The sequence below is a fragment of the Acinetobacter sp. 12966 genome (assembly GCF_031196995.1).
Taxonomy (GTDB): Bacteria; Pseudomonadota; Gammaproteobacteria; order Pseudomonadales; family Moraxellaceae; genus Acinetobacter; species Acinetobacter geminorum.
The window spans coordinates 1-57671 of record NZ_JAVIMC010000090.1 but is presented as its reverse complement, the minus strand read 5'-3'; the positions used below and the strand labels follow the sequence as shown (position 1 = coordinate 57671).

56 protein-coding genes, 4 tRNA genes and 1 riboswitch (1 of these 61 running past the window's edge) are annotated in these 57671 nt (G+C 40.3%); of the genes, 39 read left to right on the top strand and 21 right to left on the bottom strand.

Annotated elements, in window-relative coordinates:
- Positions 1 to 109 carry the 3' end of a PLP-dependent aminotransferase family protein gene (locus RFW85_RS13735; protein ID WP_170249517.1) on the top strand. It extends 1325 nt beyond the left edge of the window, so the window shows 109 of its 1434 coding nt (coding positions 1326-1434); the start codon falls outside the window, past its left edge; it ends in the stop codon at positions 107 to 109.
- A gap of 14 nt (positions 110 to 123) precedes the next feature.
- Here the strand turns inward: RFW85_RS13735 and RFW85_RS13730 are convergent, their stop codons facing one another.
- Together RFW85_RS13730 and RFW85_RS13725 are read right to left on the bottom strand one after the other, a co-directional pair.
- Positions 124 to 1611: a YifB family Mg chelatase-like AAA ATPase gene (locus tag RFW85_RS13730; RefSeq protein WP_170249516.1), complete on the bottom strand. Its 1488-nt coding sequence runs from the start codon at positions 1609 to 1611 to the stop codon at positions 124 to 126.
- Positions 1612 to 1676: 65 nt separating this feature from the next.
- Entirely contained in the window at positions 1677 to 1904 is a 228-nt protein-coding gene (locus RFW85_RS13725; protein WP_170249515.1) for an accessory factor UbiK family protein, read from the bottom strand.
- Positions 1905 to 2182: 278 nt separating this feature from the next.
- On the opposite strand from RFW85_RS13725, the gene glnK reads away from it, so the two are divergent.
- The 6 genes from glnK to RFW85_RS13695 all read left to right on the top strand — a co-directional run bounded on the left by glnK (position 2183) and on the right by RFW85_RS13695 (position 7683).
- A complete protein-coding gene (gene glnK, locus RFW85_RS13720) occupies positions 2183 to 2521 on the top strand; it encodes a P-II family nitrogen regulator (RefSeq protein ID WP_000780326.1) in 339 nt (112 codons plus the stop codon).
- Positions 2522 to 2578: 57 nt separating this feature from the next.
- Complete coding sequence (locus RFW85_RS13715; protein WP_170249514.1) at positions 2579 to 3973, top strand: ammonium transporter; 1395 nt, start codon at positions 2579 to 2581, stop codon at positions 3971 to 3973.
- 158 nt (positions 3974 to 4131) lie between these two features.
- Positions 4132 to 4590 carry a transcriptional regulator NrdR gene (gene nrdR, locus RFW85_RS13710; protein ID WP_086265360.1) on the top strand — a complete coding sequence of 153 codons (459 nt, stop codon included), beginning with the start codon at positions 4132 to 4134 and terminating at the stop codon, positions 4588 to 4590.
- Positions 4591 to 4605: 15 nt separating this feature from the next.
- The gene (gene ribD / locus RFW85_RS13705; RefSeq protein ID WP_170249513.1) at positions 4606 to 5691 is read left to right on the top strand and encodes a bifunctional diaminohydroxyphosphoribosylaminopyrimidine deaminase/5-amino-6-(5-phosphoribosylamino)uracil reductase RibD; all 1086 of its coding nucleotides are present in this window, start codon (positions 4606 to 4608) and stop codon (positions 5689 to 5691) included.
- Positions 5688 to 6980, top strand: a complete 1293-nt coding sequence (locus tag RFW85_RS13700; protein WP_017481906.1) for a DNA adenine methylase — start codon at positions 5688 to 5690, stop codon at positions 6978 to 6980. The genes ribD and RFW85_RS13700 overlap by 4 nt, the downstream gene beginning before the upstream one ends.
- A gap of 43 nt (positions 6981 to 7023) precedes the next feature.
- Positions 7024 to 7683, top strand: coding sequence for a riboflavin synthase (locus tag RFW85_RS13695; protein WP_005301612.1), 660 nt, complete (start codon positions 7024 to 7026; stop codon positions 7681 to 7683).
- 59 nt (positions 7684 to 7742) lie between these two features.
- Here the strand turns inward: RFW85_RS13695 and RFW85_RS13690 are convergent, their stop codons facing one another.
- The 4 genes from RFW85_RS13690 to RFW85_RS13675 all read right to left on the bottom strand — a co-directional run bounded on the left by RFW85_RS13690 (position 7743) and on the right by RFW85_RS13675 (position 10618).
- The gene (locus tag RFW85_RS13690) at positions 7743 to 7961 is read right to left on the bottom strand and encodes a hypothetical protein (RefSeq protein WP_170249512.1); all 219 of its coding nucleotides are present in this window, start codon (positions 7959 to 7961) and stop codon (positions 7743 to 7745) included.
- A gap of 131 nt (positions 7962 to 8092) precedes the next feature.
- A complete protein-coding gene (locus tag RFW85_RS13685; RefSeq protein ID WP_170249511.1) occupies positions 8093 to 8731 on the bottom strand; it encodes a hypothetical protein in 639 nt (212 codons plus the stop codon).
- A gap of 38 nt (positions 8732 to 8769) precedes the next feature.
- Positions 8770 to 9177, bottom strand: a complete 408-nt coding sequence (locus RFW85_RS13680) for a DNA polymerase III subunit chi (RefSeq protein ID WP_170249510.1) — start codon at positions 9175 to 9177, stop codon at positions 8770 to 8772.
- Positions 9170 to 10618: a leucyl aminopeptidase gene (locus RFW85_RS13675; RefSeq protein WP_170249509.1), complete on the bottom strand. Its 1449-nt coding sequence runs from the start codon at positions 10616 to 10618 to the stop codon at positions 9170 to 9172. Before RFW85_RS13675 ends, RFW85_RS13680 begins: the two co-directional genes overlap by 8 nt.
- 143 nt (positions 10619 to 10761) lie before the next feature.
- Between RFW85_RS13675 and lptF the strand changes: the two genes are divergently transcribed.
- The 4 genes from lptF (at position 10762) to RFW85_RS13655 (ending at position 15806) form a co-directional block, all read left to right on the top strand.
- A complete protein-coding gene (lptF, locus tag RFW85_RS13670; protein WP_170249508.1) occupies positions 10762 to 11862 on the top strand; it encodes an LPS export ABC transporter permease LptF in 1101 nt (366 codons plus the stop codon).
- Positions 11862 to 12932: an LPS export ABC transporter permease LptG gene (lptG, locus tag RFW85_RS13665; RefSeq protein WP_002121203.1), complete on the top strand. Its 1071-nt coding sequence runs from the start codon at positions 11862 to 11864 to the stop codon at positions 12930 to 12932. The genes lptF and lptG overlap by 1 nt, the downstream gene beginning before the upstream one ends.
- A 126-nt stretch (positions 12933 to 13058) precedes the next feature.
- Positions 13059 to 14606 carry a 2,3-bisphosphoglycerate-independent phosphoglycerate mutase gene (gene gpmI / locus RFW85_RS13660; RefSeq protein WP_017400161.1) on the top strand — a complete coding sequence of 516 codons (1548 nt, stop codon included), beginning with the start codon at positions 13059 to 13061 and terminating at the stop codon, positions 14604 to 14606.
- Between the two features lie 15 nt (positions 14607 to 14621).
- A complete protein-coding gene (locus tag RFW85_RS13655) occupies positions 14622 to 15806 on the top strand; it encodes a S41 family peptidase (RefSeq protein WP_068564746.1) in 1185 nt (394 codons plus the stop codon).
- Between the two features lie 3 nt (positions 15807 to 15809).
- Here RFW85_RS13655 and RFW85_RS13650 read toward each other — a convergent pair whose 3' ends face one another.
- From RFW85_RS13650 to RFW85_RS13640, 3 genes are read right to left on the bottom strand one after another with little or no spacing between them, the layout of a single operon-like run.
- Positions 15810 to 17222, bottom strand: coding sequence for a sigma-54 dependent transcriptional regulator (locus RFW85_RS13650; protein WP_170249507.1), 1413 nt, complete (start codon positions 17220 to 17222; stop codon positions 15810 to 15812).
- A gap of 23 nt (positions 17223 to 17245) precedes the next feature.
- Positions 17246 to 18814, bottom strand: coding sequence for a PAS domain-containing sensor histidine kinase (locus tag RFW85_RS13645; protein WP_216076589.1), 1569 nt, complete (start codon positions 18812 to 18814; stop codon positions 17246 to 17248).
- 10 nt (positions 18815 to 18824) lie between these two features.
- Positions 18825 to 19460 carry a response regulator gene (locus tag RFW85_RS13640; protein WP_002121174.1) on the bottom strand — a complete coding sequence of 212 codons (636 nt, stop codon included), beginning with the start codon at positions 19458 to 19460 and terminating at the stop codon, positions 18825 to 18827.
- 212 nt (positions 19461 to 19672) lie between these two features.
- Here RFW85_RS13640 and pbpG point away from each other — a divergent pair, with 212 nt between their 5' ends.
- Positions 19673 to 20719 (top strand): D-alanyl-D-alanine endopeptidase PBP7/8, encoded by a 1047-nt coding sequence (pbpG, locus tag RFW85_RS13635; RefSeq protein ID WP_309171610.1) that lies wholly within the window; start codon positions 19673 to 19675, stop codon positions 20717 to 20719.
- Between the two features lie 107 nt (positions 20720 to 20826).
- Here pbpG and thrC read toward each other — a convergent pair whose 3' ends face one another.
- The 4 genes from thrC to xerD all read right to left on the bottom strand — a co-directional run bounded on the left by thrC (position 20827) and on the right by xerD (position 25448).
- Positions 20827 to 21966, bottom strand: coding sequence for a threonine synthase (gene thrC, locus RFW85_RS13630; RefSeq protein ID WP_002048893.1), 1140 nt, complete (start codon positions 21964 to 21966; stop codon positions 20827 to 20829).
- 54 nt (positions 21967 to 22020) lie between these two features.
- Entirely contained in the window at positions 22021 to 23322 is a 1302-nt protein-coding gene (locus RFW85_RS13625; protein WP_002121263.1) for a homoserine dehydrogenase, read from the bottom strand.
- Positions 23323 to 23565: 243 nt separating this feature from the next.
- A complete protein-coding gene (locus RFW85_RS13620) occupies positions 23566 to 24381 on the bottom strand; it encodes a DsbC family protein (RefSeq protein WP_032006847.1) in 816 nt (271 codons plus the stop codon).
- A 146-nt stretch (positions 24382 to 24527) separates the two neighbouring features.
- Complete coding sequence (gene xerD / locus RFW85_RS13615) at positions 24528 to 25448, bottom strand: site-specific tyrosine recombinase XerD (RefSeq protein WP_032006845.1); 921 nt, start codon at positions 25446 to 25448, stop codon at positions 24528 to 24530.
- Positions 25449 to 25591: 143 nt separating this feature from the next.
- Here xerD and RFW85_RS13610 point away from each other — a divergent pair, with 143 nt between their 5' ends.
- The 5 genes from RFW85_RS13610 to ftsW all read left to right on the top strand — a co-directional run bounded on the left by RFW85_RS13610 (position 25592) and on the right by ftsW (position 30705).
- A complete protein-coding gene (locus RFW85_RS13610; RefSeq protein ID WP_081032098.1) occupies positions 25592 to 25855 on the top strand; it encodes a FeoA family protein in 264 nt (87 codons plus the stop codon).
- Positions 25852 to 27705, top strand: coding sequence for a ferrous iron transporter B (locus tag RFW85_RS13605; protein ID WP_033851232.1), 1854 nt, complete (start codon positions 25852 to 25854; stop codon positions 27703 to 27705). The genes RFW85_RS13610 and RFW85_RS13605 overlap by 4 nt, the downstream gene beginning before the upstream one ends.
- A gap of 20 nt (positions 27706 to 27725) precedes the next feature.
- Positions 27726 to 27977, top strand: a complete 252-nt coding sequence (locus tag RFW85_RS13600) for a DUF6587 family protein (protein WP_005804073.1) — start codon at positions 27726 to 27728, stop codon at positions 27975 to 27977.
- 160 nt (positions 27978 to 28137) lie between these two features.
- The gene (gene murD, locus RFW85_RS13595; protein ID WP_309171609.1) at positions 28138 to 29484 is read left to right on the top strand and encodes a UDP-N-acetylmuramoyl-L-alanine--D-glutamate ligase; all 1347 of its coding nucleotides are present in this window, start codon (positions 28138 to 28140) and stop codon (positions 29482 to 29484) included.
- 24 nt (positions 29485 to 29508) lie between these two features.
- Positions 29509 to 30705, top strand: coding sequence for a putative lipid II flippase FtsW (gene ftsW, locus RFW85_RS13590; protein WP_005079447.1), 1197 nt, complete (start codon positions 29509 to 29511; stop codon positions 30703 to 30705).
- A gap of 50 nt (positions 30706 to 30755) precedes the next feature.
- Here the strand turns inward: ftsW and gluQRS are convergent, their stop codons facing one another.
- The 6 genes from gluQRS to RFW85_RS13560 all read right to left on the bottom strand — a co-directional run bounded on the left by gluQRS (position 30756) and on the right by RFW85_RS13560 (position 37139).
- Positions 30756 to 31652: a tRNA glutamyl-Q(34) synthetase GluQRS gene (gene gluQRS / locus RFW85_RS13585; RefSeq protein WP_309171608.1), complete on the bottom strand. Its 897-nt coding sequence runs from the start codon at positions 31650 to 31652 to the stop codon at positions 30756 to 30758.
- A gap of 1 nt (position 31653) precedes the next feature.
- Complete coding sequence (dksA, locus tag RFW85_RS13580) at positions 31654 to 32190, bottom strand: RNA polymerase-binding protein DksA (protein WP_002121205.1); 537 nt, start codon at positions 32188 to 32190, stop codon at positions 31654 to 31656.
- Between the two features lie 211 nt (positions 32191 to 32401).
- Positions 32402 to 33214 carry a 3',5'-cyclic-AMP phosphodiesterase gene (cpdA, locus tag RFW85_RS13575; RefSeq protein WP_170249500.1) on the bottom strand — a complete coding sequence of 271 codons (813 nt, stop codon included), beginning with the start codon at positions 33212 to 33214 and terminating at the stop codon, positions 32402 to 32404.
- Between the two features lie 4 nt (positions 33215 to 33218).
- Positions 33219 to 33845: an NUDIX domain-containing protein gene (locus RFW85_RS13570; protein ID WP_170249499.1), complete on the bottom strand. Its 627-nt coding sequence runs from the start codon at positions 33843 to 33845 to the stop codon at positions 33219 to 33221.
- Positions 33846 to 33920: 75 nt separating this feature from the next.
- A complete protein-coding gene (gene thiC, locus RFW85_RS13565; RefSeq protein WP_002121180.1) occupies positions 33921 to 35798 on the bottom strand; it encodes a phosphomethylpyrimidine synthase ThiC in 1878 nt (625 codons plus the stop codon).
- 89 nt (positions 35799 to 35887) lie between these two features.
- A riboswitch (TPP riboswitch) is annotated at positions 35888 to 36022 on the bottom strand.
- Positions 36023 to 36056: 34 nt separating this feature from the next.
- The gene (locus RFW85_RS13560; protein WP_216076588.1) at positions 36057 to 37139 is read right to left on the bottom strand and encodes a hypothetical protein; all 1083 of its coding nucleotides are present in this window, start codon (positions 37137 to 37139) and stop codon (positions 36057 to 36059) included.
- Positions 37140 to 37246: 107 nt separating this feature from the next.
- Between RFW85_RS13560 and RFW85_RS13555 the strand changes: the two genes are divergently transcribed.
- The 4 genes from RFW85_RS13555 to phoU all read left to right on the top strand — a co-directional run bounded on the left by RFW85_RS13555 (position 37247) and on the right by phoU (position 40981).
- Positions 37247 to 37828, top strand: a complete 582-nt coding sequence (locus tag RFW85_RS13555; RefSeq protein WP_309171607.1) for a TetR/AcrR family transcriptional regulator — start codon at positions 37247 to 37249, stop codon at positions 37826 to 37828.
- Positions 37821 to 38726: a DMT family transporter gene (locus tag RFW85_RS13550; protein WP_126645281.1), complete on the top strand. Its 906-nt coding sequence runs from the start codon at positions 37821 to 37823 to the stop codon at positions 38724 to 38726. Before RFW85_RS13555 ends, RFW85_RS13550 begins: the two co-directional genes overlap by 8 nt.
- A 95-nt stretch (positions 38727 to 38821) precedes the next feature.
- On the top strand, positions 38822 to 40153 hold the full coding sequence (locus RFW85_RS13540) for a TolC family outer membrane protein (RefSeq protein WP_025464141.1): 1332 nt from the start codon (positions 38822 to 38824) through the stop codon (positions 40151 to 40153).
- A gap of 105 nt (positions 40154 to 40258) precedes the next feature.
- A complete protein-coding gene (gene phoU, locus RFW85_RS13535; protein ID WP_171545309.1) occupies positions 40259 to 40981 on the top strand; it encodes a phosphate signaling complex protein PhoU in 723 nt (240 codons plus the stop codon).
- A gap of 305 nt (positions 40982 to 41286) precedes the next feature.
- Here phoU and RFW85_RS13530 read toward each other — a convergent pair whose 3' ends face one another.
- Together RFW85_RS13530 and argH are read right to left on the bottom strand one after the other, a co-directional pair.
- Positions 41287 to 41556: an oxidative damage protection protein gene (locus tag RFW85_RS13530; RefSeq protein ID WP_000089995.1), complete on the bottom strand. Its 270-nt coding sequence runs from the start codon at positions 41554 to 41556 to the stop codon at positions 41287 to 41289.
- A 9-nt stretch (positions 41557 to 41565) separates the two neighbouring features.
- Positions 41566 to 42999 (bottom strand): argininosuccinate lyase, encoded by a 1434-nt coding sequence (argH, locus tag RFW85_RS13525; protein ID WP_002121138.1) that lies wholly within the window; start codon positions 42997 to 42999, stop codon positions 41566 to 41568.
- Here argH and RFW85_RS13520 point away from each other — a divergent pair.
- The 18 genes from RFW85_RS13520 (at position 42990) to RFW85_RS13435 (ending at position 57491) form a co-directional block, all read left to right on the top strand.
- Positions 42990 to 44129: a sensor histidine kinase gene (locus RFW85_RS13520; protein ID WP_170249498.1), complete on the top strand. Its 1140-nt coding sequence runs from the start codon at positions 42990 to 42992 to the stop codon at positions 44127 to 44129. The two genes, argH and RFW85_RS13520, sit on opposite strands and share 10 nt — an antisense overlap.
- A 60-nt stretch (positions 44130 to 44189) precedes the next feature.
- Entirely contained in the window at positions 44190 to 44930 is a 741-nt protein-coding gene (locus RFW85_RS13515; RefSeq protein ID WP_171545308.1) for a LytTR family DNA-binding domain-containing protein, read from the top strand.
- Positions 44931 to 45030: 100 nt separating this feature from the next.
- Positions 45031 to 45948, top strand: a complete 918-nt coding sequence (gene hemC / locus RFW85_RS13510) for a hydroxymethylbilane synthase (protein ID WP_216076587.1) — start codon at positions 45031 to 45033, stop codon at positions 45946 to 45948.
- A 3-nt stretch (positions 45949 to 45951) separates the two neighbouring features.
- Positions 45952 to 46719, top strand: coding sequence for a uroporphyrinogen-III synthase (locus tag RFW85_RS13505; RefSeq protein ID WP_170249496.1), 768 nt, complete (start codon positions 45952 to 45954; stop codon positions 46717 to 46719).
- A gap of 8 nt (positions 46720 to 46727) precedes the next feature.
- Complete coding sequence (locus RFW85_RS13500; RefSeq protein ID WP_309171606.1) at positions 46728 to 47570, top strand: hypothetical protein; 843 nt, start codon at positions 46728 to 46730, stop codon at positions 47568 to 47570.
- Between the two features lie 9 nt (positions 47571 to 47579).
- Complete coding sequence (locus tag RFW85_RS13495; protein ID WP_216076586.1) at positions 47580 to 48773, top strand: heme biosynthesis protein HemY; 1194 nt, start codon at positions 47580 to 47582, stop codon at positions 48771 to 48773.
- A gap of 7 nt (positions 48774 to 48780) precedes the next feature.
- A complete protein-coding gene (locus RFW85_RS13490) occupies positions 48781 to 49221 on the top strand; it encodes a thioesterase family protein (RefSeq protein WP_216076585.1) in 441 nt (146 codons plus the stop codon).
- Positions 49222 to 49415: 194 nt separating this feature from the next.
- Entirely contained in the window at positions 49416 to 49742 is a 327-nt protein-coding gene (locus tag RFW85_RS13485) for an H-NS family nucleoid-associated regulatory protein (protein WP_000801427.1), read from the top strand.
- 334 nt (positions 49743 to 50076) lie between these two features.
- Entirely contained in the window at positions 50077 to 50820 is a 744-nt protein-coding gene (gene gspN / locus RFW85_RS13480) for a type II secretion system protein N (RefSeq protein WP_032005861.1), read from the top strand.
- Positions 50820 to 51656, top strand: a complete 837-nt coding sequence (locus RFW85_RS13475) for a type II secretion system protein N (protein WP_170249494.1) — start codon at positions 50820 to 50822, stop codon at positions 51654 to 51656. The genes gspN and RFW85_RS13475 overlap by 1 nt, the downstream gene beginning before the upstream one ends.
- 41 nt (positions 51657 to 51697) lie before the next feature.
- On the top strand, positions 51698 to 53974 hold the full coding sequence (gene gspD, locus RFW85_RS13470; RefSeq protein WP_170249493.1) for a type II secretion system secretin GspD: 2277 nt from the start codon (positions 51698 to 51700) through the stop codon (positions 53972 to 53974).
- A 40-nt stretch (positions 53975 to 54014) separates the two neighbouring features.
- The gene (locus tag RFW85_RS13465; protein WP_170249492.1) at positions 54015 to 54641 is read left to right on the top strand and encodes an FHA domain-containing protein; all 627 of its coding nucleotides are present in this window, start codon (positions 54015 to 54017) and stop codon (positions 54639 to 54641) included.
- Between the two features lie 66 nt (positions 54642 to 54707).
- The gene (locus tag RFW85_RS13460; RefSeq protein WP_086265338.1) at positions 54708 to 55376 is read left to right on the top strand and encodes a phosphoglycolate phosphatase; all 669 of its coding nucleotides are present in this window, start codon (positions 54708 to 54710) and stop codon (positions 55374 to 55376) included.
- Positions 55377 to 55484: 108 nt separating this feature from the next.
- Positions 55485 to 56978: an anthranilate synthase component I gene (trpE, locus tag RFW85_RS13455; RefSeq protein WP_170249491.1), complete on the top strand. Its 1494-nt coding sequence runs from the start codon at positions 55485 to 55487 to the stop codon at positions 56976 to 56978.
- Between the two features lie 98 nt (positions 56979 to 57076).
- A tRNA-Thr gene (locus tag RFW85_RS13450) sits at positions 57077 to 57152 on the top strand.
- Positions 57153 to 57206: 54 nt separating this feature from the next.
- Positions 57207 to 57290, top strand: a tRNA-Tyr gene (locus RFW85_RS13445).
- Between the two features lie 37 nt (positions 57291 to 57327).
- Positions 57328 to 57403 (top strand) — tRNA-Gly (locus RFW85_RS13440).
- 13 nt (positions 57404 to 57416) lie between these two features.
- Positions 57417 to 57491, top strand: a tRNA-Thr gene (locus RFW85_RS13435).
- Positions 57492 to 57671: the final 180 nt, after the last annotated feature.

Here is a 57671-nt window from a genome sequence, read left to right as displayed (position 1 = left end):
TTCTAATTGTTGTATTCGCTTTGGTTTCGCTGCTCTATCAGAGAAAGAAATTACTTCCTTAATTGAGACCTTAAATGAAGCTCTTAATAAAAGAACAGCGGACTCATAATCCGCTGTTTAATTTTAAGAGTGATTACCTCGATAAGAGAGTGCTTCTGTAAGATGAGGACTTTGAATGACCTCACTTTGGGCCAAATCGGCAATAGTACGAGCAACCCGTAAAACACGATGATAAGCACGAGCAGATAAATTTAAACGTTGCTGAGCCATTTCCATCATTCGCTGTGAAGTACTATCGAGAACGGCATATTGCTCGAGTTGTTTTGGTGAGAGTGCTTGATTTAAACAATCTTGTCTTTGCATTTGTTGTTCATAAGCATAAATCACACGATGCCGTACAGTTGTAGAGTCTTCAGCAGGTGTTGGATCTTGCAGTTCCTGAGCTTTTAAAGGAGGTACATCAATATGTAAATCGATACGGTCAAGTAATGGCCCTGATATACGGTTTTGATAGCGCTTAATACTTTCTGGTGAACATTGGCAACGGCTGTCTTGATTAAACGCATAACCACATGGACAAGGATTCATTGCTGCAATGAGCTGAAAGTTTGCAGGATAGGTAATTTGCCGAGCTGCACGTGAAATAATGATTTCTTTTGATTCAAGTGGCTGACGTAAGACTTCTAGCACTTTTCTGTCAAACTCGGGGAGTTCATCTAAAAACAAAACCCCTAAATGAGATAAAGTAATTTCACCCGGTTTAGGATGTGAGCCGCCCCCAACTAGTGCAATGGCTGATGCTGTATGGTGGGGCGCACGAAATGGACGCTGACCAAAGGTATGCGGTGTATTTGAAATAGAATAAATACTCGCGACTTCAAGCGTTTCCTGATTAGAAAGCGGTGGCAAAATTGAAGGAAGACGTGAAGCGAGTAAAGTCTTACCTGTTCCTGGTGGTCCTTTAAAGAGCAGCGAGTGCCCGCCTGCGGCTGCTATTTCTAGTGCGCGACGTGGACGTAGCTGACCTTTTACATCTGCCAGATCAAATTTATAAGGCATTTGGTTTGAGGTCGTTGCAGGTTCAATCGAAGATAGCGATTTCATGCCCAGAAAATGATCACAGACTTCTTTTAAATGGCTCACTGGATAACATTCAAGATTCGGTAAATGGCTAATATCCTGACTATTATCGAGAGGTAAAAGCATTTTATGCTTGGCCTGTTGACACGCCATTGCCAAAGTTAAAGTACCTGACACTGGTCTTACATGGCCATCTAAAGCTAATTCACCAATTAATTCAAAATCTTCGGCACAGTTTTCTGGGAGCTGGCCAGATGCAATTAAAATACCTACAGCAATAGGTAAATCTAGACGTGAACCATCTTTGGGCAAATCTGCTGGTGCAAGATTAATGGTCAGCCGTTTTGTTGGAAATTGAAATCCACTATTAATAATGGCTGAGCGAACCCGGTCTTTACTTTCTCTTACCGCCGCCTCTGCTAGGCCGACAATAGTAAGAGAAGGTAAGCCTTGACTCACATGTACCTCAACTTCAATCAGAGGCGCATGTAAACCTAAAAGTCCCCGTGTATAAATTTTAGAAAAAGACATCTTATTGTTCCATTATGGTGCTTCATTTTTAATCGTTGTAAAGTATAAATGCGCTACGTTGGTGCTTATTTTTTATTCTTTAAAGTTTCTTCTAACAAACTTACTTGTCTTTGTAGCTCTTCTAAACGTTGATTGGCTGATTGAAGTGCAGTCTTTTGACGGTCGATCTCTTGTTTGGAAACAAGCTCTAACTTTTCGACCGCTTCATTTAATAATGCACGTAAATTTTTTTCCAAATCTTTTTTAGGCTCATCAATTTGTTCCAGAATGGCCTGTAGCAAAGTTTCTAGCATGAAATATCCAAAGTGTTGTATTACTTTATGGTTTACAGTTTAACACTGCTTAAGCGCTGGATATAGGTTTCAATTCTTTTAGTGCAAATAGATCATTAAATCAGCATATAACACTACTGAAAATTCATTTTATTTTTGATAGCTCATCTACATCTTGCTCACTAAATAGGTTATAAAGAAAGTTCATGCAAAAGATTCATTTCCCTCAACCTTTGAAATATTGGCATGAAAATTGAACATAAAACCTTACTGGTGAAAAGAAGCCGAAGGAAACAAACATGAAGCTTGTAACTGCAATTGTAAAACCGTTTAAATTGGATGACGTGCGTGAAGCACTCTCTGACATTGGTGTACAAGGGATTACCGTAACTGAAGTTAAAGGTTTTGGTCGTCAAAAAGGGCATACAGAACTCTACCGTGGTGCAGAGTATGTGGTTGATTTCTTACCTAAAGTAAAAATCGAGATTGCGATTAGTGATGAAATGGTCGACGCAGTAATTGAATCAATTACGCGTGTAGCAAGCACTGGAAAAATCGGCGATGGTAAGATTTTTGTGACTAACCTGGAACAAGTAATCCGTATTCGTACGGGTGAAACTGGACCGGATGCTGTCTAAATTGGCACAAAGCTTGCTGAGTAGAAAATAACTCGCAAATGAGGTTGGGGGACACGAATGAAAAAAATGCTTATGGCGCTCAGTCTATCAGGCGCTCTTTTGGGTGGTACTGCCGTTTGGGCAGAAGAAGCTGTAACAACGCCAACATCGGAAGTTGCGGCTGTATCAACATCTTCAGCTACTGCAACTACTGCAGAAGCACCAGTTGCTGAAACTCCAGCAGCTCCAGCACCGACACCTACTCTTGATACGGGTGATACCTCTTGGATTTTAGTTTCAACCGCATTGGTTCTATTAATGACCATTCCGGGATTGGCATTATTCTATGGCGGTATGGTACGTAAAAAAAATGTACTCAGTACGATGATGTTCAGCCTTTCAGCTGCAATCTTGGTAAGTTTGCTGTGGGTGATTGCTGGTTACTCAATCGCGTTCTCTGGCACAGGTGCATTTTTTGGTGATTTGTCTAAAGCAATGCTAAACGGGGTGGCGTTTGATGCATTAAGTGGGACAATTCCTGAAAGTCTCTTTGTTATTTTCCAAATGACTTTTGCCATTATTACAGTTGCGATCCTTAGCGGTTCTATTGCAGACCGTATGAAGTATTCAGCTTTCATGGTGTTTATTGCAGTTTGGGTGCTCGTTGTTTACGCACCAATTACCCACTGGGTGTGGGCTGCAGATGGCTGGTTATTTAAAGCAGGCGCATTAGATTTTGCTGGTGGTACAGTTGTACATATCAACTCAGGTGTTGCAGGTCTAGTTGCTGCTTACATGCTTGGAAAACGTATTGGCCTTGGCCGCGAATCTATGGCTCCGCATAACCTGACTTTAACTGTAGTGGGTGCAAGCTTACTTTGGGTGGGTTGGTTCGGCTTTAACGGTGGTAGTGCTCTAGGCGCTGGCGCTCGCGCAAGTATGGCAATTTTAGTGACTCAAGTTGCTGCTGCCGCTGCTGCATTCTCTTGGTTGGTTGTTGAACGTATGATCCGTGGTAAAGCATCTGTATTAGGTGGTGCTTCTGGTGCGGTAGCTGGTTTGGTTGTGATTACACCAGCCGCTGGTTTTGTCGGTGTAGGCGGTGCTTTAGTGATGGGCCTTATTGGTGGCGTAGTGTGCTTCTGGGGTATTACAGCACTTAAACGCTTACTTAAAGCCGATGATGCTTTGGATGCGTTTGGTTTGCATGCGGTAGGTGGTATTGTCGGTGCGATTTTAACTGGCGTATTCTACAGTGACGAAATTATTAAAGCAGCCAACGTTGCATTAGCGCCAACATTCGCTGGTCAATTATGGGTCCAAGTTGAAGGCGTATTGGCAACCATGGTTTACAGTGGTATCGCGACTTTCATTATTCTTAAAGTGATTGATCTTGTGATTGGTATCCGTGTTAACTCTGATGATGAGCGCATGGGTCTGGATTTAAGCCAACATGGCGAACGTATTGAATAATCATTAATATATCTGTCTTAAAAGAACAGTCTTGCGCTGTGATCAAAGCGATGCTTTGATCTTGCTCAGGACTGTTTTTTTGTCTCATAGAATGCTGGTTCTGTAAGTGTGGAAATTTTGCTACACTAGGTCAAAGTAATCGACCCTATAAATCCGCTATGCATTGTCCATTTTGCAACGCCGCAGATAGTAAAGTCATCGATTCACGTTTAGCCGCCGAAGGCTGTCAGATTCGTCGACGTCGTGAGTGTGTAATTTGCGGTGAACGTTTTACCACTTTTGAAAGCTATGAAGTGGTAATGCCCCGTGTGATCAAATCGAATGGAAAAAATGAACCTTTCGATGAGGCCAAATTACGTCGTTCGTTAATGCATGCTTTGCAAAAACGTCCGGTCACACAAGAGCAGATCGAAACAGTTTTAAGTGATATTCAGTTGCAGATTCGCCGTTTAGGTGAGCGTGACGTGAAATCTAGAACAATTGGCGAAATCGTCATGCAATCTTTATTTGCCCTTGACCATGTTGCTTACGTCCGATTTGCTTCTGTCTATCAAGATTTTCAGGATGTTGAAGCGTTTCGCCGTCAAATTGAGCAAATGCAACAACGTGAACACTAATCATTTGAGATATTTATGTCTGAGTTGAAACAAGATCAGTATTGGATGCAGCAAGCTATTGAACTTGCCAAACGAGGACTATATTCGACCAAGCCTAATCCAAATGTTGGTTGTGTGATTGTCAAAGATGATCAGTTAATTGGCCAAGGTTTTCATCCTAAAGCAGGTCAGCCACACGCAGAGGTCTTTGCCTTACGCGAGGCGGGTGAACATGCACAAGGTGCAACGGCTTATGTCACGCTTGAACCATGTGCGCATTATGGCCGGACTCCTCCTTGTGCCGAAGCATTGGTGAAAGCCCAAGTTAAAAAAGTAGTGGTCGCTTGCCCTGACCCCAATCCATTGGTTGCGGGCAAAGGTGTTCAGATTTTAGAAAATGCCGGAATTGAAGTAGAAGTTGGCATTTGTAAAGATTTAGCATCAAAACTTAATCAAGGTTTTTTAAAGGCAATGTCTACAGGCATGCCTTATGTACGTTTAAAGGTAGCCTCAAGTTTAGATGGGCGTACTGCAATGGCATCAGGTGAGTCGAAGTGGATTACAGGTTCTTCGGCCCGTCAAGATGTACAACATTGGCGTGCCATTTCTGGAGCAGTGATTACAGGTATTGAAACTGTGATTGCAGATGATTGTCAGCTTAACGTGCGTTCACTCAATAATTTTGATATCAAGACAGTTGCTCAGCCAAAACGTGTTGTTTTAGATCGCCAAGGACGTTTACCACTTAACGCTAAGATCTTAGAGAATCCTGAAACTGTGATGGTGATGGGGCCGTATCGTCAAGAACTTGCTGATTTAGGCGTGATACAATTAGAAACTCAGCCTTTAAAAATGCTGTTACAGACCCTATCTAAGCAACATCAAATTTATGATGTGTTGGTTGAAGCTGGCGCAACATTGTCTACTGCCTTTTTGCAAGAAGGTTTGGTGGATGAATTGATCAGTTATATTGCCCCGACCTTATTGGGGAAAAGTGCAAGGGCCATGTTCAATGCAGAATTTGAATATATGGCAGAGCAACTTCGTTTTACACTTCTTGATGTGACACAAATTGATCAAGATATACGCTTAAGGTTAATCCCTACGCAAGAGAAAGTATGAATTCAGAGCCTTCGGTTTATCACAAACGTCGTCATGCAGCCCGTACAACAGACGAATATCTTTTCCATCAGCTTGTGCCGTACTTGGGTAACAAGCGCCGATTGCTCCATCTAATTTTAGAAGCCCTTGAAATTACAGGGACACTGAATAGTAAGAAAAAGAATCCACCGATTTTTGCCGATTTCTTTGCTGGCAGTGGCGTCGTGTCTCGTTTAGCACGTCAAAATGGTTACCGCGTGATTGCGAATGACTGGGAACCTTATAGCCATGCTTTAAATCATGCAATTTTAGCCTGTGTTGATGCGCCTGCTTTTAAAGAACTGGGCGGTTATCAAAAGGCTATCGACTATTTAAATCGCTTACCTGAAGTTAAAGGTTGGGTAACGCATAACCTTTGCCCGCGTAATGATGATATATACGATCCAACTCGTGATCGTTTATTCTTTAAACGCCGTAATGGTATGCGTATCGATGCGATTCGCCAGCAGATTGCAACATGGCAGGCACAAGGTGCAATTAATGATGTAGAGATGAGTGCTTTGCTTGCACCATTGCTCTATTCAGCTAGTTTTGTCAGTAACACGAGTGGCGTATTTAAAAGTTTTCACCAAGGGTGGGGCGGACGTACTCAAACTGCGCTAGAACGAATTGAGTCATTACTTTGGTTAACACCGAGCCGTTTTTGTGAGATTGGTGATCGTAAACGACCTGCTGCTGAAATGTGGTGTGTAGACTCCCAGCATCTAGCAAATCAAATGAGTGGTTTTGAAGTCGATGTTGCCTATCTCGATCCACCATATAACCAACACGCATATAGTAGTAATTACCATGTTTTAAATGCATTAACTTTATGGGATCAGGTGGATTTACCTTCACCGGATACCAAAGGTTATAAGAGTGGAATTGATAGAGCGTGGCGTAAAGAGCGTCCAAGTCCATATAACTCTTCTAAACATGCAAAAGATGCGTATGAGAAATTACTTTCAACGATCAATGCACGCTATATTCTGACCAGCTATTCAACTGATGGTAATATCGAGCCAAAAGATTTGCTTATGGCTAATCTTGAGCGGGGCAAAGTAACCTTGTTAACACAAGATGTGCCGCGTTATCGCGTAAGTAAACAACGACAGTCTGAACGTGCACGCGTGCTTGAGTTTATTGTGATTACTGATACTCATGCCAAGTCAGGGCCACCATTGCGTCAGTTATTAGGCCAGCTTTACCACTTCGCCGAGCTAGGTGGTGTAGATACCTCAGGTAATAGTACACAGCTCGCACTTTGGTAAGCGCTGCAATTTAAGCAGTGTAAAAAGATTTGGAGATTGAGCCATGTTTACAGGCATTATTGAAAGTTTAGGTAAAGTAGAAAGCCTGCAAAGTGTAGGTGGTGATGTGCGTCTACGTATTCAGACTGATCTGGATATGTCAGACGTACATTTGGGTGACTCAATTGCAACCAATGGTATTTGCCTCACAGTCATTGAATGGGGTGATAACTGGTACGCAGCAGATGTTTCTCGTGAAAGTTTAAATCGAACGACTTTGGGTAACTGGAAAGTTGGGCAACGTGTCAATGTTGAAAAGGCAATGTTACCGACAACGCGCTTTGGTGGGCATATTGTAAGTGGTCACGTTGATGGCGTAGGTGAAATTACCGTAGTGCGTGAAGATGCTCGTTCAATCTATTATGAAGTTACAGCACCGGCAGAACTTGCTAAATATTTGGCGGAAAAAGGTTCGGTAACCGTTGACGGAATTAGCTTAACGATTAACCACTTACGTGGAAATATTTTAAGCTTGAATTTGATTCCGCACACCGCAGAACGTACCAATATTGGAACGTGGCAAGTAGGCAGTAAGGTCAACCTTGAAGTCGATGTGTTGGCGCGTTATATCGAGCGTTTATTGCTCGGTGATAAAGCAGCTGAACAAAAAACTGAGTCAAATATTAGTATGGCTTTTTTAGCTGAGAATGGTTTTTTAAAATAAAATCCTGATCATCAAAAATAAAAAACCGGACATATGTTCCGGTTTTTTATTTTTAAAAATTAATGCTTGGTGAGAGTAACCGAATGCGTGCCAACCCATGGTTTATTATGCTGAGTGCGTGTAATTGAAAATTCACCTTTTTCCGATGCTCGTGTCAGCAAGATTGAAAGTGAATTAAAGTCGTTATGACTCATATAAAGTTCTTGTGCTGAAAATGTCCATTGTTCACCCTGATTAAGCTGCTCAAGTTGCTTTGAAATCTGATGCGGAATGTCCATTTCTTACCCTCATTAATTATCTTAAATCACTACTTTCTATTCTCATAATCAATTGATCTACAAGAATAATATTTGTGTCTATTTTGTGACATATAGGTGTCAGTTTTATGACAGAAGAAGTTTTTAAAACTTTACTTTTCTATTTTTTCATCAGAAAACTTAGAATTCTTTAAAATGTATTCAATTTCTTCTTGAGCTGCCACATGTAGTTTGGCTCGGAAAGCCGTTACAGACTCTTCAATTAAGTTCTCAGCTTCAAGTTCTAAACGAATGCGTAAACTTTCAAGCTCAGATAAGATTTGATCATCGGTAATACTAAGTTTTACGCCAGCAGAGTAATTGACTGCTGGTGTTTCTGGATTTTTCTGATAACGTGCAGTTTGTTCTGCAACTTCTTGTTCTAAATGGCTACGTAATGCCTGTAATGTTTCAGTCTGTTCATTAAACTTGCGAATTTCGTCCGCTTGCAATGCCGCAGCATAAGCAGCTTCTGATGCACGTTTGTCAGCAAGCGCTTTTTCTAAAGCGAGCTGACGACGGATACGTGCTTGCTCAATAAGCTCTGCCTTAAGGTCCGCATAAGCTTGTTCAATTTTTTGCTGTGATTCTAACTGCGCTTTTTCGTCATTTAAAACCCAAAGCTGAATAGGAGTTTGGGGTTCTAATAAGTCACAAATACGTGCCAGATCCTGTTGATAAGCATGACGGACAGCTTCAGGCGCATTTAACCATCTTTTTTTAAAATCTTGCCCGACATTTAATGCCACCACAGTTCTCCTTTACTCAACAGTTTCAACATTTTATCGCGTTATAATTTAAAGGTCCGCGGTTCTATACCCAAACGGCGATACATTTTAAATTTTTCTCGACCAATTTGCTTGGCTGTTTCATTATTTTCAACAATTTCTATAATGTGGCTAAAATGATCAACTTGTTCAAGTGCATGATTGTTAAAATTAAATACTAACAGGCCTTGTTCAAGCGGTTGTTTAGCCGAAATACATACAGCAGCCTCAGCTTGATCAACTCCATGTGCAATGAAGCTGACAGGGTCGAAATCCCATAATCTTTCATCAAGAGTTTGTTGTAGCTGCACATCTGGGCAATACCACCAGATTTTAGGATGCTTCTGTAAAATCTTTCGGCATAAACGGCAAGCACTATCGACTTGCCGTTCTTCACTGGTTTCAAACAGATAAAAACTAATTTTAGCCATTCGTATTTACACGATTCGCTAAAAATTGCATGAGTAATGGCACTGGACGGCCTGTTGCACCTTTAGCTGGACCAGATAACCATGCTGTTCCTGCTACATCTAAATGAGCCCAACGATACTCACGTGTAAAGCGCTCAAGGAAACAAGCTGCCGTAATTGCACCGCCGTATGGACCGCCGATGTTTGCAATATCCGCAAATGGTGAATCAAGTAATTCTTGATAATCTTCAATGACTGGCATACGCCATACACGGTCAAATGATTGCTCACCCGCTTGTTGGAGTTCAGCTGCTAAAGCATCATCTGGTGAGAACAAACCACTCAGTACTTTACCTAAAGCGACTACACATGCACCTGTTAATGTTGCGATATCAACCACGACAGCTGGATTGAAGCGTTTGATATAGGTCAATGTGTCACACAGTACAAGACGACCTTCAGCATCCGTGTTTAAAATTTCAACAGTTTGTCCGCTCATGGTTGTCACAATATCACCTGGGCGAGTTGCTTTACCTGAAGGCATGTTTTCTGCAGCTGCAATTGCTCCAACGACATGAATAGGGAGTTTCGCTTCACATAGCGCACGAATAGTACCTAATACAGAGGCTGCACCGCACATATCGAACTTCATTTCATCCATGCCTAGGCCTGGTTTTAAAGAAATACCGCCTGTATCAAAAGTAACGCCTTTACCGACAAGTACAACAGGTGCTTCATCGATTCCAGCTTGGTATTCAAGTGTTACGATACGACCCGGACGTTCAGATCCTTTGCTGACTGCAAGAAAAGCATACATGCCTAAATCAGCCATTTGCTGTTCATTTAAGACAGTCACTTTGAGTAAATCAGGGAATTCTGCGGCTAAAGCTAATGCTTGTTCTGCCAAATATTCAGGGAAGCAAATGTTACCCGGACGATTTCCAAGGTCACGTGCATACGATTGACCAGACTGTACGGCATGCACTAAAGCCAGTTGTTTTTCATCAAGGCTCGTCGTTGAACTAATTAAATCAACCTGTTGTAACATAAATTCATTTTTTTTCGATTTAAACTCATCATAACCATAAGCTGCTTGAGTTAAGCTTAAAGCGAATAAATAATGGTATTCGACAGGTAACGCAGCAATATCAATTGCGATATGCTTAAATTTATTTTGTGTCGATTTGATAATGGTTTGGGCAAGTTTAGCGAGCTTAACCGCCTGAAGTTCGGCTGTTTTTCCTAAGCCAAGTAATTGGCTATGAGGTTGATTTGAAACCTGACCGAATAAAGGCAGAGTTTCATTGAAGTTGCCTTTGAATTGGGTGGCAGTAAGAACGCTTTCTAGGTTATTGATTTGATATGTGTTGATGTTGCTTTGTAGCTGTTCTGAATCAACTAAAACCCACAAAGATTCATTAGATGTCTGTTCGGGAAAAGTTGTATAAGTTGTAAATTTCATGGCTGCCGTGATTGCCTATAGAAAGTTATGATGGATTAAAACATTGAAACACTTTCAAGCATAGCGTTGCAATGTGCGGTTTTATATTTTTAACATTCGGGTAAACTAGCACACGTCCCGATTAGCCTTTTGGAAGTATTACTTTGATTATTCGGCGTTATCTCGTCAAGCAAGTTGTCTCTACCTCATTGGTGGTCATTTCTTTACTGACCCTAATCATGATGGGTGGTCGTCTGATCAAATACTTTGGTGTGGCGGCGCAGGGGCGTTTAGATGCCAGTATCTTGTTTAGCATCATTGGATATCGTTTACCTGAATTTCTAACACTCATTTTACCATTGGGTTTTTTCATTGGTTTAATGTTGGTGTTTGGTCGTTTATATGTTGACCATGAAATGGCTGTATTGAATGGTAGTGGTGTAAGCCGTCATCAATTAGCACGATTACTCATTCCAATGACACTGGTTTATATGGTATTTCAGTCGGTACTTATGCTGTGGATGACGCCGTGGGGACTACGTGAGTTTGAAAAACTGACAACCACACAAGCTGTTCGGACAGGTTTCGATTTGGTTCGACCAAGAGAGTTTATTTCTTCTGGGCCATATACGATCTATGCGGGGTCATTGTCGGAAGACCGAAAGAATTTGAAGGATATTTTCTTTTATCAGCGCGCTGCTAAAGAAGATAAGCCAGATGTTATGATTTTGGCAAAAGAAGCGACTCGTGTAGAAGTTGCAAATGACACTGCCAATGTTGTTGATCTGGTACAAGGTCGTCGTTATGAAATATTCCCGGGACAACCAAAATATACACAAGCCGAGTTCCAGTCTTATCGTCTACGTTTAGAAAATGACAAAGATCTTAAATTTGAGAGTGGCGATGTAGAAGCACTATCAACAACAAAACTCTTTTCAAAAACGAATGATCCAGTTATTAGAAGTGAGTTGGGATGGCGTTTATTTGGGCCATTCACCATTGTTATTGCGTTAATGCTATCAGTGGCATTGTCTGAAGTGAGCCCACGACAAGGCCGTTATTACCGTCTTATTCCGGCGATTTTTATTTTTTCCAGTCTGATCGTATTAATGATTGCAATCAAGACTCGTATTAGTAAAGAAGAACTCGATATTTGGGCTTATCCTGCTGTGTTAGTTGTGTATGGCGTTGCTGCCGCCTTATTCTCACGTAAGCAGAAGTTAGGACCAAAAATCAAGAAACAGATCAAGCGAGTGAAATTATAATGTTAGCACGTCGAATAGTCGCCAAATATGTGACGAAAACCACTGCGCTTGCGATGTTTGGCACCACAGTTGTTTTGTCCATTCTTCAGGTCTTATTTACATATCTTGGTGAGTTGGGTGAGCTCAAACCAGACTATAACGCATGGCAAGCTCTCGTCTATGTCTTGTGGGGAGCTCCTCGCTATCTCTATGAAATTTTACCTATCTCTGCCTTGATTGGTGCTGTGATTGGACTGGGCTCATTGGCAACGAGTAGTGAACTCATTGTTATGCGTTCAGTCGGTGTTAGCTTATGGCGTATTGTTGGTTGGGTTATGCGCTCAGCTTTACTGCTTATTATTTTGTCGTTTGCTTTAAGTGAATGGGTTATTCCTTACACGAATGAAAAAGCCCAAAGTGTTAAAAGCCATCGTTCTGTAGCTGCTTTAGGTGAAGTTAAAGGCTATTGGTCACGTGAAGGGCAGCGATTTATCTATATCGACTACGCTAACTCTCAAGGCAATTTAAGAGACATTCAAGTGGTCGATTTTGACCAAAACTATTACTTGCAATCATTAATTAATGCTCAGCAAGGACAGTTTATTAAAAATGGTCAATGGGCTTTGAAAAAGGCTGAACAAATGGACATTTTGGCGGCAGGAAATGCCATCAAAACTGATCATGAAGAACAATCGCTTGCTTTAGCATTACAGCCTAAATATGTGCATATGGTGACTTTAGATCCTGAAGATTTATCACCAAGCCAACTGATTAGCTTTATGCGTTATATGGATGAATATAGTCAGGTACCAAAGACGTATCAATTGGCTTTCTGGCAAAAAGTTGCTTCGCCATTTTCACTCATTGCATTAGTTCTAGTGGCGTGTTCTTTTATTTTTGGACCGTTACGCCAACAATCGATGGGCTTCCGTTTGGTGATCGCATTGTTCATTGGTTTGAGTTTCTATTATTTGCAGGATTTCTTGGGCTATGCGAGCTTGGTTTATTCTCCATCTCCAGCATGGTTTGTACTCGTACCTATCTTGCTAATGTTTGGCGCTGGTAGTTATTTGCTTTACCGCGCTCGCTAGTAATAATTGATATTTATGGTTTTCATCAATCGCAGATATTGGTGAAAGCCATAGGAATAAATAGAGTCTTGACCGAAAATTCGGTAAGATATTGTGACGAAATTGTAGACAAAAGAGAAATTGATTATGACGGATGCAACTGCTGGCAAGATCCCTCACGTTCTGGTCATTATGGATGGTGTTGGACACCGTGAAGCGATTGAAGATAATGCTTTTCTTGCAGCAAAAACACCAAATTTGGCGGCAATGAAAGCCAAGCATCCAAATAGTCTAATTTCTGGTTCAGGTGAAGATGTTGGATTACCTGATGGACAAATGGGGAACTCTGAAGTCGGCCATATGAATCTTGGCGCTGGCCGTGTGCTATATCAAGACTTTACCCGTATTACTAAAGATATCCGTACTGGTGACTTTTTCAAACATGAAGTGTTGATCGACGCTGTTGAAAAAGCCAAAGCTGCTGGTGGTGCTGTCCATATTATGGGGCTACTTTCAGAAGGTGGCGTCCATTCACATGAAGATCATATTGTGGCGATGTGTGAGCTTGCATTAAAACGCGGTGCAAAAGTTTATTTACACGCTTTCCTTGATGGTCGTGATACACCTCCACGCAGTGCTCAACCATCTTTAGAAAAATTAGATGCATTATTTGCTCAATATCCGGGTCAAGGCCGTATCGCAACCATGATTGGTCGCTACTTTGCAATGGACCGTGACAACCGTTGGGATCGCGTTGAGCAAGCTTATCGCTTGTTAACTGAAGGCGAGGCACTGCGTACTGCGCAAACAGCAGTTGAAGGGTTGGAGTTAGCTTATGCAGCCAATGAAAATGATGAGTTTGTAAAAGCGACTCGTATTGGTGATATCGCTAAAGTTCAAGATGGTGATAGCGTTGTATTTATGAATTTCCGTGCTGACCGAGCTCGTGAAATTACTCGCGCATTTGTAGAGAAAGACTTTGCTGGTTTTGAACGTAAAGTTGTACCGAATCTTTCTAAGTTTGTGATGTTAACGCGTTATCAGGCAAGCATTGACGCACCAGTTGCATATATGCCAGAAGCCCTCAAAAACTCATTGGGTGAGTATTTATCTTCTTTAGGTAAAACCCAGTTACGTATTGCTGAAACTGAAAAGTATGCGCATGTAACATTCTTCTTTAGTGGTGGTCGTGAAGATGAATATCCGGGTGAAAAGCGTATTTTAATTCCATCTCCAAACGTTGCGACATATGACCTTAAGCCAGAAATGAGTGCTTATGAAGTCACTGATGAGTTGGTTAAAGCAATTAATTCAGGTGAATACGACTTATTGGTTGTGAACTACGCAAATGGTGATATGGTCGGTCATACGGGTGTGTTTGATGCTGCGGTTAAAGCAGTTGAAGCGGTTGATACTTGTTTAGGTCGTGTCTATGAAGCAGTTATGGCAAAAAAAGGCCATATGCTCATTACTGCTGACCATGGTAACGTTGAACAAATGCAAGACTACGAAAGTGGGCAAGTGCATACTCAACATACAACCGAGCTTGTGCCGTTTATCTATGTTGGCCCAACACAAGCAACAATTGCAGAAGGTGGTGTGCTTGCAGATGTAGCACCGACAATTCTCAATTTAATGCAGATTCCTGTTCCTGCCGAAATGCAAGGGCGTAATCTGATTACACTATCTGCATAAGTTAAAGGTGATTGGATGCTGCAACACATTAAATATAAAAAACTTATTGTAAGTATGTTGCTGTGTTGCAGCCAATTTGCTTTTGCAGCGCCAGTTGTAAAAGAAAAATTGTCACCTTTGCACTCTGATTCGGAAGAACCGGAACATAGCTATGCAGAAGTGCCGATTGAGTCTATTCAACAGTTTGTGCAAATCTATGGAATTGTTCGAGATAACTATGTAGACGTGAAGTCGGACGATGCGTTGTTTCAACAAGCTATAAAAGGGTTGGTGAGTGGGCTAGATCGTTATTCACGTTATTTATCGGCAGAAGAATATCGCCAACTGATTCAATATACTGAAGGTGATCTTGCGTCAGTTGATTTCGCATTAAGCACTGAAGCACATGCCCATAAGTGGATGATTCGTGATCTTAAAACGGGTTCAGACTCCTATAAATTAGGTTTGAGAAATGGTCAGACGATTCTAAAGATTGATAATCAAGATTTAAAAAATTTAAACCAAGATCAGGTACTCGGGCTACTTTACGGTTCTATAGGAAGTACACTTCAAGTACAAGCGGAAGAGCTAAACGGAAACATTAACTTAGTCCGTAATAAAAAAATAGAAACCGATATAGAACCTGTAATGTTGCATAATCAGGTGCTTGTACTCAAAATTAGAGTGTTCCAACAAGACACTGCTAATGAAATTAAAAGATTAATTGAAGAAAATAGTTCCCCACGTTTAAAGGCTGTTTTAATCGATTTGCGAAATAATCCGGGTGGATTGTTATCGGCAGCGGTAGAGTCAGCAGATTTGTTTTTAAATAACGGAATTATTGTTTCAACCAAAAGCCGTTCGGAAGGTAACCAGCAGTTTCAGGCACTGCCTGGTAATGAATTTCAGAATACAAAATTAGGTATATTAATTAATCACCGTTCTGCTTCTGCGGCAGAAGTTTTTACTGCGGCCATGAAAGAACACCAGCGTGCTTGGGTGATGGGTGAAAAAAGTTATGGAAAAGGTGTAGTGCAAAAGCTATTTCCTTTGCCAAGTGGAGCAGCTCTACAGATGACGGTCTCACATTACTACACGCCAAATGGCAATATGATTGAAGGGCAGGGTATTCAACCTAATCAGGCTTATCCATTGCCAGCAGAAATGAAAGAGGACGTATATTTAGACCGCGTTGCAGATTTACTCCTAAAGAGGAAGTAACTTTTATACTTCCTCTCCCATTTCGGTATCTAAACCAAATTTTTTAAGTCGATAGCGCAAAGAACGAAATGTCATTCCTAGCTTTTTAGCTGCCAAAGTTCGATTCCAATGCGTCATGTTTAGTGCATTTAGTAAAATGTCTTTTTCGATATTTTCTAAGTAGCGTTCTAAACCTTCTATTGGAAATTTTGGATGAGTTTGAGCAGTTAGCGTTTGATTTACCTGTTTAGTTGCGATTTGCGGACTAACACTATTGCATCTAACAGGAGGTGCCAAGTGTTTCAAATCAATATATTCATCATCACTTAAAGTAATAGCTCGTTCAATCATATTTCTTAATTCACGAACATTACCCGGAAAATCTTGCTGCAATAAGTAAGTTTCAGCGCTCGCTGTTAATTGTTTGCTTGAAATTCCCCATTCCGTACAAACCTTTTGAATAAAATGATTGGCTAAGAGCAAAATATCTCCACCACGTTCACGCAGTGGTGGCAACATGATATCCATAACATGGATACGGAAGAATAAGTCCTGACGGAATTTACCTTGTTGGACTAACAAATCTAAATCTTGGTGACTCGCACTAATTACTCGAAAATCTACATCAATTTCCTGATCTGAACCGACAGGGCGAATTTTCTTCTCTTGTACCGCCCGAAGCAATTTAACCTGCATACTTAAAGGCAATTCGGCAATTTCATCTAAAAATAAACTGCCGCCATGAGCTGATAAAATCAGGCCTTGTTTGTCTTGGGTTGCTCCAGTAAAGCTCCCTTTTTTATGTCCAAAAAGTTCACTTTCCATGAGCTCAGTTGGGATTGCTCCGCAGTTAATTGCAATAAATGGCCCTTCACTGCGGTTACTTAAGCGGTGCATAAGATTAGCAACAACTTCTTTACCAGTACCAGACTCACCGGTAACAAACACAGGTGCTTGGGAGCGGGCTATTTTTTTAATAGCTGTCCGTAAGTTTTGTATAGGTGGTGAGCGCCCAATTAATAAGTCATTCTCTAGAGTTGTTTCACCGAACTCATGTTCTGGTTTTGGCTGGTTAAGCGCTTTTTTTAATAGCTGATCTAAATGAATTTGATTAATAGGTTTGCTGACAAAATCAAAAGCTCCAGCTTTTAATGCTGCAATTGCAATATCCATATTGCCGTATGCGGTTAAAACAGCAATGGGTGTGTGAGGGTAAGTTTGAGAAACATGTTTAACCAATTCCAAACCACTACCATCGGGTAAGTTTAAATCGGTCAAGCACGCATCGTAATGAAATTGAGTAAAGAGTTGTTTGGCCTGTTCAACCCGATAAGCAAGATGTGTCTTAATCCCCATTCGTGCAAGAGTCATTTGCATTAAAAGGCACAAATCTTCTTCATCGTCTACAAGCAAAACGAGTGGTTGCTGTTCTGCCATTTCCCCAAAAACCTAATAAAAAATCAATATATTATTGAGCATTCTATTCTGAAGCATGCCCCTTGTTTTTGCTCTACATAAGTGAGCTTTGCATGGTTTGCCTCACAAAAACTATGAGACAAATATAATCCTAAACCAGTTCCATTAATTTCGGTACTAAAAAATGGTTTAAATAATTGAGATATATCACGTTTTGAAACACCTTCACCGTAATCGATCACATCAATATAAATTTTATTTGTTTGTGAATGGATATTGATCAGAACATAGGGAGAGTCGGGTGCATTGTGGCGTAGAGCATTTCTAACAAGATTAATGAGTACTTGTCTGAGTTGCTTTTCATCAAACAATAGTTTTAAGGATAAATCAGAACTTTTAAACTGGATCGCATGTTTAACATCAGATAAATCTTCATCTAATAACGTTTTTATGAAGTCGTTTAGTTCAATCTGGATTGGATACGTTCTTTCACTGCGGGCAAGTCCTAACGTGTCTTGAACAATACTATCAATGCGTTTCGTTTGCTTGCTAATCATATTGCGCAAAGTGTTTTGCTGTTCCGCGTCACTATCTTTGAGTAATTCATTCGCTTGAACAATGGCTGCAAGAGGATTACGGATCTCATGTGCAATACTTGCTGAGAGTTGCCCTAAAGCGGCAAGTTTGAGTTGTTGAGCTTGCTGATTAATCTGCTGTGCATCTTGTAAAATGAGGAGTGTTAATGCTTGCTGTGGTACCAAAAGGTGTTGCACTTTAATATTAATAGAATAAGCCGACAGTTGAGATTCAAAAATAAATCGATCACCTTCTTTTAAATGATCAAACTTAAGAATTTCAAATAAGTCAGCATGCCATTTTGCTAAGGGATATTTTTCACTGGCAAATTGAGGTGGAATTCCTAAAAGAGAGCAGGCGGCTGGATTACTTAAAACAATGTCGTAGTTTTCATCTAGAACTAAATAGCCCTCTTCAATTTGTTCCAAGATATAGCGGTTAATATTTTGTAGTTGATAGAGTTCTATTGATTGATGGAAAGTTAGTGCTTCAAGTAGTTTAAAGCGCTGGACTGCAATTTGTCCGATTCCGTGTACTACAAAAAATAAGAAGGCCAATAAGGCGCTATTACCAATCGTATTTAAATTATTGTAGTCAAATAAACTGCCAACGAAGCGTTGGTAAATAACCGCAATGACTGCAAGTAATGTAATGAGTAAAGACATTCTTGCGCTAAGTAAAATCGCCGAAGTAAATATGGCAATAACATAGAGCAAGCTGAGTTGAAGATTTGGTTCACCTACAGAAAATGTAAGTAAACTCAGACAGATAATATCAACTACAAAAAATAAAATGAGCTGCCTTGTTGCCTGAGTGGCAATAAACTTAAAGCATAAAAGTTGAAGTAGGCTTAAGAGCGAATAGCCGAGTAGTGTATAAGAATATAAAGCGGGTTGTTGTAGGCTATTGTCGATTTGAGCATCGGTTAAAACCAAAATAATATTCAGACTAACCGCAATAATAAGGCGATATAAACCATACCACGTGCCCAAACGAAATATCGTATGGGACAAGGATGAGTTTAAGGGAAATTGCATGTAAGTCTGATTAAGGTTTGATCAGACCGTAACGAATCGCGAGATGAGTTAGTTTAACATCACTATCAATGGCTAGCTTTTCAAAAATACGGTAGCGGTAAGTATTCACTGTTTTGACACTTACAAAAAGTTTGTCTGCAATTTCTTGAGCGCTAATACAATTTACAACCATCATTGCAACTTGCATTTCTCGTTCAGATAGTGAGTCAAAAGGCGATTGTTGTGTATCGGATAAATATGAGCTCGCTAATTGCTCGGCAATATCGGCGCTGAAGTATTTGCCACCTTGCATCACTTTATTAATTGCGCGAACCATTTCTGTAATTGGAGCACCTTTGGTAATGTAACCTTTAGCTCCTGCTTTAAGCAACAGAGATGGGTAAGGTTCTTCTGCTAAGCCACTGACTGCAATCACTTTTGTATCTGGTGCGGTTTGTAGTAAACGGCGGGTTGTTTCTACGCCACCGATGCCAGGCATGTTGACATCAAGTAGCACAACTTGAGGATGTTTCTGACGAACAATAGCAATTGCTTCTTCACCCGATTCGGCTTGTCCAATGACCTCTACATCGGCATGATCTTCTAACATACGGCAGATACCTGTACGTACAAGTTCATGGTCATCCACAACTAAAACTGTAATCAAGAAGACCTCCTTTCTTTCAAAAAACAAGTTTTTTGTTACATAAAGCAAAATTAGCTTGCAATGGAATGACAAAATTAGCAATCCTATTCTCATATAGTGAGCGAATAGTTGTGCACAATTGTGTCGGTAAAAGCGTTATACCTTATCCCTCAAATGTAAGGCATAATGATAGTAAGCGCAAATGTGTATCACCCTGAGTCGAGTATTGTGCCGTGAAAAATTCTAAAAAGTCTTTAATGCATGTGCTAAGCATGTCTATTTTGCTTAGTTTGAGTTCAACAAGCTTTGCAGAACTCGTCAATAACCCGTCCTCAGGGAATAGTGGTACTGCAAGCTTAAATTGGTCAGCAGCGGATGCTAGTCAATTTTTAAATGATGAAGATGATGCACCAACTCCGCAAGGTTCAACATCTGTAACTACAACTTTGCGTGGCAGTAATGCGCCAAAAGTTATTAGCTCTACTCCTAGAGTTGCTCCAATCCGTGATACCGTGGGTTATAACGCCCAGCCGAGTGTCAGTGCACGTGCGGCACTTGTGATGGATGCGCAAACTGGTGAAGTGCTTTACAGTAAAAATACAAACGCTTCTGTGCCAATTGCTTCTATTACCAAATTGATGACAGCAGTTGTAACCGCAGATGCACGTTTGAACATGTCAGAAGAAATTACACTTGAGCAAATTGATTTTGCTGGTGCTGGTGGGAAAAACTCAAGTTCAACCTTACGTGTTGGCGACAAGATGAACCGTGCAGAAGTTCTTTTGTTTGCTTTAATGAAATCTGAAAACCCAGCAGCGGCTGCTTTAGCGCGTACTTATCCAGGTGGTCGTCCTGCATTCGTAGCTGCAATGAATGCTAAAGCACGTGCACTAGGTATGACGGCTACCCATTATATTGAATCTACGGGCTTACATCCGCAAAATGTATCTTCAGCACGTGATTTAGGTATTTTGGTAAGTACAGCATCTCAATATGGCTTGATTCGTCAATTCTCAACTACACCGACTTATGACTTTAACTTGGGGTATCGCGTGTTGAAATCTAACAACACAAATGCTCTAGTTCGTAATGGTGGTTGGAATATTAACTTGTCTAAAACTGGATATATTAATGAAGCAGGTCGCTGTGTTGTGATGCACACGACTGTAAATTCACGTCCGGCAGTCATTGTATTACTTGGTGAACCAAGTACACAGGCACGTAATAATGATGCAACTAACTTATTGGGTTGGTTAAGCAATTTACCAAAACGTATTTAATTTCAATATTCTAAAAAACGCTTCTATCAAGAAGCGTTTTTTTTTATGGCTATAAAAAGACATAAAAAACGGCTGTATTAAACAGCCGTTTTTTGAAAAATCAGATCTTACATATTAGATAAAATAGAATCTTTTACTTGGTCCATTGTTGCATCAATTGATAACATAACTGCATCAGCACATTGTTTGATTGCAGTGTCAGGATCTTTCAAGCCATTACCAGTTACTGTACATACAATTACAGAACCTTCAGCAATTTTACCCGCTTTAATATCACGGATCGCACCGCCGATAGAAGCAGCAGACGCTGGCTCAACAAATACACCTTCATACATAGAAAGTAAGCGTTGAGCTTCTAAAATTTCGCTGTCTTGAAGTTCATCAAACCAGCCTTTAGAGTCACGTACTACAGCTTTTGCATGGTTCCAGCTTTGTGGATTACCAATACGGATTGCAGTTGCAACAGTTTCAGGGCTTTCAACTGGAGCACCACGTAAGAATGGAGCTGCGCCAGAAGCTTGGTAACCCACCATTGTTGGTAAGCCTTCTGGTTTTGGACCAGTGAATTGATCAGTAGCAGCATCATAAATCACTTGTTCAAACTGATCAGCAGGTTGGTTTGCTACAGCTTCGGTATAACCCATCCAGTGAGCAGTGATGTTACCTGCGTTACCTACAGGTAAGCAGTGGTAATCAGGTGCGCGGCCTAAAGCTTCAACGATTTCATAAGCAATAGTCTTTTGACCTTGCAAACGGTAAGGGTTGATTGAGTTTACAATCGTTACAGGCGCTTGATCAGCGACTTCTTTTACAAGACGCATACCATCATCAAAGTTACCACGAATTTGCATAGTGATCGCACCATACATCATCGCTTGTGCCATTTTACCCATCGCAATTTTGCCTTCTGGAATCAAAACAAATGCTTTGATACCAGCACGTGCAGCATAGGCAGCAGCAGCAGCAGAAGTGTTACCAGTAGATGCGCAGATAATCGCTTTAGAGCCTTCTTCAACTGCTTTGGTTACAGCCATGGTCATACCACGGTCTTTAAATGAACCAGTTGGGTTTAAACCCTCGTATTTCACATAAATTTCAACATCTTTGCCAATAATACGTGGAATATTCTCAAGTTTAATGAGTGGGGTGTTGCCTTCACCCAAAGAGATAGCACGAGTAGTTGCCGAAACTGGCAAACGGTCACGATAACGATCTACAAGACCAGTATAACGATTGGCATTAGACATGATGGTGTTCCAATTAGAGATGAAGCGGGAGAGGGAATCTTTCCCTCAACCTGATTAACTATCGAGCGATTCTAAACGAATTCTTACGATTTCGCCACGAATTGCAGGTAATGCTTGAATTTGTGCAAGAGCATCATCCATTTTTGATTCAACGATTGGATCGGTCAGAATCACGATTGGAATAAGGTCTTTTAAACGAGATTGTTGCATGATCGCATCAATACTAATTCCAGCGCGACTTAAGATGGTAGTTACATCTGCAAGTACGCCAGTTTGGTCTTCTGCATTTAAGCGGATGTAATAACCTGTGGTCATTTCTTCACGGCTTAAAATTGGCACATTGGTTAATGCTTCAAAAGCCAACTGAGGAATTGTGCCTGCACCGTCTTCGGTATAAGAGATGTCACGGACAATATCAATAACATCAGCAACAACCGCAGAAGCTGTAGGACCTGCGCCTGCACCCGCGCCGTAATAGAGTGTTGGACCTACGGCATTTGCCTGAACTAAAACAGCATTTTTAACACCGTTTACATTCGCAATAAGCTGTTCATCTGGAATAAGTGTTGGGTGAACACGTAACTCAATACCTTTTTCAGCACGACGTGCAATACCGAGATGTTTAATGCGGAAACCAAGATCTTCTGCATATTTCACATCTTGTGCAGTGATTTTGCTGATACCTTCGGTATAAACCTTATCAAATTGAAGAGGAATACCAAACGCACAAGACGCTAAAATGGTAAGTTTATGCGCAGCATCAATACCTTCAACGTCAAAAGTTGGGTCTGCTTCTGCATAACCGAGTTCTTGAGCTTCTTTTAATACATCATCAAATGCACGACCTTTCTCACGCATTTCAGTCAGAATAAAGTTACCTGTACCATTAATAATACCTGCCAACCATTCGATATGGTTGGCAGCAAGACCTTCACGGATCACTTTAATAATTGGAATACCGCCAGCAACTGCTGCTTCATAAGCAATTTGCACAGCATTGTCTTCTGCTGCTTTAAATAATTCATTGCCATGTTCAGCGAGTAACGCTTTGTTTGCAGTCACGACTTGTTTGCCGTGTTTGATCGCTTCCATGATAACTTCGTAAGCAGGGTGGATCCCACCCATAACTTCAACAACGACATCAACGTCTGGTTGACGAACGATGTCAAGTAAATCGGCGCTTTGTTTAATCCCTTCCAATTCAAGATCTGGACGAGGGCGGCGTGTTCCAACGTGGGTAATTTGAATTTCTCGACCGGTGCGACGTTTAATTTCAGCGGCATTTTCTTGTAGTAGTTTAAGGGCTCCTCCACCTACGGTTCCTAGACCGAGTATTGCCAGGCGAACTGGTTTCACGTCACACTCCATTCATCATTTAATCATTTAGTTGAAGCTAGATCATAGCTAAAAAAAACGCCAGACTCTAGCGCTTTTAGTGCTTGTTCAATGAATTAGAGTGCGATGTTTGGAAAAGAAGAGTAGATCAGTCTTTAAACAGAGGTTGTTTGAATATTAATTATTGAAAAAACAAAGCGCTGCAATCAGAGCAGCGCTTTTTAAAAGAGATAGATGATTAATCATTCACCAGCTTAAAGGATGTTATTTATCCAGACGTTTAATTAATTCATCTGGTGTTAGGTATCCACCTAAGTACTCGCCATCAACATTGTAAATAGCTGGTGTTCCATTTACACCCATGTTTAAGCCAAGTTGATATTGTTCACGCACAGGGTTTTTACATTGAGCAGGTGGGATATTAATACCTTGTACTGCTTGGTTAAAGGCAGCTTTACGGTCTGCACTACACCATACAGCTTCCATGGTCGGCATAAATTGTTCACCGCGTGGCCAAGCGATATAACGTACCTCAATACCTTTTTCATTAATTTCAGGTAAATGCTCATGTAATTTATGGCAATAAGGACAGCTTGCATCGGTAAACACATAAATCACATGTTTAGCCTTACCACCTTTAGCTGGGTAGACAATCAAATCTTCATTTTTTAAAGCAGCCAGATGCTTTTTATTTTCTGAAGCTTGAAGATTATCGCCAATATTATGCAGTTCTTTACCGCCTAAACGAATGACATCACCTTGAATCAGGTATTTACCATCGCTGGTTGTATAAATCGACGTCATCCCTTCGAGATTTACCCAATATAAGTTAGGCACTTCAGTAGGCTTGATATCTAGAATTTTGGCGTTGATGTTTGCATTCTTAAATTGTTTTTGCAAAGTTTCAATTAAACGCTGTTTCTCATTGCGTTCAATGATGGTTGAAGCTTCCCCAGTAGCAGGTGCGGTCGCAGTGAGCGCATCTTCTTTTTGTGGTTTGTTTTCTTTAGAACAAGCACTGAATAACAGGCTAGAGGCCAACGCACAGGCAAGAAAAAGTTGAGATCGGGTAAAAGACATAGATAACCCTTATTTCATCAGTATTTATAGTCAGAAGCTGCTAAGCATAACAAAAAATCTAGTGTGTATTGTTAAAACTTTCTTAACCTTTGTGAACGAAATCAATTGATTGTTGGGTGTATTTAAAATAATAAGTTTTAAATTTTTTAACCTCTAGGATGATGTTTTTCATGCAATTGTTGCATTCTTACTTGTGCTACATGTGTATAAATTTGAGTAGTTGATAGGTCACTATGGCCCAGTAACATTTGTACTACGCGTAAATCGGCGCCGTGATTGAGCAGGTGTGTTGCAAAGGCGTGACGTAAGGTGTGAGGTGATAGTTCAGCTTGAATATTGGCTTGAAGCGCGTAACGCTTAATGGCATACCAGAAGTTCTGACGGCTCATAATCCCGCCATGCTGAGTTAAAAATAGGTAGTCGGTTGAACTTTTATAAAGTTGAGGCCGAGCATCCTGTAAGTAGCGTTCTACCCATTCACAAGCAAATTGGCCTAGCGGGACCAAACGCTCTTTATTACCTTTACCAGTAATTCTTAAATAGCCTTGTTTTAGGTTAATAAGTTCTAGGCGTAAGTTCAGCAGTTCTGAAACACGTAAACCACATGCGTAAAGAACTTCAAACATTGCCCGATCACGCAAACCCAGTGCCGTATCAATATCAGGAGCCTGAATCAGTGCTTCGACATCTTCTTCTGATAAATCTTTGGGTAAGGCTCTGCCAATTTTGGGAGAATGATGGGTTGCTACAGGATTATCGCTTCGTAATTTCTGTTCACGTAAAAATTTGTAAAACTGGCGTAGAGCAGATAAGCAGCGGGCAATCGAGCGCGGGCTTTTTCCAACTTTAGTCAACTCAATCAAAACATCAGCGATATCATCACTAGTCCACTCTGGGAGAGCTGATTTTTTATGAAGTTCACTGCATTGAATGAGGTCGGATAAATAAGCATTACGTGTATGTGGACTTACCGTCTGAGCAACGAGGTAGTCGCGAAAACCTTGTAAAAAGCTTAAATGTTCAGGTATTTGAACAGGGCTTGGAATACGCGGTTTTTTATTCAACATACACTACATCCTCTAAACCTCTGTACTTTAAAAGAAACTTTAAGGTTTGTCGATTAAACTGAATAAGAAGTGAAATTTAACCTTATTTGGTAATTATTCTCATTTATATGTATACTATTAAAAAAGGTTTAGGATCGGATGCGGTGCGTTTATCAGCTTTAAAAGTGAAGCAAGCGGCGACCATCACCAAAGTGAATCGGATAGAACTAGAGTCCGAGCAACAAGATTTGGTCGCAATTCGTTTGGAAAGTCTGGGCTTTGTACCGGGCACACGAGTGGAAGTGATTACCAAAGGTGTTTTTGGTGGTGATCCGATCTTGATCCAAATAGGCTTTACTCGTTTCGCTTTACGTAAAGCAGAAGCGGAAAAAATTGAAATTCAAGTAGAAGAAGGAGTACCCGCATGAGTGATGCGTTACGTATTGCCCTTGTGGGAAACCCTAACTGTGGTAAAACCTCTCTTTTTAACCATTTAACTGGAACTCGACAAAAAGTTGCAAACTATGCGGGCGTAACGGTCGAGCGTAAGGTTGGTCATTTTCAGTTGCCTTCAGGTCGAGCTGTGCGTGTACTCGATTTACCGGGTACATATAGTCTTAATGCAACCAGTCCTGATGAAGTGATTACCCGTGATGTTTGCTTGGGTAAAATTGCAGAAGAGGGGCAGCAAGATGCCTTTTTATGTGTGGTTGATGCAACTAACTTAAAATTGCATTTAGGGCTAGTGCTCGAAATGATCGAGCTAGGTCGTCCGATTTTACTTGTACTGAATATGATGGATGAAGCGCGTCGTCGTGGTATCCAAATTAATACTCAAAAGCTGTCCCAGCGTTTGGGCGTACCTGTTGTTGAAACAGTTGCTGTCCGTAATGCGGGTATTGAAAATTTATTACACGCCCTTGATCAAGAAAAATACAGTGTGCCACAAACCGAACTGAGTGGTTTAACTGGGACTCATCATCAGAAAATCGATATGATTTTTAAAGATGTTGTTCATTATGTTGATCAGGGTGATAAGCGGACTGATTTTCTAGATCGGATTTTCTTACATCCAGTTTTAGGTTTACTTAGCCTTGCCATCATGATGTTTATTGTGTTCCAAGCAGTTTTTGCATGGGCAGCTCCTTTTATGGACGGTATTGAGGGCTTCTTCGGCTGGCTGGGTGAAGTAATAGGAAGTGTGATTACGCAGCCACTACTGCATAGTCTGGTTGTCGACGGAATTATTGCGGGTGCAGGTGGCGTAGTTGTGTTCTTGCCACAAATTTTGATCTTGTTCTTCTTCATTTTGGTATTAGAAGAATCGGGCTATTTACCGCGTGCAGCATTCTTGCTTGATAAATTAATGTTCCAAGCTGGCTTAAGTGGTCGTGCTTTCATTCCTTTACTTTCAAGCTTTGCTTGTGCAGTACCGGGGATTATGGCAACGCGTAGTATTAGTGACCCTCGTGATCGTTTTACGACCATTATGGTTGCGCCTTTAATGACCTGTTCGGCACGTTTACCGGTCTATGCCTTGCTGATTGCTGCCTTCATTCCAGAGAAAATGGTCTGGGGTATTTTTAACCTGCAAGGTTTAGTGCTTTTCGGTCTGTATATGGCTGGTATTGTGAGTGCTCTTTGCGTTTCATTTTTAATGAAGTTTTTGCAAAAAGATAAATCACAGCATGCTTTACTGCTAGAGCTGCCAAGTTATCGTTTCCCTGATTTAAAAAGTGTGGGAATCGGTTTATTGGATCGTGCAAAGATCTTCTTGAAACGCGTCGGTGGAATCATTTTTGCGCTCTCTATTTTGCTTTGGTTCTTGTGTACTTTTCCGCAGCCACCAGAAGGGGCGACATTACCTGCCATAGATTATAGTTTTGCAGGTATGCTCGGGCATCTTATACAACCTTTATTTGCTCCAATTGGTTTTAACTGGCAAATCTGTATTGCTTTAATTCCAGCTATGGCAGCTCGTGAAGTGGTAGTTGCGGCATTAGGTACAGTTTATGCCTTGTCTGCAACAGATGATGATGCTGTGGCACAAGGTTTGTCCCATCTGATTAGTGCAGATGGAACAGGTTGGTCTTTGGCAACAGGTTTATCGCTTTTAGTGTGGTTCATTTATGCTCCACATTGTTTGGCAACATTGGCAACGGTACGCCGTGAAACAGGTTCATGGAAACATGTTGCAGCTATGACTGCATATCTGTTTGGTTTAGCTTATTTTGCATCGTTTGTTACCTATCAAATTGCTTCCCACTATTGGGGCTAAGGCAATAAAGGAGGTTGTATATGGTTCAATATCTGATTATTGCGGTTTTAGTGATTTGGAGTGCTGTAGTTGTTTTTAAGAAAGTATTTCCGAAAACAGCAAATTTAGTCTTTTCTTCACTCTCTGCATTTTGCGAAAAGCAGGGTTGGGCAACTTTGGCAAAGTGGCTTAAACCGAAAATGACCTTTGGTTGTGCTGGCGGTTGTGGTTGTTCAAGCGAAGATAAACCTACGAATACAGTTCAAGAAATTAAGCCGATTAAATGGCAGTAGATTCAGTATTTCTTGTTTCGTTTAAAAAGCCATCATATTGATGGCTTTTTTACGCACTGACACAAAAAAAGATGAATAAAGTTCAAACTGAAAAAGCATTCAAAACAGCAAAGTGCTAACATTTTTGCCATTCTGTCGATTGATAAATTGTGGGGCAAAAATGTTAATACAACGTGGTGGGTTAAAAGTTGTAGCAGGCTTGGGAATATCAGGCGTTTCTGCTGTAAATTTCTTGCATGAACAAGGCTACCAAGTTGCAGTAACAGACTCTCGTCCCACGCCACCAGGGCATGATCAGATTCCGGCAGGAGTAAAGACAAGTTTCGGTCAACTTGACCAAGAATTATTATTACAAGCAGAAGAAATTATTTTAAGTCCAGGCCTTGCACCTCAATTACCGGAAATTCAGGCAGCTATTGCTAAGGGTATTTCTGTGGTAGGGGATATTCAATTATTACGCCGTGCAACCGATGTGCCTATTGTGGCTATTACTGGCTCTAATGCGAAAAGTACAGTAACGACTTTAATTGGCTTAATGGCTAAAGATGCGGGTAAGAAAGTTGCTGTAGGTGGCAATCTTGGACGCCCAGCTCTAGATTTATTAAAAGATCAACCTGAATTAATTGTACTTGAGCTATCAAGTTTTCAGCTAGAAACCACGTCTCATTTGAATGCTGAAGTTGCTGTGGTTCTCAATATGAGTGAAGATCACTTAGATCGTCACGGCAATATGTTGGGTTACCATCAAGCAAAACACCGTATTTTCCAAGGTGTTAAAAAAGTAGTATTTAACCGTGATGATGCTTTAAGTCGTCCTCTTGTTCCAGATACCACGCCAATGCAAAGCTTTGGTTTAAATGCACCAGATTTAAATCAATATGGTGTTTTAAGAGATGGTGATGGCACGCTTTGGCTTGCGCGTGGTTTACAGCGTTTAATTAAAAGCTCAGATTTATATATTCAAGGCATGCATAACGCAGCAAATGCTTTAGCTTGTCTCGCATTAGGAGAGGCAATAGGCCTGCCTATGGAATCTATGCTTGAAACCTTAAAACAATTTAAAGGCTTAGAGCATCGCTGTGAATATGTAAAGACTGTGCATGATGTACGTTATTACAATGACTCTAAAGGCACCAACGTTGGTGCTACGCTTGCAGCGATTGATGGTTTAGGCGCTGCCATTGAGGTTAAAAAAGGTAAAGTTGCCTTGATTTTAGGCGGGCAAGGTAAAGGTCAGGATTTTGGACCATTACGTTCTTCTATCGAAAAATATGCCAAAGTTGTGGTATTGATTGGTGAGGATGCTCCGGTTATTGAACAAGCAATTCAAGGTGCAACCAAAATTTTACATGCAGCAACGCTTAAAGAAGCTGTAGAGCTGTCTCAACGTGAAACTCAGGCCGAAGATGTGGTGTTGTTATCACCAGCATGTGCAAGTTTTGATATGTTTAAAAGTTATAATGACCGTGGTCAGCAGTTTGTTGCCTGCGTCAATTCGTTGGTTTAAAGAAAACATGATTAGGAATGTAGTATGGCAGGCTTAGCTCAGACCACAATCCAGAAAATCAATCATTGGTATGAACGGATATTGCCTAAATGGCCAGCGGAAGTGACGCCACGTAATGTCCTGATTTTCTGTGTCGTTGCATTATTGTGTATCGGTTCCGTGATGGTTGCATCTGCTTCGATGCCCTATGCTGAATATATGCATGAAAACCCGTTTCACTATGTGATTCGTCATGGTATTTCGATTGTCGCTGCGGGTGTGGTGGCTTATTTGACCTATCGAATATCACTAAATACGTGGTTTAAAAATACCTTCCCGCTGTGGTTATTAACCATGGTTCTGTTGCTTGCTGCTTTGGTAGTGGGTTCGGAAGTCAACGGTTCTACACGTTGGATTAAGATCGGTGGCTTTACCTTGCAGCCAACCGAGGTTGCCAAAGTCATGATGGCGATCTTTACCGCAGACTACGTTGTACGCCGTGCCAAAGAGGTTCGTACTCATTGGAAAGGCTTATTGCGTTTAAGTGGGGTTATGGCAATCACGGTTGGTTTAATTATTGCTGAGCCTGACTTGGGAGCAACTGTCGTTATTGTCATGATGATGGTTGGGGTGTTCTTTTTAGCGGGTGCGCCGCCAACTCAGTTCTTAATCATGCTTGGCGCGATTGTCACGGGTATCGTGTTTTTGATCTTATTTGAACCATACCGTTTCCAGCGTTTGATCTCGTTTACTGACCCATGGGCAGATCCATTAGGTGTAGGTTATCAGTTATCAAATGCACTAATGGCTTTTGGTCGTGGTGAATGGTTTGGTACAGGCTTAGGTCACAGTGTACAAAAACTATCTTATTTACCTGAAGCGCATACTGACTTTATGTTGGCAGTGCTAGGTGAAGAATTTGGTTTCGTGGGTATTTCTATTGTTATTGGCTTGTCTTTCTTGATGCTAGCATGTTGTATCAAAATTGGTCACCGTGCTTTGAAACATCATTACCTTCGTGCAGGCTATTTAGCTTACGGCATTAGTATTATTTTCTTGCTTCAGATTTTGGTAAATGCGGGCATGAATATGGGTTTAATGCCGACGAAAGGTTTGACTTTGCCATTCATTAGTTATGGTGGTACGTCTTTAATGATGTGTGCAGCGATGATTAGCTTAATCTTAAAGATTGATGCATCAACACAAGAAGTCAACCCAGAACGAGAAGAGTCAAACTTCTAATTACTATAAATAATAAAAAAGCCCGATATCAAATCGGGCTTTTTTATTATTTATAAATATGTGCCGCTGAGCTCTTGGACATGAGGAATCAAATCAACATTCCACTGCGCTACAGCCTGTTTGAGCATCGCTCTAGGCTGATCTAAATCAACGTTGGGTTGTCCCAAGGCCAGTATTGCTTTTTGAAGTAATTCAGGCGCTTTTGATAAATCGAGTGCTTGGGCTAGATTTTGTTTAGAGAGCTTTTGCCCTTGGTCATTCATTGCAAGGGGAAGGTGCATATAGCTTAGTTGAGGATAACCTAGAAGCTGGCCTAACCAAATCTGACGTTCGGTGTTATCTAATAAGTCCGCGCCTCGAACGACATGGGTAATACCTTGTAGATAATCATCCACAACGACCGCAAGTTGATAGTTAATAATTCCATCACGGCGCTTAAGAACAAAATCTCCAAGATCGTGTTGTAGATTAGAGCAATGACGTCCTTGCAATCGATCATCAAAACAGATCTGCTGATCTTGAACTTTTACCCGAATCGCTTGACCTTGAAAATCAAGATTGAGATCGCGGCAAGTACCTGCATAGATTGCATTTGAACCAAGCATTTTGCGGGTACATTGACATGCATAGATAAGACCTTCTCTTTTGAGTTGGTCTAATACGCTTTCATAAATGTCTAAACGATTTTTTTGAAAGATGATCTCTGTATCGGGTTCGAACTGGAAGGCTTCAAGTGATGTGAGAATATGCTCTTCGCTGCCAGGATAAATACGAGGAATATCTGTATCTTCGACACGAACGAGCCATTTGCCTTGATGGGCTTTTGCATCGCAATAGCTGGCAACAGCAGTAATGAGTGATCCAAAATGCAAAGGGCCGGTTGGCGATGGCGCAAACCGACCTGAGTATGAAAAGCTAGGCTTTTCTTGAGTAGCTACAGCGGTCATATTAACCGTTATTTTGCTTCTCTTTAATTTCTGCCAAAGTTTTGCAGTCAATACATAACGTTGCAGTTGGACGCGCTTCTAAACGACGTAAGCCGATTTCAATACCACAAGTTTCACAGAAACCGTAGTCTTCATTCTTAATAGCTTCCATAGATTGTTCGATTTTACGAATTAACTTACGTTCACGGTCACGTGTACGTAATTCAATTGCAAATTCTTCTTCTTGGGTCGCACGGTCGTTTACATCTGGCAGTGCAGTTGATTCGTCTTGCATCGTATTTAAAGTACGATCAACTTCAGACATTAATTCAGCTTTCCATGCTTGCAGAATTTGTCGGAAATGCTCGAGCTGTCCTTCAGACATGTACTCTTCATTTTTCTTAGGTTGATAAGGTGCAATACCAAATAAACTTGCAGTTGTGCCTATGTCAGAAGTTTTAGGTTTCACTTTACGTGCACGTTTTGCAGAAGCTTTGTCACCTTCCACTACAACTTCTGTATGTTCATCCAAAACTTGGTTGTGGTTGTCATTCGCCATAATAGGGCATTCCTCATCATACACGTATTATCTATACGCAAAAAATATGGTGATATGCAAGTGTTTTTATAGAAAACCATCGATGGGATTTTCCCATCGGGTCGTCATCATATAGATTTTTCCTGCAAGATGATAGTCATTCCGCCCCGTAAATATTTTCAAAACGTGTTTGCCCCAGTCATAATTATATATAAGCATATAAGAAATAGGGCTAATAGCCTGAAATATCAGTGTTTATATGGCCATGAAAATTTTCAAGACGGAAGACTTCTGTTTCAAAACTACCATCGTTTTTTAGACGAATGTAACGGTAGCCGGGAGCATTTTGATCGAGTGCAAAATCATTACTAAAGGGTTTAAACTGAACACTTGTCGAAGGTGTAGAGAAAAATTCGACCCCTTGCCAAATGTTGATTGAGTCTTGATGAACATGCCCGCAGACCAAAGCTTTTACATTTTTAAACGGCGTTAATGCTGTAAGTAAAGCATTAGAATTTTGTAACTTGTGATGATCAATCCATTTTGACTTCATGGCAAAAGGGTGGTGATGACAAGCCAGCAAAATCGGGTTATCTGCATACTCTTCAAGTAAAGCCGTTAAGTTCTCTAGCTGTTCTGCTGATAGATGTCCATCAATATGACCTTTTACCGCACTATTTAATAGAATAATCCGCCAGTTCCCTAAGCAAATGACCACAGGTTCCTGATGATTCTCTTTATGCAATGGAAAATGGTCAACATTGTCATGATTACCTAAGGTCTGAAAAAAGGGCAGACCAAGCGTTTGCATATATTGAATATAACGTTTGTAGGTAATAGGCGTTGGTGCCTGAGCTAGGTCCCCGGTATGGATAATTGCATCAGTTTCAGGATGTTTATTAAGTATCTGTTGAATAATGGCGTGAAAGCTTTCTTCAGGATTCATACCCACAAATTCTAAATGCGGATACTCCAATAGGTGGGTATCGGTAATTTGTATAATGACATGGTCTTTTTGTGAAAGTGTTGAGACTTGAAAAGTCACCGTCCTACCTCTTCGGGTTTATTATCGTTTTGCTGTGTTGGGCCAGCCATTGTAATGCCATAATGACAGGAGCATTTCTTAAACGTCCGCTGTCGAGTAGAGTCTGGATTTCACTATAATTAAATAAGTGCAATTGAATATTTTCCCCCTCATCATCTACGCCAAAAACACCCCCTTCAGCGGGTAATTCAGTTTCGGCAACATAGAGATGAAATAACTCTGAGCAAGCACCAGCTGACGGGTAAAAGCTAAATAGATGCTCTAAATTTTGAACTTCGCAACCTGATTCTTCAAGGCTCTCTCGTCGAATACAACTTTCTGGTGATTCATCACCATCTAGCACGCCTGCAATTATTTCTAACTGCCACGGTGATTGAGCATCATCTAAAGCCCCAACACGGAACTGTTCAATCAGAGCAAACTGTTGTTTTTGATCGTTGTAGAGTAGTACGCCAGCTGCTTCAGGCCGATGAACGAGTTCACGCTGCAATACATGAGTATATTCAGATTGATTAAATAGACGATGTCGAAGGCTGACTTTTTCAACTTGAATAAAACCACGGAATAGAGATTCACGTGATGTTACTTCGACATCTTTAGATGTATAACTTGGACGTTCAACAATACTCATGATTCGATCAGGACGAAATCTATTTATTTCATCCTAACCGAGAATCAGGGCTAGGCAAGTGTTTTTTTTGAATATTTACACTTTATGATACAGTTTTTGACCTTGCTCCTGATAAACCTCTTTCATCGCTTTGAGGCCTTCTTCAACCTCTGAATCGTTATTGGTGAGGTTGTTGGCATAGTCGCGTACATTCTGAGTGATTTTCATTGAACAGAATTTTGGACCACACATTGAGCAGAAGTGTGCAGATTTATGAGCCTCTTTTGGTAAGGTTTCATCGTGCATACTACGTGCTGTATCAGGGTCTAGACTTAGGTTGAACTGATCATCCCAACGGAATTCAAAACGAGCTTTTGATAAGGCATTATCGCGAACTTGAGCACCCGGATGCCCTTTCGCAAGATCGGCAGCATGTGCTGCAAGCTTGTAGGTAATAATTCCGTCTTTAACATCTTTTTTGTTTGGTAAACCTAAGTGTTCTTTTGGTGTCACATAACAAAGCATCGCTGTGCCGTACCAACCAATCATGGCTGCACCAATTGCAGAAGTAATGTGGTCATAACCCGGAGCGATATCTGTTGTTAATGGTCCAAGCGTATAGAATGGTGCTTCTTTACACACTTCTAACTGAAGGTCCATGTTTTCTTTAATCATGTGCATTGGTACATGACCAGGGCCTTCAATCATGACTTGAACATCGTGTTCCCATGCACGGTGAGTCAGTTCACCTAATGTTTTGAGTTCGCTGAACTGTGCTTCGTCATTTGCATCTTGGATACAGCCAGGACGTAAGCCATCACCTAAGCTAAATGAAACGTCATAAGCCTTCATGATTTCACAGATTTCATCGAAATGTGTGTATAGGAAGTTTTCTTCATGATGTGCTAGACACCACTGCGCCATGATTGAACCACCACGAGATACAATACCTGTTAAACGGTTTGCTGTAAGTGGTACATAGCGAAGTAATACACCAGCGTGAATTGTGAAGTAGTCAACACCTTGCTCGGCTTGTTCAATTAGTGTGTCTTTGAAGATTTCCCAAGTTAAGTCCTCTGCGACGCCATCAACTTTTTCAAGTGCTTGATAGATTGGCACGGTACCGATTGGAACAGGTGAGTTACGAATAATCCATTCACGTGTTTCATGAATGTTTTTACCTGTCGACAAATCCATAATGGTGTCGGCACCCCAACGCGTTGCCCAAGTCATTTTCGCAACTTCTTCATCAATTGAAGAGCCAAGCGCTGAGTTACCAATGTTGGCATTAATTTTAACCAAGAAGTTACGACCAATAATCATTGGTTCAAGTTCTGGGTGATTAATGTTTGCAGGAATGATCGCACGACCTTCAGCAACTTCTTGGCGAACAAATTCAGGTGTAATTTCTTTTAAGTTTTTTGCACCGAAATTTTGTCCAGCATGTTGACGCATATCAACACCTTCACGCTGGCGTTGATTTTCACGAATTGCAATATATTCCATTTCAGGTGTGATAATACCTTGCTTGGCATAGTGCATTTGAGTGACATTTTTGCCTGCTTTGGCACGGCGCGGATTTTGAATGTGCGCAAAACGAATATCAGCGGTACGAATGTCTTTTAAACGTTCTTGACCAAACTTTGAAGTTAAACCAGAAAGTACGTCAGTATCGTTACGCTCTTCAATCCAGTTTTGGCGAACTGAAGGTAAACCTTTGTCTAAATCAATTTGAACATTTGGGTCGGTATAAACACCTGAAGTGTCATATACCATAACAGGAGGGTTATGTTCACCACCAAGGCCAGTTGGGGTGTCGGTTAAAGAAATTTCCCGCATTGGAACCTGAATGTCAGGGCGAGAGCCTTCAATATAAACTTTTTTAGAAGCGGGTAAGATGCGAGTTAAATCTTTTGCATCTTGTTCATGTTGTGCTGAAATTTCAGCAGAAGAAAGATTCGTTAACTGGTTCATCACATGATCCTTATGAATAACATCAACGAATCAAGCACGACCAAAAACGATGGCGGATTTATCTTTATTAGATAAATTTAAGGCTTTAAGTTTTCAGATGGCTTGATTCCTACGCAGGTCTTAACCTGATCAGGTTCAACGGTACTTGTGATCAAACTTGTGTCGCGATAACACAGAATTTACACAATCTCAGCGAGCTATTACTCGCGCTCCGTCAAGCGATTTACAGACTAACATGTTTTAGGTTGGCTGGCATTGTCAATTTGTATCTATACAAACTGCATCCATATGGCAGTCACGATAGACTTCCGTGTTCCATGGCGAATCAAATTTTAATAGCTGCTCAAGCTGTTCATGAGTAATCTGATAATTTGATTTTTTATCACCATTTTTATCAGTTAAATCTATTTTAAATTGCTTATTACGCTCCTCTACAGGAGTGGCAATAAACTTAAGAAACAGTTGAGCGGATTTCGCTAAACTCGACTGATTTTGTGTAGACAAAAACCGAATTTGTTGAAGAGCATCTTTATCAAACCACGTATTCGGTGCATATTCATCTGACACTGGCGTGTTATCTAAACCAAAGAAAATAAAATAGCGATATTCATTAAATAGTCGTTTTGCATCACTAATAAAGTGGCTTTTTGGATATTTCTGAATAAATTTTTCCCAAAAAAGTGCTCGTTCAGTAAGTTCTTTCCATGAAACAGCCAACGCACCATCGTTATAGAAAATATCCTGATTATCTTTGGCCATACGAGTTAAGAACTCTTTTTGGTCTGCTGGTAAGGACGTAGAAAAAACCTCAACTAAATAGTTTGGCTGACGTCGATAGGTAAACATACCCTCACCTTGATAGAGAAGTTCAATGTAGGCTTGGCCTTCATGTTGAAGTAAATATTGATCACGCGGGCTAAGTTGGTCGAAGAGTTTTTTCTGGGTTTGGATGACCTTTTTAAGGTCTTGTTTCTGTTCTAAAACGGCATAGCCAAATGCTTCAAAAGCTCTCCCTGTTTTTTCAGTGTAGTCTTGTTTAAGAAAACGTTGATACATCGCAGTTGAAGCATCAATAAGCTTAAGCTGCTCATCATTTTTTAAAGAGGGAACACAGCTTTTAAGCTTTTCATTAATTTGATTTAAATCTTCTATTTTGCTGTTTTGGTTGATTTTCTGCGTAGCAGCCATAATTTGTAAGCAACTGCTGTCTTGTTTTTGAGTAGCCTTTTGTTCAGTTGGTTTTTGCTCTTTAGATACAGCCTGATCTTGCTCTGATGTTTTATTACATCCAGCTAAAAGTAGTGCGCTGCATACACTCATCATTAGAACTTTTTTCATCATTGTTTTTTTATCAAAGTGAATATTGCTCAAATTATAACTCGGAAAAAGATTGCATCATTGTTAGAAATCTTTATTATTAGGTAGGTCGGTCTACTTAAATTAAAGCTATGAATGATAAAACAGCAAGACAGAAAATTCTCGATGCAGCAGCAACCTTGTTTTATAACGATGGCATTACTGCAACAGGAATCAATTCAGTTACGGCTAAAGCCGATGTCGCTAAGATGTCGCTTTATAATAATTTTTCTTCAAAAGGCGATCTTGTTGATGCCTATATTGCTGCACGCCATCAAGAGTGGCTCGATCTCTATCAAAAGCGTTTAGCAAAAACAAACACAGCTAAAGAAGCCATTTTGGCTGTGTTTGATGCCTATCAGGACCATGCAGAATTTGCCTACGAAAAAGGGTTTCGAGGCTGTGGGTTATTGAATGCTGCCGCAGAGTTTCCAGCGAATAGTGCAGGGCGTAGTTCTGTAAGGCAGCATAAAGAAGAAGTGGAAGGTATTGTTGCTGAGCATTTAAAAAAATTAATACCAGACTCACAGCGCGTTAACTATGTAGCTACGCAGCTTTCTTTTCTTTTAGAGGGTTCTATGGCACGAGCAGGCTTAGAAGAAAACAGTCGTCAACTTCTATTAGCAAAACAAATGGCAGAAGATATTTTAAATAGAGAATGCCTACATGATTAGCCTCATTAAAAATAGTAGCTATGGGGGCACAATTGCGATTTTGGTTGCTTCTGTTTTGTGGGGAACAACAGGTACGGCGGCAGCATTTGCACCGACACTTGGCCCACTCGCTATTGGTGCCGTAGCGATGGGCGGTGGAGGACTTTTACAAGCTTTGGTTGCATCACGAGCAATACGCGAAAACCGTCAGTTTATAAGGGAAAATCTTTCAATACTGCTTTTAGGGGTAGCGGCGGTTGGTGTTTATCCTTTGGCTTTTTATTCCTCAATGCATTATGCGGGCATTACGATTGGCACCGTTGTTTCAATTGGTACCGCTCCATTAATAGCAGCAATTTTAGAGCGATTTTTTGACCGCAAAGCTTTATCGGCTATATGGTTTCTAAGTTTTGTGTGCGGTGTGCTTGGTGTAAGTATGTTATCGATGGGGGAAAGTCATGCGATCCAAGAGAGTACAAATCAATGGAATAAATTCTTCGGTATTTTTCTTGGGCTTGTCGCAGCTACAACTTATTCACTTTATTCATGGGCCGCAAAAAGATTAATAGATCGGGGTGTTGCCTCTAAAGCTGCAATGGGCATGATTATGGGTGGTGGGGCAGTTATTTTGCTTCCTACTTTGTTGGTTACAGGTGGAGGGTTATTGCATAGCTCAACCAATTTACTTGTGGCTGGTTATATGATGCTGATTCCTATGTTTTTGGGTTATTTACTTTTCGGTTTTGGATTAAAAACAGTAAATGCCAGCAAAGCGACGACCTTAACTTTATTTGAACCTTTAGTGGCTGCGATTTTTGCCATCGTTTTGGTGGGTGAGCATGTTTCATGGCTGGGTTGGATAGGCATGTTGCTGATTTTTATTTGTATTTTAATCTTGTCAAAAACTAAGAACGCTTAAAAAACTAAAACTTTTAATGGCTTGAGTTTGATTTGAATTTTTCTTAGTCTTAAAGGCAAGTTTTATCGTTGATTTGAACAATGAAAATAAAATTAATGGTCGCTGTTGGCCTTTGGAGTTTTGCATCTTCGAGTTTTGCTCTAGATTTGGTTGAAGCTTATGAGCGCGCAAAACAAAATGACCCAACGTGGCAAGCCAATCAACAACAATATGAGGCAGATCAACTGAACTTAGGCTTAGCAACGGGGGCGTTATTACCTACTGTCACATTGTCTGGAAACATTACCCGTAATCGACAAACTGTAAAACGTTCAAACTTTCCGGGTGTTGATCAAGAGGGCCTGTCAGATGCTTTGGTAAGTAGTACGTCAACGACTCGACAAGCGACTCTCACTGCACGTCAGCCATTATTTCGAATGGATGCTTGGGAAGGTTATAAACAAGTTAAAACTTCGGTTGCACTTAGTGAAATCACTTTAAGGCTGCAAAAACAAGATCATGTTTTAAATGTGGCAGAAGCCTATTTTAATGTGTTGCGTCAGCAGGCTCTGAGTGTTGCATACTTACAAGAAGAAAAGGCTTTGCTTGAACAACTCAATATGATGAATGCCAAACTCAAAGAAGGTTTAGTGGCACGTAGTGATGTGAGTGAAGCAAATGCTCAATATCAAAATGCTAGAGCCAATCGTATTTCAACCAATGTTCAATTACTTTTAGCCCAAGAGCAGCTTTCTGAATATATCGGTTCTTATCAAGATAAACTCGCTGTACTGCGAAGTGATTTTAATTTTCAAAAGCCTTATCCAGCAGAGCTTAATGACTGGCTTTCTTTGGCACAGCAAAAAAACTTAAAGATCCAGCAAGCCCGTTTACAGCAAAAATATAGTGAAGACCAGCGCCGTGTCGAAAAGGCAGCACTTTATCCTCAAATAGATGCTGTGGCGAGCTATGGCTATACTAAACAAACACCAGAGACACTCATTTCGACTGACGGAAAATTTGATCAGGTCGGTGTAGAAATGAACTGGAATTTATTTAATGGTGGACGGACCCGAACATCAATTAAAAAAGCCACTGTAGAAGCCAGTAAAGCGCAGGCACAACTTGATGCAGCCATTCGCCGTGCCAATGTCGATGTGAAAAGTGCGTTTATGCAGGTCGACACAGATCAAGCCAAACTTGAAGCAAGAAAGGCTGCAATGGATTCCTCTTCTTTGGTTTCTCAAGCTTCAAAAGCGAGTTATAACGAAGGCTTGAAAAGTATGGTTGATGTTTTATTGGCGCAGCGTAATGCTTTTTCTGCAAAACAGGATTATCTTAATGCTCAGTATGACTATTTATTGAATGTGCTTCGTTTAAAAGCTGCGGTAGGCCAGTTAGGCGAAAAAGATCTAGTCGAGCTTAATAGCTGGTTAACTTATCAGTGATTAAATGCTTTTATCTGAAATTTAATTTTGTCATAAAAACTTAATGATTGCTGTGTTTTAATGCTCAATCATTTTATTCCCGCGCCATCATGTTGGAGGCTTCCCTTGAGTCCGAGTAATCCGGTGTTAAGCCATCATATTTCTTCTCAATTTAATGAAGATTTGCAAGATGTAAACACAAAGTTTATGACCATGGGTGGCTTGGTCGAACAGCAGGTAGCAAATGCAATTCATTCTTTACTTGATACCGACGCAAATTTAGCGATTGATGTTCAATTTAAAGATAATGCAGTCAATCAATATGAACGTGATATTGATGAAGGCTTGACGTTGATTTTGGCGCGTCGTCATCCGGCAGCGATTGACTTACGTATGGTGATTGCCATGAGCAAAGCCAATACTGACCTTGAACGCATTGGTGATGAAGCAGCGAAAATTGCCCGTATTGCACAAAATCTGTGTGAAGAAGGTGGATCACCACGTGGCTACATGGAAACACGTCATATTGGTAATCAAGTTCGTGTCATGATTCATGATGCACTTGATGCTTTTGCACGTTTAGATGCAGATCAAGCTTTGCGTGTACTTTTAGCTGATGCTGACATTGACCGTGAATATCAATCAGCAACACGTACATTAATGACTTATATGATTGAAGACCCGCGTCATATTGCTCGTGTAATTAATGTCATGTGGGTTTTACGTTCATTAGAGCGTATTGGCGATCATGCTCGTAACATTGCTGAGCAAGTGATTTATATGGCCAAAGGCTTTGATGCTCGTCATACCAAAATTGAAGAAATTGAAGCCAAAGTCCACCAAAAGTAATCTTGAGCTGAAATATTTAAAGGCCTTGTTTGAAGCAAGGCCTTTTTATTTTTAAAAATAATAGATAAAAAAATGTCCCGAACTTTGGGGGGAAGTTCAGGACAGAAAATCAAGTGCATAAACACGACAGGGATCGTGTTCTTCTTGCTATAGAGTGATATTAAGTTCTTCGCTTTTTGATGTCATGTAGAGTCCTGTGCGCTCTATGTAAGGCTTTTTATGTTTGTGTAAGTTTCACGTAAAAAAAGGCGGATCTATGTATATAGACCCGCCTTTTTAATGATGATTAAGCTAAAACAAACCGATTATTCTGGTTTCCAGCCTTCAGCTTTTTCTACACTTTCATCATTGTTAAAGAACTTCTCACGTTGTTCTTCCAGAAACTTTTTAGCTTCTGGTTCAAACACGTTTAAACGCTTTTCATTAATTAGCGTAGTTTGGTGTTGTAACCATTCTTGCCATGCTTGCTTAGAAACATTTTCAAAAAAATCTTGGCCTTTAGCACCTGGGAAAGGAGCGAAGTCTAAACCTTCCATTTCCTTTTGATATTTACGGCAAAATACTTGTCGACTCATGATTTATCCTTAAGCGTATAACTGTTCTAAACGTGTATGGGCACGAGCAATCGCAGCTTCTACTTGTTTTGGTGAAGTTCCGCCAATATGATCACGTGCATTTACAGAAGCTTCTAGAGTTAAGGCTTTATCAAATACATCTGCTGTAATTAAGTCAGAGAATTGCTGTAACTGCTCAAGTGTGAGCTCAGATAAATCTTTTTCTTCCGCAACACCTAATGCTACTGCTTTACCTACAATTTCATGCGCATCACGGAACGCTACGCCTTTTTTCACTAAGTAGTCGGCAAGATCAGTTGCAGTTGAGAATCCACGAAGAGCAGCTTCACGCATGATTTCAATATTTGGAACCAATGCAGGAATCATGTCTGCAAATGCCATGAGTGAACCACGAACTGTATCGATTGCATCAAATAAAGGTTCTTTATCTTCTTGGTTATCTTTGTTATATGCCAATGGTTGACCTTTCATGAGCGTAAGTAAGCTAATTAAGTCACCAAATACACGGCCAGATTTACCGCGAATAAGTTCTGGAACATCCGGATTTTTCTTCTGTGGCATGATTGAAGAACCGGTACAGAAGCGATCAGGAATATTCACAAATTTGAACTGTGCAGAAGTCCAAAGAATGAGCTCTTCTGACATACGTGATAAATGCATCATGATAAGTGCAGCAGCTGCATTAAATTCGATGGCAAAGTCACGGTCAGATACAGCATCAAGAGAGTTTTCAGATACAGCTTCAAACCCTAAAAGCTCTGCTGTATATGCGCGGTCAATTGGATAAGTTGTACCCGCAAGAGCAGCAGATCCAAGCGGCATACGGTTAACACGTTTACGGCAGTCTTGGAGACGTTCAGTGTCACGTACCAACATTTCAAACCACGCTAACAAGTGATGACCAAAAGTTACTGGTTGAGCGGTTTGTAGGTGTGTAAAGCCTGGCATAATCGTATTTACATTTTTGGCAGCCAAGCCTAACAAGCCTTTTTGTAAACGTTCTAATAATTTTAAAATATCATCAATTTCGTCGCGTAGGTAAAGACGAATATCAGTTGCAACCTGATCGTTACGGCTACGACCTGTATGTAATTTTTTGCCTGTAATGCCAATACGTTGAGTCAAACGTGATTCAATGTTCATGTGAACATCTTCAAGATCGATGCGCCACTCAAAGTTTCCAGCCTCAATTTCTGAGCGAATGGTGCTTAAACCTTCAATAATGTCATCGCGTTCTGCTTCTGTGAGTACGCCAACTTTCGCAAGCATGGTAGCATGCGCAATCGAACCAGCGATGTCTTGCTTATAAAAACGTTGGTCAAACTGAACAGAGGCGGTAAATTCGGCTACAAAAGCGTCCGTCGCTTCAGAAAAACGACCACCCCACATACCTGAGGTTTGGTCTGGGGTTACTGAATTAGGGGGATTTGAAGATGTGGTCATGGTGGCTCAGTAAAATAAAAAAGAGTATATCACTTGCCGAAGCTCAACAAACAAAGTTGTTTTCTACAGCATACCGAAATCAAAATTCCTCCTATTTTTTTACGAAAAGTGGGCGTTGGCAACACTTATTCGAATTAATTATCGCAAGTAATGTTTTGGCATTGGTTCTGGCATTGGCTGAAGCGCAGTCTTGGCAAGCCTTAAGCGGGGAAAGGCTTTTTCAATACATCGTTTTTATTAATTGGGTAATATTGTCCTTTTTTGCATTGGTTGAACGCTTTCAAGGTTTTTTTAGCAGCTTACGTCAAGAATTTGCTTTGGTTATTGGTTTTGTCATGCTGCAAAGTATTGTTGTTTTGACCACTTTAATGAGTAATTTTTTTCAGTTTGGTCTTTTAAATAAACATGCGTCATTAACGCAGGGCTGGGGTGTTTATTTTACCAATGTACCTTTATATCTAAGCTATGGAATATTACTCGGGGCCTTCTGCTTACGTTATTTATATGTCAGGGAACAATGGTTGCATCAGCAATATGCCGAATTAAATGCACGTATTCAGGCCATGCAAGCACGAATTCACCCTCACTTCTTATTTAATAGTTTAAATAATGTGGTGAGTTTAATTGCGATAGATCCAGATAAAGCAGAAAGCATGCTCATTAGTTTGTCGCGTTTATTTCGAGCGAGTTTCCAAGAATTAAAATTGGTGAGTCTGCATGAAGAAATCGAGCTGAGTAAACAATATTTAATGATTGAGCAGGTCCGTCTAGGTGAGCGTTTAAAAGTTGATTGGAAGATCGAGCTTTCACCTGTGCAATTAAAACAGATCACTATTCCTTTATTGACATTACAACCTTTGTTAGAGAATAGTATTTTTCATGGGGTAGAACCAATGATGGGCAAAGCAACCATAGGGGTATTGGTTGAAATATTGCAAAATCAGGTCAGTATAGTCATTACCAACCCATATACAGACGATACAATAAATTCACGGAAAGGGCATGGAATCGCTCTTGAAAATGTTAAGCAGCGCCTGAAAGCGTATTATGGGAACACCGTTAGATTTCAGGTTTATAAAGGTGAAGCTTTATATACCACTATTATGAGCTATCAATATCAAACAAAATAATAAGTCAGTCAGAGTTAACCATAAAAAAATGGACCAAGTTAACGGTGACAAGGAGGATGAATGAAGGTGCTAATTTGTGATGATGAACCACTTGCAGTGGAGCGTTTATCACGTTTAGTTTCAAAGATGGGACATGAGGTTGTATCAACGGCTCATCATGGACAGGAGGCCTTGGAACAGGCACGGCTTCATCAACCGGATGTAATCTTACTTGATATTCAAATGCCAGGTATGAATGGGCTTGTCTGTGCAGAACAGTTAAGTCAACTCAATCCCCGACCTGCGATTGTGTTTTGTACCGCCTACGATCAGCATGCATTGGAAGCTTTTAAAGCTCAGGCTCAAGCATATCTTCTTAAACCGATTGATGCAGTTGAACTTGAGCAAGCTTTAAGTCAGCTAACTCAACTTACTAAAGCACAGCTCAATGCATTACCGAATTCTGAGCTTTTACAAGATTTAAAAACACAGCGTCATCAAATTGCCGCAAAAACCTATCGCGGGGTTGAACTGATTCCTGTTGAAAATATCTATTACTTTTTAGCAGATCAGAAATATGTCACTGTGAGACATAAAAATGGCAGTGTATTAATAGATGAAACATTAAAAGAGCTTGAAACCGAATTCGCAGATCAGTTTATTCGTATTCATCGAAATGCGTTGGTTTCGGTTGCATATCTAGATGGATTGGAGCTAGTCAGTTCGGGGCAATATCAGGTTAGATTACGTGGTCTTGATGAAAGACTTTCGGTGAGCCGTCGGCATTTATCTACGCTTAGAGAGCGAATTCATCAGCTTTAAATTTAAAAGAGTTATCTGGGACTTGCGAGATTTTACTTGCAATTTTAAGGGATCAAGTTAAGTTTAGGGTGTATTGTTTGACCAGCCCATGCTTGAATTTATGAAAACCTTGAAAATTGCTACACGACAAAGCCCACTTGCTCTTTGGCAGGCAGAACATATTCGTGCCCGTTTAGAGGAGCTTCACCCTGATTTAACGGTGGAACTGGTTAAATTTGTCACGCAGGGCGATAAAATTTTAGATACGCCTTTAGCAAAAATTGGGGGCAAAGGGCTGTTTGTTAAAGAATTAGAAGCAGCACTTTTAGATGGGCGTGCAGACTTAGCTGTACATTCAATGAAAGATGTTCCAATGGCTTTGCCAGAAGGTTTAACTTTAGCAGTCATTTGTGAGCGTGAAGATCCGTTAGATGCTTTCGTTTCAAATCGGTTTGAAACATTCGCTGATTTACCACAAAGCGCAAAAGTTGGTACATCAAGCTTACGTCGTAAATCTCAAATATTAAAACAACGTCCTGATTTACAAATTATTGACTTGCGTGGAAATGTTGGTACACGGTTAGCGAAGCTAGATGAAGGTCAATACGATGCAATTATTCTAGCTAGTGCCGGTTTGAAGCGTTTAGGTTTGTCAGAACGTATTCGTCATTGTTTAACACCAGATATTAGTTTGCCTGCTGTCGGACAAGGTGCATTGGGTTTAGAGTGCCGCGCAGCTGACCAAGATGTATTGGCTTTAATTCAACCTTTATTACACGCAGAAACAGATGTTTGTGTACGTGCTGAACGTGCATTTAATGCCTACCTTGAAGGTGGTTGTCAGGTCCCAATTGCAGGTTATGCCACACTACAAAATGGTCAAATCCATATCGAAGGTCGTGTTGGAAGCCCAGATGGTCAAACATTATTACGTGCTGAATTGACCGATGAAGCCAATAATGCTCAGCAATTGGGTGAAAACCTTGCTCGAAACTTACTTGATCAAGGCGCTGGTGAGCTATTAAAGGCTCTTTACTAAACCATGTTGTTTATTAATACTCGACCTGATTCTCGGGCTGCAGAATTAACAGAAGTTTTGCAAAATGAAGGTTATCAGGTTGAGTCTTTACCTCTTTTAGAACTCGTTGCTAAACCCTTTTCCGAACATTTACTTCAGCTTTACCAACAATTAGTTAAGGCACAAGCTATCGTTGTAGTGAGCCCAACCGCTGTTGATGTGGGGATGAAGTATTTACTGCAAAGCGGTTTAAAGCTCCGTGATTTAAAACATATTCAGTGGATTGCTGTTGGGCAGTCAACGGCCAATTGTCTAAATGAATATGGAATAGAAGCACATATTCCAGATGTTGAAACCTCTGAAGGGATGTTAAATCTCCCTATTCTCCATAATATGAAGCAAGCTGGTAGCGTCGCTTTTTGGCGGGGAGAAGGTGGACGTCAATTTATGATGGAGACCTTGCAACAACAAGGAATTCAAATTTTAAATTTTGTTCTATATCATCGGCAGTGCCCAGAAGCTTCATATTCTACATTCAAACATCTGACACAGAATTCGAATTATAATTTAAATAAATGGCTCGTCTTAATTACCAGTGAAGCGAGCTGGAAGTATTGGTTAGAGCTTTGCTTAAAAAATAATGTACAACCTGATGGTGTATATCTGGTTTTGGGACCTCGTCTTTTTCAAATTGTTAAAGAGTATCGCGATCAGCAACAGGCTCATTTTCACATTATTCAACTTGAAAATTTATCGCCTTCGGGGATGATTCATCACATTCAGGCATTATAAGGATTCATATGAGAAAACTTGTTTCTATCATCATTTTGCTGGGCATAGCTTGGTTGGCTAAGCTCAGCTACGATATGTGGCAAATTTCTCGTACTGTTCCCGAGCTTAAACAAAGCCTGCTGCAATCCGAACAGCACTACGCCAATTTAAATGATCAATTGGTTGCTTTACAGCGCCAGTTGCAGAATCAACCTGTGAATACAGGGAGTAAAACCAGTTCAGTCACTCAACAAGATGCACCGCCGACAGGTATTACTCCTACAGTTCTAATTAAACAAAAATTAGATTTAATTCAATTTGCAATCGATCAGCAGCAGTTGATTTATGCAGTTGATCAATTAAACCAGTTACAGCAATCGCTTGTGCACTATGAAATTGCTCCAGCATTGCAACATAGCTTGAATCAATCGCTCGAGCAAGATAAACAGGCAGTTCAACAGTTTACTTTGGCTCAAAATCAACGCCATCAACTAATCGATGATTTATTACAGACCATTGATAAGAATATTCAACAAGCCTTAGCCCAGCCTAAACTTGAAATGGATCAATCCGAGACTGTGTCTTGGTGGAAAAAGTGGTTCCGAATAGAAAAAGTAGAAACGCCGTCTATTAATTTAATGAGTCGAAGTGTCGTGCTTAAAGAAGTGCAATTAAGATTGTTAATTGCCGAACAAGCACTCAATCAAGGGAAAATGACTGAGTATCAAAATGAGTTGCAATCTGTGATGCAAAAGTTAGATGAAATGCCTGATGCAACAAGTCAGCAGTTAAAAAAACGTATTGCTAAAGTGGCACATTTATCAGTCGTGCCAGTTCCTAAACTCTCTACACTTGGGCTAATTGGCTCATAAGGAGGATATATGAAGCACCTCCTGTGGGTTTATGTCGTCATCAGCTTAATACTCTTTGCAGCCTTAGCTTTATTTAGTTATGGCTATGGAATGGGATATGTTTATATTTACTGGCGGCAATTACAACTGCAAACAAATGTCTGGGGATTAACTCTTAGTTTTGTAGTGATGAGTTTTATTGCTCAACTCGTATGGCTGTGGATTAAACGTTATTCCTCTCGTGAACAAAGGAAAAGTGAAAACATCTTCCAGTTTAAAAACCTTCATCCTTATGAACAATTAGGTATTGTTTGGTTATTAGAAGCGGCCGAAGATCAACGTGTATTTATTGAACGTGTTTTTACTCAATCAGGGCTTTTAAAAAATATTATTGATGCCAGATTTCTGGTTTTAAGTGGGGATTATCCAAAAGCATTGGCTGCTCTCGATCAATCACCACCTATGGCATTTGAATTGGCAGAGTTACAGCGAATTGAAATATTTTTGGCCGAAAATGAAGCCGACCGTGCATTAACTCATCTTGAATTTTTATACCAGCATCAGTTATCGCCTTGGTTACAAGAAATAGAAACTGCTTACCAGCAAAAATTAACTGCGTTATGGGGGCAATTAGCGCTGCAACATCCATGGGTGTATTTACGTTCCATGAAATATGGTTTGCTAGATGCTGAGCACCGTGATTTATGGTTGCAACAACTTCTTCAGCAATTTGACCAAGCCTCTATTGATGACTTACATGCCTTACAGCAACGTTATTTGGATTTAGAGTCTGAGATTCAAACTCGACCTTATAGCAGTAAGTTGTTATGGCTAAAACTATTAGCACGTATGCCAGATATGAGCATGCAGCATGCGGCCTTAACGCTACACTTGTTAAACGAGCAGTTTGACCCAGAAGTATTCTATTTATGGTTTCAGCAACAGTTGCTTAAACAAGTTCCAGACTATGCCGATGTTGAAGAAAAAATTATTCAATTTGAAAATCAATATATGAATTTGCCAGTTTTAACCTTTGCAAAATGGCATGTCTATATGGCAACTGGACGTCAAATAGAAGCTGAAACATTATTATCATTATATCCAGATAATATTTTAATGAGCTATTTACGTATTAAGTCCACGCTTAAAGAAGATGACGTGTTAATCAAGCAGTTAAATCTAATCTTTGAAAATGATGCAAATTTTTTAAAGTTTAAAATATGAGGTAAAAATGAAAGAACTGTCTGTCTACCCAGTAATATATGAACAGAAAGTAGCGTGGGGAGATATGGACGCTTTTGGCCATGTCAATAATGTACAATATTATCGATATATTGAAAGCTCACGTATTTTATATATGGAAGCAATCAATATATTAACCCCACATTTATATACCGTTGTAGCTTCGAGTCAGTGTAAGTATTTAAAGCCTGTTTTTTATCCAGATGTATTGAAAGTAGGAGTTCGTGTGGAAGAGCTTCGTAATAGTGCATTCCGTATGGCTTATATATTGTGGAGTGAAACCCAACAGCAAATTGTGGCTACTGGTGAAGCTGTTATGGTATGCGTAGATAAATTAACAGAACGAAAATGTGAAATACCGCAGGAAATAAAACAAAAAATTATTGAGCTAGAAAAATCAGTTGGGCATAACTTAATACATTTATCTTAAATAAATATTAATAAAATATATTTCATTTATAATTGGTAATGTAATTAAAAGGTAATTTTTTTGGTTATTCTGATGAATACGGCTTTCAAACTATTGCTTATTGAATAGATTATAAATAATATTGGTCTTGATTTTATGTTTTTAAATTTTGTCTGTATTATTTTGAATTGTCTGTAAGACTGGAGTATTTATTAATGAAACCGGATATCAGTGAATTATCTGTTGAAGAGTTAAAACGCTTACAAGAAGAAGCAGAAGCTTTAATTGCAAGTAAAAAAGATCAAGCAATCGAAGATGCTTATAATCAAATTATCGAGATTGCTGAAAATGTTGGTTTCAGTGTTGAACAACTTCTCGAGTTTGGTGCTCAAAAACGTAAGAAAACAACACGTAAATCTGTTGAACCTCGTTACCGCAACAAAAACAATGCTGAAGAGACTTGGACTGGTCGTGGTAAACAACCACGCTGGTTAGTTGCTGAAATTGAAAAAGGCGCAAAACTTGAAGATTTCTTAATCTAATCAAATTGTCTTTTTTAAAAGCCAAGTAAATTTGCTTGGCTTTTTTATTGATAAAAATATCTCAAAATTTTGCTATAAATATTATTTAAAAAATTGAGTGTTTAAATTGCTCTTTAAATGAATTGTTGAGATCAAATGTGCATTTACTTCATTGAGTGCCAAGTTTTCATGATTTTGTCATACGTTCAACTTATAGTCTTAATACCGAAGCCAAGCCCAATTGCTTGGTTTTTTTATATGAAGTGAATTGGCGATGTTGAAAAAGTATGCATAATGTCAGACTAGGGAGCTACTCTCAAAATAAGGACGATAATTTGCATGTTGGTAAGGCTGAATGAAGAAAAAGTCTAAGCAATGGAAGTGGTGGTTTTTTGCCCTCATTGCATTTTTAATTTTTATTATTTTACAGATCCCAGCGACTTGGCTTATTTCTAAATTTTCAAAGAATAATCAAACTCTACACAATGTAAGTGGAAATATCTGGCAAGGCCAAGCAGATTGGCGGCGTGGTACTTTGAGAGGTTCGATTCATTGGAAAACTAGACCTCTTGACCTGTTTTTATTAAGGTTCGCTGCTGATGTAGATATCCATAGTGGTAATACCCAATTGGCTGGGGTAATGGGCTATGGTGTGGGGAAAAAAGTAATTGTAAAGGCTATGAATGGTCAAATTGCGCCTGAAACATTAAAACAAATTGTGAATTGGCAATGGCCTACGAACAGCATTCAACTGAAAGATATTGAGTTTAATTATAAGAAAGAGCAGGGTTTCGCAGCAGTTGATGGTCAATTACATTGGGGTGGCGGTGCTTTAATTTATAATATTGGTGATCGTCAAGACCGTATGAATATGCCTTCTTTAAATGGCCAATTAACGGATCAAAATGGACAATTACAAGTTGATATACGTGATCAACGCAGTCAAAAAATGGCGAATCTCTTATTAGATGCCAACATGATGCTTGATGTGCAGCTCACCCAAAGATTATTACTTAATATTCCATCTTATGATGGAAAAGCTGGTTTGGATACGTTTGTCATTAGTTCTCGTCAACCCTTAATACAAGGGGGTAACTAATGAAAGTATGGATTGAGAAATTACAGCAATTACAGTGGCAAAAATTAGATCGGTTAAGTGTAGTTGTATTTGCCTTTTTAATTTTATGGTTGTGTTGGAAATTAGCTTCATTATTTTGGTGGGTAATTGCGCCTCCTCAAATGATGCAATTTGATCGAGTTGAGTTAGGATCACAGCAGCCACAAATTCCTAACATTAGTACTTTTTCACTTTTTAATGAACCTTCAGCCAATGCAGCACAGGAAAATGTCAACCTAGAATTACAAGGCGTAATGCTGGGTTATCCGAATCGTTTTTCCTCAGCTGTTATTAAGCTAGATAATACTGCCGACCGATATCGGGTAGGAGAAACAATAGGTTCTACCTCTTATCAGTTGGCAGAAGTTTATTGGGATCACGTGATATTACGTCAAGGTAATGGAAGTACTCGTGAACTCCAATTTAAAGGTTTGCCAAACGGTTTATATCAACCTATGACGCCAGATGCATCACAACCAACTGCTACTGCACCTCAGTCGTCAGCACCTGTTAATACTGCTCAAGAAGCGTTAGGGCAGGCTATTCAGCAAATGCAAGGCAACCGTGAACAATATCTGCGTGACATGGGTGTTAGTGGGAACGCCACTGAGGGTTTTGAAGTTACAGAACGTACACCCACTGCGCTTCGAAATAAGTTAGGTTTAAGGCCGGGTGATCGGATTGTTTCATTAAACGGTCAAACGGTTGGGCAGGGACAAACGGATGTGCAGTTACTTGAACAGGCTCGACGAGCTGGGCAAGTGAAAATAGAAATAAAACGTGGTGATCAAGTGATGACCATACAACAAAATTTTTAGTGATAACACGTCACCATAAGAGTTAGGAATTATCGCAAGTTATGGCTTTATTGAATCATCAACGTCCACTTTGGGCATTACTTGCAGCAGCCCCATTGATTGCGACAGTGAGCAGCAGTGTCTATGCCCAAACATGGAAGATCAATTTACGTGATGCTGACTTAACTGCATTTATTAATGAAGTGGCAGATATTACGGGTAAAAACTTTGCAGTAGATCCACGAGTACGTGGTAACGTCACAGTTATATCGAATAAGCCTCTGAATAAGAATGAAGTTTACGACCTGTTTCTTGGAGTCTTAAACGTAAATGGAGTGGTGGCAATTCCTTCGGGTAACACCATTAAACTGGTACCAGATAGTAATGTCAAAAATTCGGGAATCCCTTACGATTCGCGAAATAAATTGCGTGGTGATCAGATTGTTACCCGAGTAATTTGGCTTGAAAACACCAATCCTAATGATTTAATTCCAGCACTTCGTCCTTTAATGCCACAATTTGCGCATATGGCTGCGATTGCAGGGACTAATGCACTGATTGTTTCGGACCGTGCAGCAAATATTTACCAGCTTGAAAATATTATTCGTAATCTAGATGGTACTGGCCAGAATGATATTGAGGCAATAGGCCTCCAATCGAGCCAAGCGGAAGAAATCATTACTCAACTTGAGGCGATGAGTGCTACGGGAGCATCTAAAGATTTTAACGGTGCACGTATCCGTATTATTGCAGACAACCGAACCAATCGTATTTTAGTTAAGGGCGATCCTGAAACGCGTAAGCGCATTCGACACATGATTGAAATGCTAGATGTGCCTTCGGCCGACCGTTTAGGTGGTTTAAAAGTTTTTCGATTGAAATATGCAAGTGCAAAAAATTTATCTGAGATTTTGCAAGGCCTCGTAACAGGACAAGCTGTTTCTTCGTCAAATAGTAATAACAGTTCTTCTAATTCATCGAATCCGATCAATAATTTGATGGGTAATAACCAGAATTCTAGTTCAAATACCTCTGGTTCAAATGGTAGCTCAATTTCTACACCATCTATTAATTTAAACGGTAATTCGAACAATAATAATCAGAACAATATCTCTAGCTTTAGCCAAAATGGTGTGAGCATTATTGCGGATAATACCCAAAACTCGTTAGTGGTTAAGGCAGATCCTCAATTAATGCGCGAAATTGAATCTGCTATTCAGCAGCTTGATGTTCGCCGTCAGCAAGTTCTGATTGAAGCTGCAATTATCGAAGTGTCAGGAGATGATGCAGATCAACTTGGTATTCAATGGGCGCTTGGTGACTTATCTAGTGGGATTGGTTTGCTTAGCTTTAGTAATGTAGGTGCTAGTTTATCTTCTATTGCTGCTGGTTATTTATCGGGTGGTTCGGCTGGGGCTGCATCAGCTATCGCTAGTGGTGCTAATAAAGGTAATGGGGCAACCTTGGCTCTGGGTAATTTTGAGAATTCCCGTAAGGCTTATGGTGCATTAATTCAAGCGCTTAAAACTAATACCAAATCAAATTTGCTTTCGACACCATCCATTGTGACGATGGATAATGAAGAGGCTTATATTGTTGTCGGTCAAAATGTTCCCTTTGTAACAGGATCGGTCACTACAAACAGTACGGGTATCAACCCATACACTACGGTTGAGCGTAAAGATGTCGGTGTGACATTAAAAGTCGTTCCACATATCGGTGAAGGTGGTACAGTTCGTCTGGAAGTAGAACAAGAAGTCTCTGCTGTTCAAGACAGTCGTGGACAAGCAGCTGACTTAGTGACAAGTAAACGTGCCATTAAAACTGCTGTTTTGGCTGAACATGGACAGACAGTAGTGCTTGGTGGTTTGGTGTCGGATGACACGTCACTTTCAAGACAAGGTATACCTGGGTTAAGTAGTATTCCCTATGTTGGGCGTTTGTTCCGATCAGATAATAGAAGCAATGTAAAACGTAACCTTCTGGTTTTTATCCACCCAACAATTGTGGGTGATGCAAATGATGTGCGCCGTTTGTCTCAGCAGCGCTATAGCCAGCTTTATAGCTTGCAATTGGCTATGGATAAAAATGGCAACTTTGCAAAACTGCCTGAGCAAGTTGATGATGTCTATAATCAAAAGATGACACCACCTAGTATTGCCTCTCAGCCAAAGAATTATCAACAGGTTCCATCAGGTGGAAAAACCTCGACGGTAACTACACCTGTAGCGGTAGAGCCGGCAGTGCAAAAGCAAACCTTACAGTTACCTGATCCTGAAGTTAATCGTACTAAAAATACAGTAACAACAACGACACTGCGCCCAAGCACAGCACAGTAGTAGCATGTTATGATTGATAAAAAATGAATAGGACATACGCATGACTTGGAAACTACAAGCAATTACTGGTGAAATTACTGGCCAAGAAATTAATGTTGATCGCGATATGTTGGTAGGGCGTCATCAAGATGCTGATGTGTTGTTACAAGCTGCTGAAATTTCACGTCGCCATGCTGCATTGCTTCTAAAAGATCAAGTGCTATGGGTGCAAGACCTTAATTCATCGAATGGCACATTTGTAAACGATATTCGTATTGAGCAAGAAAAGCAGCTACATGATGGTGATATTGTTCAGTTTGCTAGTTTTAAATTTTCTGTATTGGCACCTGCACAGAAAATCACGGAATTACCTGAAATTGAAGCCGAGCCTGTAAATACAACATCATCTCCAGATTTAAGCGATCAAGGAATGCCGAGCCTTGCAGAGCGTGCTGCAGAAGTGGAAGTTCGTCGCGATGGTATGCCGCAGAATATTTCTATTCCAAAACCTGCACCTATTCCAGAGGGTGTAGATATTAATGCACAACAGCAAACACCTATCGCTTTTGATGAGCCAGTTTCTCGTGTTGCTGAAGAAAGAGAGCAACAGAAGAATGCCTCAGTTGGTTTAATCACTATTATTATTTTAGTAATTTTAGCGGTATTGGCATGGTTATTCTTTAAATAATCCTTTGCTGCTTTTACAATCAAGGCATGCTAAACGCATGCCTTTTCAATTTTGAGTAGAAAAAAGATGTCTGTTGCACAACTAAGTAAGCGCGATTTAATTTTATTTGATCTAGATGGGACGTTGGTTGATTCTGCTGCTGATTTGTATCGGTCTATGAATTTAAGTTTAGAGGCGCTAAGTTGGCCATTGGTAACAGAAGTCCAAATACGAGAATGGGTGGGTAAGGGAGCTTCAAAACTCTGTGAAAGTGTTCTACTCCATATTTTTGGAAAATTAGATCCTGAACAACATAAAGTCTTATTAGAAAAATTTATTGATATATATAGTGTAGAACTCTGTGTAAATACTCAAATTTATCCTGGTGTAACCGAGTTTTTAAAACATTGTAAAACTTTGAACATACAAATGGCATGCGTTACCAATAAGCCTGTACAACTTGCCCAGGGATTGCTTGATGCTTTACAGCTCTCTCCATATTTTCAAGTCGTACTTGGTGGGGACAGCTTACCTGAGAGAAAGCCTCATCCATTGCCATTATTGCATTGCATGCAAAGCCTAAAAATATCTGCTTCACAATCATTAATGATTGGCGATTCAAGTAATGATATTGAGGCTGCGCGTCGTGCTGGAATTGATTGTATTGTGGTTAGCTATGGCTATAATCATGGAGAAAATATCTATGATTGCCAACCTCAGCAAGTTGTTGATAGTCTTGCTGAGTTAATTATTTAATGAATGAAATGGAGATCAGAATGAATAAGCGTATGGTTTTTCGATGGCGTGTCTAAACCGAATCTAGAAAAACACACTTTTAAATCGAAACCATATTAGAGAAAATTCATGACAACATTAGCGCAATTCGAGCAACTTAAGGCTGCTGGTTACAACACAATTCCAGTCTATCGCCAACGCTTAGCAGACACAGAAACACCTTTATCTGTTTTTGCTCGTTTTAAAGACCACACGCAAGCTTATTTATTTGAGTCAGTCGAAGGTGGTGAAAATTGGGCACGCTACTCTATGATTGGTTTAGGAGAGTCGACGGTTTTCTCGTGTAATGCAGGTGTTCTATCTATACAACATGCTGATGGCTCAATTACACAACAAGATTGCCAAGACCCATTTCAATATATTCGTGAATTTCAGAAGCAATTTAAAGTGCCATCTGCTGAGCTTTTGCCAAACTTACCGAGTTTTACGGGCGGATTAGTGGGTTATTTGGGCTATGATGCTGTTCGTTACATAGAACCACGTTTAAAAAATGTTCCGGCAGCTGACCCAATTACATTGCCGGATTTGTGGTTGATGCTCTCAAAGACAGTCATTGTTTTTGACAACCTTAAAGATACTTTATTTTTAATTGTTCATGCGGATACAGAGCAGAGTAATGCTTATGAAGACGCTCAGCAAAAATTAGATCAATTAGAGCAATTGTTAGCTATACCAGTAAGTCTGCAAGCTAAGCCACATACACCTCCACATTTTGAATCAATTACTGGTAAAGCGAAATTCTTAGAAACAGTCGAAAAAGTTAAAGAATATATACGTGCTGGTGATGTGATGCAGGTTGTTCCGGGGCAGCGTATGGTTTCTGATTTCGATGGAGAGGCTTTACAAGTTTATCGTGCTTTACGTCATTTGAACCCATCGCCTTATTTATTTCTGGTACAAGGGCAAACGATTACAGATAAAAAGCCATTCCATATTGTAGGGTCATCGCCAGAAATTCTTTCTCGTTTAGAAAATGGTATTGCGACAGTGCGTCCTCTTGCAGGTACCAGACCACGTGGAAAAACTAAAGAAGAAGATCTTGCTTTAGAAAGAGACTTACTTTCTGATGAAAAAGAAATCGCTGAGCATTTAATGCTGATTGACCTTGGTCGAAATGATGTGGGGCGCGTATCAAAAATAGGAAAGGTTCAAGTAACGGATCAAATGGTGATTGAACGCTATTCACATGTCATGCACATTGTCTCAAATGTACAAGGCGAAGTTCGTGACGATATCGATGCGCTAGATGTATTTAAAGCAACTTTCCCAGCCGGTACTTTATCGGGTGCACCAAAAATTCGTGCAATGGAAATTATTGATGAAGTTGAGCCTGTGAAAAGAGGTGTGTTTGGCGGGGCAGTAGGATATTTGGGATGGCACGGCGAAATGGATATGTCGATTGCAATCCGTACTTGTGTTATTCGAGATAAAAAGGTCTATGTACAGGCTGGAGCAGGCCTAGTTGCAGACTCAAATCCTGAATCTGAATGGAATGAAACGCAAATAAAAGCTCGCGCAGTGATCAAAGCGGTTGAATTATCATCAAACGGATTGATTTTATGAGTTTTTAGCGGTTTTTTTTAAAAAACCGCTTGCATCGTTTGGAAGTTTTGCTAAACTGCACACCGTTCCGATACGAAACGTACGAAACACTAAGAAGAGCCGGCATAGCTCAGTTGGTAGAGCAACTGACTTGTAATCAGTAGGTCCACAGTTCGAATCCGTGTGCCGGCACCATCTTAAGGGTGTGTAGTTGTGAAGTGAAGAACAACACTGAAATAAGTGTGATATGGTGAGATTCCCGAGCGGTCAAAGGGGGCGGACTGTAACTCCGCTACGAAAGTTTCGAAGGTTCGAATCCTTCTCTCACCACCATTAACTTCGATTGAAGTGGTATATATACCAACACAGTGCGGGAGTAGCTCAGTTGGTAGAGCGGCAGCCTTCCAAGCTGCATGTCGCGAGTTCGATCCTCGTCTCCCGCTCCATCGAAGGATAATCGCTCTTATAGCTCAGTGGTAGAGCACTCCCTTGGTAAGGGAGAGGTCTCGAGTTCAAATCTCGATAAGAGCTCCAGATACAGTTTAGTAGTTTTTCTACAAAGATTTAAAAAGCAGGCTTATTAGTCTGCTTTTCAAGTATTGGGTGTTTGATTTTTTAGGCGATATGTCGATGCTGAGTTTTTGCTCAGAATTGTGTTCGACGTAAACGAGGACTATAAACATGGCTAAGGCTAAGTTTGAACGTAATAAGCCA

Bases quoted from the DNA above. Each gene is read 5' to 3' on its own strand.
- RFW85_RS13730 (WP_170249516.1), bottom strand. From the start codon at position 1,611: ATGTCTTTTTCTAAAATTTATACACGGGGACTTTTAGGTTTACATGCG.
- RFW85_RS13725 (WP_170249515.1), bottom strand. From the start codon at position 1,904: ATGCTAGAAACTTTGCTACAGGCCATTCTGGAACAAATTGATGAGCCT.
- glnK (WP_000780326.1), top strand. From the start codon at position 2,183: ATGAAGCTTGTAACTGCAATTGTAAAACCGTTTAAATTGGATGACGTG.
- RFW85_RS13715 (WP_170249514.1), top strand. From the start codon at position 2,579: ATGAAAAAAATGCTTATGGCGCTCAGTCTATCAGGCGCTCTTTTGGGT.
- nrdR (WP_086265360.1), top strand. From the start codon at position 4,132: ATGCATTGTCCATTTTGCAACGCCGCAGATAGTAAAGTCATCGATTCA.
- ribD (WP_170249513.1), top strand. From the start codon at position 4,606: ATGTCTGAGTTGAAACAAGATCAGTATTGGATGCAGCAAGCTATTGAA.
- RFW85_RS13700 (WP_017481906.1), top strand. From the start codon at position 5,688: ATGAATTCAGAGCCTTCGGTTTATCACAAACGTCGTCATGCAGCCCGT.
- RFW85_RS13695 (WP_005301612.1), top strand. From the start codon at position 7,024: ATGTTTACAGGCATTATTGAAAGTTTAGGTAAAGTAGAAAGCCTGCAA.
- RFW85_RS13690 (WP_170249512.1), bottom strand. From the start codon at position 7,961: ATGGACATTCCGCATCAGATTTCAAAGCAACTTGAGCAGCTTAATCAG.
- RFW85_RS13680 (WP_170249510.1), bottom strand. From the start codon at position 9,177: ATGGCTAAAATTAGTTTTTATCTGTTTGAAACCAGTGAAGAACGGCAA.
- RFW85_RS13675 (WP_170249509.1), bottom strand. From the start codon at position 10,618: ATGAAATTTACAACTTATACAACTTTTCCCGAACAGACATCTAATGAA.
- lptG (WP_002121203.1), top strand. From the start codon at position 11,862: ATGTTAGCACGTCGAATAGTCGCCAAATATGTGACGAAAACCACTGCG.
- gpmI (WP_017400161.1), top strand. From the start codon at position 13,059: ATGACGGATGCAACTGCTGGCAAGATCCCTCACGTTCTGGTCATTATG.
- RFW85_RS13655 (WP_068564746.1), top strand. From the start codon at position 14,622: ATGCTGCAACACATTAAATATAAAAAACTTATTGTAAGTATGTTGCTG.
- RFW85_RS13650 (WP_170249507.1), bottom strand. From the start codon at position 17,222: ATGGCAGAACAGCAACCACTCGTTTTGCTTGTAGACGATGAAGAAGAT.
- RFW85_RS13645 (WP_216076589.1), bottom strand. From the start codon at position 18,814: ATGCAATTTCCCTTAAACTCATCCTTGTCCCATACGATATTTCGTTTG.
- thrC (WP_002048893.1), bottom strand. From the start codon at position 21,966: ATGTCTAATGCCAATCGTTATACTGGTCTTGTAGATCGTTATCGTGAC.
- RFW85_RS13620 (WP_032006847.1), bottom strand. From the start codon at position 24,381: ATGTCTTTTACCCGATCTCAACTTTTTCTTGCCTGTGCGTTGGCCTCT.
- xerD (WP_032006845.1), bottom strand. From the start codon at position 25,448: ATGTTGAATAAAAAACCGCGTATTCCAAGCCCTGTTCAAATACCTGAA.
- RFW85_RS13605 (WP_033851232.1), top strand. From the start codon at position 25,852: ATGAGTGATGCGTTACGTATTGCCCTTGTGGGAAACCCTAACTGTGGT.
- RFW85_RS13600 (WP_005804073.1), top strand. From the start codon at position 27,726: ATGGTTCAATATCTGATTATTGCGGTTTTAGTGATTTGGAGTGCTGTA.
- murD (WP_309171609.1), top strand. From the start codon at position 28,138: ATGTTAATACAACGTGGTGGGTTAAAAGTTGTAGCAGGCTTGGGAATA.
- ftsW (WP_005079447.1), top strand. From the start codon at position 29,509: ATGGCAGGCTTAGCTCAGACCACAATCCAGAAAATCAATCATTGGTAT.
- gluQRS (WP_309171608.1), bottom strand. From the start codon at position 31,652: ATGACCGCTGTAGCTACTCAAGAAAAGCCTAGCTTTTCATACTCAGGT.
- dksA (WP_002121205.1), bottom strand. From the start codon at position 32,190: ATGGCGAATGACAACCACAACCAAGTTTTGGATGAACATACAGAAGTT.
- RFW85_RS13570 (WP_170249499.1), bottom strand. From the start codon at position 33,845: ATGAGTATTGTTGAACGTCCAAGTTATACATCTAAAGATGTCGAAGTA.
- thiC (WP_002121180.1), bottom strand. From the start codon at position 35,798: ATGAACCAGTTAACGAATCTTTCTTCTGCTGAAATTTCAGCACAACAT.
- RFW85_RS13560 (WP_216076588.1), bottom strand. From the start codon at position 37,139: ATGATGAAAAAAGTTCTAATGATGAGTGTATGCAGCGCACTACTTTTA.
- RFW85_RS13555 (WP_309171607.1), top strand. From the start codon at position 37,247: ATGAATGATAAAACAGCAAGACAGAAAATTCTCGATGCAGCAGCAACC.
- RFW85_RS13550 (WP_126645281.1), top strand. From the start codon at position 37,821: ATGATTAGCCTCATTAAAAATAGTAGCTATGGGGGCACAATTGCGATT.
- RFW85_RS13540 (WP_025464141.1), top strand. From the start codon at position 38,822: ATGGTCGCTGTTGGCCTTTGGAGTTTTGCATCTTCGAGTTTTGCTCTA.
- RFW85_RS13530 (WP_000089995.1), bottom strand. From the start codon at position 41,556: ATGAGTCGACAAGTATTTTGCCGTAAATATCAAAAGGAAATGGAAGGT.
- RFW85_RS13520 (WP_170249498.1), top strand. From the start codon at position 42,990: ATGTGGTCATGGTGGCTCAGTAAAATAAAAAAGAGTATATCACTTGCC.
- argH (WP_002121138.1), bottom strand. From the start codon at position 42,999: ATGACCACATCTTCAAATCCCCCTAATTCAGTAACCCCAGACCAAACC.
- RFW85_RS13515 (WP_171545308.1), top strand. From the start codon at position 44,190: ATGAAGGTGCTAATTTGTGATGATGAACCACTTGCAGTGGAGCGTTTA.
- hemC (WP_216076587.1), top strand. From the start codon at position 45,031: ATGAAAACCTTGAAAATTGCTACACGACAAAGCCCACTTGCTCTTTGG.
- RFW85_RS13505 (WP_170249496.1), top strand. From the start codon at position 45,952: ATGTTGTTTATTAATACTCGACCTGATTCTCGGGCTGCAGAATTAACA.
- RFW85_RS13500 (WP_309171606.1), top strand. From the start codon at position 46,728: ATGAGAAAACTTGTTTCTATCATCATTTTGCTGGGCATAGCTTGGTTG.
- RFW85_RS13495 (WP_216076586.1), top strand. From the start codon at position 47,580: ATGAAGCACCTCCTGTGGGTTTATGTCGTCATCAGCTTAATACTCTTT.
- RFW85_RS13490 (WP_216076585.1), top strand. From the start codon at position 48,781: ATGAAAGAACTGTCTGTCTACCCAGTAATATATGAACAGAAAGTAGCG.
- RFW85_RS13485 (WP_000801427.1), top strand. From the start codon at position 49,416: ATGAAACCGGATATCAGTGAATTATCTGTTGAAGAGTTAAAACGCTTA.
- gspN (WP_032005861.1), top strand. From the start codon at position 50,077: ATGAAGAAAAAGTCTAAGCAATGGAAGTGGTGGTTTTTTGCCCTCATT.
- RFW85_RS13475 (WP_170249494.1), top strand. From the start codon at position 50,820: ATGAAAGTATGGATTGAGAAATTACAGCAATTACAGTGGCAAAAATTA.
- gspD (WP_170249493.1), top strand. From the start codon at position 51,698: ATGGCTTTATTGAATCATCAACGTCCACTTTGGGCATTACTTGCAGCA.
- RFW85_RS13465 (WP_170249492.1), top strand. From the start codon at position 54,015: ATGACTTGGAAACTACAAGCAATTACTGGTGAAATTACTGGCCAAGAA.
- RFW85_RS13460 (WP_086265338.1), top strand. From the start codon at position 54,708: ATGTCTGTTGCACAACTAAGTAAGCGCGATTTAATTTTATTTGATCTA.
- trpE (WP_170249491.1), top strand. From the start codon at position 55,485: ATGACAACATTAGCGCAATTCGAGCAACTTAAGGCTGCTGGTTACAAC.